Origin of the sequence: Yersinia massiliensis CCUG 53443 (assembly GCF_000312485.1) — a bacterium.
GTDB lineage: Bacteria > Pseudomonadota > Gammaproteobacteria > Enterobacterales > Enterobacteriaceae > Yersinia > Yersinia massiliensis.
In genome coordinates this window covers 364,625-422,295 of the sequence record NZ_HE997644.1, presented here as the reverse complement: position 1 = coordinate 422,295, position 57,671 = coordinate 364,625, and the positions used below count along the sequence as shown (strand labels likewise).

The window sequence follows — 57,671 nt, the reverse complement described above, 5'->3', positions numbered from 1 at the left end:
TGGTTTGACCATTGAACGCAAACTGATTGGCAGCTATTGCACGTCGCTGGATATGCAGGGGATATCGATCACGATGCTCAAAGTTGACGATGAATTGTTGTCACTGTGGGATGCACCGGTGAATACCCCCGCTTTTAGCCATTGATAACCAAGGTTAGAGAGAATAAGTCGGCCTGTTTTTTTATTTATGAATCGTATAGATAAAACGTACAGATAAAACGCATTGGTAACACAACCCTGTGCCTGGAGAAAATCATGGGACTCACCAAACAACAAATTGTCAGTTGGTTACAGCTTTGTGCTGAGGTTTTTAGCGAACAACGCGATTTTCTGACGCAGTTGGATACCGACATCGGTGACGGCGACCACGGTCTGAATATGAATCGTGGCTTTAATAAAGTGGTCGAGAAATTGCCCACTTTTGCCGATAAAGACATCGGTTTCATTCTGAAAAATACCGGTATGACCCTGCTTTCTAGTGTTGGCGGGGCCAGTGGTCCGTTGTTCGGCACCTTCTTTATTCGCGCGGCACAAAGCACCAATGCCAAGCAGAGTTTGGATCTCCCCGCCGTCTGTCAGATGTTCAAAGATGGCGTTGACGGGGTTGTGATGCGTGGTAAAGCTGAACCGGGCGATAAAACCATGTGTGATGTTTGGTGGGCGGTGGTCGCGCAATTGGAGCAAGCAAACCAGCAGGGTGTACCGCTGGTGGCGGCTTTGCAGCAAACAGTTGAGCGTGCCCAGCAAGCCTTGGCGAGTACGATCACCATGCAAGCGCGTAAGGGACGCGCCAGCTATCTTGGCGAACGCAGTATTGGTCATCAGGATCCAGGGGCGACTTCAGCCATGCTGATGATGCAGGCGCTATGGCAGGTTGCCAGCCACTAATGTGGTCCAACCGAATTTTTATCAGGAGGAAAGATGGTCAATCTGGTGGTAGTTTCTCATAGCGCGCTGCTGGCTCAGGGAGTCGCTGAATTGGCGCAGCAAATGACACAAGGAGGTTGCCAATTAGCGGTGGCCGCTGGTGTAGACGACCTAGATCATCCGATTGGCACGGATGCCATTAAAGTGATGGAAGCCATTGAGTCAGTTTATACGCCATCAGGCGTGCTGGTGTTGATGGATTTAGGCAGTGCATTACTCAGTGCAGAAACCGCATTGGACCTGTTGGACCCGAGTATCGCGCATCATGTGCAACTCTGTGCCGCGCCTCTGGTTGAAGGCACCTTGGCTGCCGTCGTCGCGGCTTCATCAGGCGCTTCACTGGCTGACGTCAAGGCTGAGGCGATGGGGGCATTGGCGGCTAAAGCAGCCCAGTTAGGGGAGAGTGTTGTAGAACCTATCAGTAGCGCAGTCATTAAGTCACCGCCTGACGCCCAAAGTGTCAGTTGGATCGTACGTAATCCCAACGGTTTACATGTGCGGCCAGCGGCGAAATTGGTGGAGGTGCTAGCCCCGTTCGCGGCGGATTTATTGCTGGAAAAGAACGGCCAATGTGTGAATCCGCGTAGCTTGAATCAGTTGGCGATTTTGCAAGTACGCAAGGGTGATACCATTCGTTTGATTGCCAGTGGTCAGCAAGCGGGCGAGGCGCTGGATGCCTTTATGCAATTGGCTCAGCAACACTTCGGTGAGTCGGTGACCACGGCCAGTGACAGTGGATTTACGGGGGTGATGGTGCCACGGCGTACCCTTAGTGCACCAATATTCCAATGGTTACTCGCGAAGCCGGTTTTTTTGCCTCGAACCATTAGCCCTGAGCAAGTGACCCATGAGCAACAACGTCTCCGTCAGGCATTGGTGCAAACAACGGAAGACTTGCAGCAATTGATGCAACAGGCTGATCAACAGATCGGGACTGAAGCTGCGGCTATCTTCAGTGCTCACGAGATGTTGATTAACGATGACGAGCTACATCGGGCAATGGAGGCTCGGATTGCGCATCAATTCGTCTGTGCTGAATCTGCTTTGCAAGACGAACTGATGAACATGGTGGCCGATTATCTGGCATTAGATGATGACTACTTGCGCGTCCGCGAGCTGGATATTCGCGACATTCTAAATCGTACATTGGGGCATTTGACCGGGCTACCGCCGGTATCACTCCCCGTGAATAGCGACATCATATTACTAGCCGACGAGTTGCTGCCCTCTCAGATGGTTGGGCTAACCTACCAGCAGGTAAAAGGCATCTGTTTAAGCAAAGGGCATATTATGTCCCACAGCGCTATTTTGGCCGAAATGCTGGACATTCCCATGTTAGTCGGAGCAATGGGGTGCCTTGAGGCCAGCCATAATGGGCAAAATGCGTCATTGGATACTGCACTCGGTATATTGGCGCTCCAGTAAAAATAACCGCTGCAATAAGCAGTGTGAAACGCAGCCCTGCATTAGTGAAGGGTTGCGATTTCAGGGATCAAACTTGCCAAAGATGCCATGATTTGATTTTTCCACTGATAGCGCGCTTTGATTAATGCCGCGCCCGCTTGGCGAATATGGCTTATTTCTACGTCAGATAATGTGCAAATCTGCTGTATCACACAGGCAAGATTTTCTGCATCTCCCGCGATATGCCGGAATCCATCAATATCCGGAGTCACTTGCTCACTTAACCCACCTGAGTCAGCAACCACTAGCAAAGCTCCCTGTTTCCTGGCTAACCAACGTGCTTCCATTGGGATTAAGCCATTAGGCTCATTTTCGGCAGATAGAACACAAACACGTGTGTTGTGCCATTGAATCAAGCACGCCATGAGTTCTCGATCGAATGAGTTAATTATGGTGGGTGGGCTCGCGAGCTGGCTGGCTAATTGTGTTGACAGTGCTAATTGTGTTGATTGTGCTAAGTGTATTAATTCGGGTAAAACAGGGTCACTGACAATCACCGGATGGATATCATTATTCAGCAAGCAGCTCGCTTTGAGTAATAAATCATGACGTTTGTACTGTACTCCCCTTCCAAGTGTGATGGCTAAAGGGCGGTCTAGCGGTATGCCATATTTTAACAGCGTATGGCTTATCACCTGATCACTGCGCAGCCGAAACCAAGGATCGTCAATATCTATTCCCGCCAGTACCGGAACAAAACCCTGTGGGTCAGCACCATATTCAGCCACTAAGTGAGTCGCCATAAATTGGCTGATAAAACCGAGTTTAATATTCGTGTCAATTTTGGCCCAGTGGACGGGTAAGGATTCCGCCATTAAGCGCTCAGGGTTGGGCAATGGCATTTCATGGTTAAATGCCGTGCCATGAGAAACAAAAATAACTTTTAAATTCACCCCTTCGATGGCGGCTTGCAGACGTGCAATTAACGGCGTCAATGAGAAGGGCAACTCATGACAAAAAGCCAACGTAATATCGTAATTTGCGCAGATATCGATGATTTTTGCCGCGCCAGCGGCAGAGGATACTTGCCAGTTCTGCAAATTACCCAGAAATGCATCACCATAGGGCCAAGAACAATTCGCGCCGTTTCCTATTGTCATATTGGGAACGGTAGAGAAAGATCCACCCATCGCTTGAATGTGGCGAATATAATGGGCACGACGCTCTTCATTAAAAGAACAATGATATCGGCTACAGGCAATCTCAATAAAATGAGGCTGCAAAATAATGTGGTGAGCAGCCAATAGCTCAATAACCTCAGGCAAGGCTTCAACCTGCCCTCGAATAAAAGACCCCACCCCACCGACAAAGAGTTGAATACCTTCAGTGGCTAGATGAATAACGCCCACTTTCAGTGTGTTGGTGTCGTCATTTGATGGCCTGTTCCTTGGCATATAACCTCCTGATGTTGAGAATAATGTTATTTATAACGCGATGATTTCTAGCAATATGATTTCTCGTAATACAATTAATTGCGGCATGACTTATATCGATACTCTCTCAACGTGATTGAGCGGCGCTTTTTTGGTTATCCTATAGTGATTGATAAACAACAGATCTAATCCACAGCTTAAAAATAGCTTGATGGCATCGCTAGGTGTTTCAACGATCGGCATTCCTTTGATATTCAATGAGGTATTAAGCAGAATTGGCATCTGCGTCTGTTCATAAAAGGATGTTAACAAGCGATGGAATTTAGCATTCATTTCTTTTTTAACGGTTTGCACACGCGCACTTCCATCAACATGGACAATGGCGGGTAAGTCTGCACGATATTGTTCTTTGACCTGTGCAATAAAGAGCATGTAGTCGCTGTCATGATCTATCTCGAAATAGTCACGCACTTTTTCGTGTAAAACAGCAGGGGCAAAAGGCCGAAAATCCTCTCGATACTTCACATCGGCATTAATATGATCTCTCATGGCGGGATGACGTGGGTCAGCCAAAATGCTTCTGTTACCTAAGGCTCGAGGCCCAAACTCTGCACCTCCCTGAAACCAGCCAATAACATTGCCTGCTGCAATGGATTTTGCCGCGAGGGTTTCAATATCATCATAATAGCTGTACTCAATGCTCTCGGTGTATTGCTCAAGTTCTTGGGCTATCTGGGCGTCATCATAATGTTGACCAAAATACGTTGAGCCTGAATGCTTGACGCGCTCTTTCTTCAGTACCTCTAACCAGCCGTAATAACAACAACCAATAGAAAGACCATTGTCCCCTGCCGCAGGTTGAATATAGAGATTTTCAAACTCGCATCCGTGAATCAGCTTCTCATTTGCTGTGGCATTTAAGGCAACGCCGCCGGCATAGGCAAAGTTTTTCATTGGATGAAGCTGATAATAATAATTAAACAGATACGACAATGCCTCCTCAAGTTTGGATTGCGCCCAGTAAGCGATATCGGAATAATATTGGAAGTTATCTCTAAAGTGCCCCGGATGGGTGTTAAGCAGTGGATCAATATTTGCCCACCATTCATTGCGTAGCACCACTTTACCGGCATCGAAATAGAACGGATCCCAATCAATCACATCAGGCCGCCCATAAGGCGCCAGCCCCATCAATTTACCCGCGCAATCGAGTTCACCAAAAATATACAGCGCGATACCTTCATAAAACTCACCCAGAGAATTCTCTATTTCCCACGTCGATACGGGAAAGTTTCGCCTATTCTTCCTATTTACCCAGCGGGAGAAGTCTTTGAATATAGGCTTCATGCTGCCATTTTGGTAAACATAGTAGCTACAGGTTTCCCAGTAACGGTAGCGCTGATGAATATTAATCTTGTTTGCACCGTCGATATTATCAACAAGGTCATTGCAGCTATCCAAGCTACCACCATGCCCATCGATAACCACGACGCCCATATTATCAAAAGGTGATGTTCCCACTGCACTGTAAGCATGAGCCAAATGATGTGAAATACTCACAACAGGGACCAGAGGGGGTAAGATTCTATTTTTTCGCTGTGTTAATTGTTCGCTGAATAATGGATTAAACGAGTTCTGTTCGACGATCAGTGAGAGATCTTGGTACCCAATACCTGCCGCATCTAAACAGTATTGGATAGTGTCATTATCATTAAAACCGTCATGTTTAATTCTGGATAATCTTTCTTTTTCAATGGCGACAATAATCTCACCGTCTTTCATTAAACAGGTTGAACCATCATGGGATAAAGCAGTACCAAGAATGTAGATAGATTTGCACATAATGAATATCCTTATTTATTATTGCATTAACTTAAAATTGCAGCGAGTCGACGTGAAAGTGCGAGTGTGGTTAACGACGGGTTCGCCGCACCGGGACGCGGGAATGCACTGGGACCAACAGCATAAAGATTATTGAGGTCATTGAATTTGTGTTGTGCATCCAGAATTTCTCCTAAAGGTAGCGTGCTACTTTCATGGTTTTCTGTCCCTAATGGGCTTATCCATGTTGCAGGGACAAAATAATTAACGGTTCTTGAGGGGGAATGAAACTCATAATAGACATCACCCATGGTTCGGGCATGGACACTGAATCCGCCATCAAAGGCTAAAGGTGAGAAGGGGATTTTTATTTGTTGGCATAATTTATCCCAAAATAAATTAAGTTCATCTTGCTCTCTGTGGATTAACTCATTGTCTTCATGACTCAAAGTGCACGAGATGAGTAATGGGGCAACATCATCATATTCTTCTACCTTGATATAGCTTTTCTCCGAAGGAACCTGTTCACCCATTGTCCACACTTCTAATTCAACGCCGAATCTTGATTGGCTAAGAGTAAAGAATAAATTGAATCGTTCACCTGAGCGGCTAGGGCTATAGAAGATGGAATCTGGATGATTTTCCAGTAATGCTTTGAGCATGACAGGGACTTTTTGGAACTCAAGTGTCACATTAAAACCTTGAACGATGTGGTCCACAAGACCCGTCATTTTTTTCTCTATCAAATGCCCCGTATTATAAAGTTCCTGAGCGGCTAACCGTGTATTTTCAATTGTGCCTAATGCGAGAATGCATTTATTGGCAAACACATGGTGTATTTCATTTGATGTTACGTTTCTTAATTTCGCGCCAGTGCAGTGACCATTTTGGGTTATCAATGACACAGCTTCATAGCCAGAAATGATGGGGGGAAGATATTTAGTGTGTTCTGCTGCTTGCCAAAAGGATAAGGGTGAATAGGCTTCCCAACGGCCAAGCGAATCAACATTGCGGGTTGCCTGAGGCGTAATTTTAAATTCAAAGCCAGCAAATTTGAATACGGTATTTGTGTCATGATACTTTCCGGCCCAAGCTAATATTTCAGATTGCACCTGCGAATAAAGTGGAGGGCCACCTTGCCAAGTTTCGGTAAGGTCACTCACTATCTGTGAAGGCCAGAACTTGAGAGCAGCAGCCTCTATTGGGAGAATGACCCCATGCCAATAGAGTGATCGGCCGCCGACTCTTCGCCGTAGGCAGCTTCCCTTTGAAAAATGAGGTTCACTTAACGAATGCCATGGCCGATAAGCATAGCGATCGTATTCTTCATTTTTCCAAAATTTATCAGCATTCTGAAATTGCTCTCCTGCATTGATATGGCAGCAGTCATCAGCAGGCCCCACGTCAATCACAACAACGTCCTTAGCGTCTCGTTGGCTTAAATTTTTGGCAAGTTCTAAACCAGACATTCCAGCACCTAGAATAAGAATATTAATATCAGTGGGGATATGGCCTTGACGATATTGTGTATTAGCAACAGTAATATTCATTTTATATCCTTTAATAGCAAAACTCATTATTGTTAATGGAGTATTGTTTTTTAATTAAGTGTCTAAGTATTATTGCAATCGGCTGATAAATTTCTCCCAAGGGGTTTGAGGGAATCTTTTTTGCACCAATAGTTTATTATTAGCTAATAATGTTTTGAGATTTTCGTCACCCATAGCATGGCAATACATCGACTCAAATAATTGTTGTGCTGCGTCCCGCGGGTGATCTTGTAGCACTTTTATATGATGGTATTCATGACCATAAAACTCAGTAAAGGCAGAATAGGATGTCACGGCGCAAGGAACGCCGGCAATAGCGGCAAGGGCTGGGCCTAAACCGACACTTTCGACATTGTCTACATTGGGGGTAAATAAAACGGCACCTGATAAAGCATGACAAATAATGAGTAAATCAATCTCATCTAAATGCCATTTATTCTCTTCGTCCTGATAAGTTTGCAGCGGAACTTCATCTAAAAAAATAAGGTCATCATGTAGCTTAAGAAACTCTACTTGTTCCATCAATTCAGATGCATATTCAGGATCTTCATTCATATTACCAAATATCAATAATTTCGGTTTGCATAATGATTTCTCGCTATAAATATTTAATAATTCATTAAATACACTAATTGATATTTCGATGCCTTTGACTCTGAATACTCTAACAGGAACAAGAATAACCGTTGAGCCTGTTGGTATATGATGCTGGCTTAAGAATGCAGCATGTCTCTCTCTGAAATCAGGATGCTCAATTTCAGGCAAAATATTGGGGATAACAAGCGGCTTAATTTTTGTTGGGTAGTCTTTGCATTCATCAGCCAGCGCTTCGGAAGCCACTATCCATTGAGTATAGGGACTATCCTGTGGTATCGGGGTTAAGGAATTCGGTAATTGAGGATATAACCTATCTTCATTTTCATAAATGGCATAACTGCCAAAAAGGTCATGATCCCAAAAAATGACGCCTCCGCTCTCCTTAGTCCCCCAATACTTTTTTGCAGCACGGTGAAGGGCGAGCGTGACTGGTGTTGCATCAGATAAGGTTAGATTTAAGCAAAAAACCCAATCAATCGCATTTTGCTCAAACCAATTAATGAAATATGTTTCATACTCATCAGCAATTGACGCTATCTCTGCTTCTATTTCATTCACTTCAGTACTGGTTAATGAGTCATAGTGTGCAACTTGATGTCGAATATTTAAAAGTTTGTCTGCATAAATATCACTACAGGCTGATGGCCGCTGGATGGTGCTGACTTTCATCCAGGTGGGATAGTGTGATTTTTGGCTGCCAGCGGGAAAAAAGTATTTCTTGTCCGGCCGCCAAGAAAATCCAAGATCGGCAGGTATCTCATTTACAATGGTATTTTTTTTCATGGCAATTTCTACCACATTTCTAAAAATGGTGAGCAGTCCACTGGTTGGGAGACCATCTCCTGATATAACAGCCCATTTCATCTTCTTCATTTTATCTCCTGAGATTAACGCTCTAGCTAATTAACTTTTTGGATAGGATATTAATGAGTAACAAAATAAATAAGCAGCCAATAAATATCGTGATAAAGGCGATTCTCAATGATGTCATATCGGCCAACATACCGAGTAATGGTGGGGTGAGTAGTAAGCCAATTCTTGATGTCCATGTGGCGAAGGTGATTCCATTTGTGGCATTTATATTAGGGAGCTGGCCAATAAATGATATCGTTAATGGAAATACAACAGATATGCCGAGACCGATTAATGCAAAACCTAACACTGTCAACATTGGTGAGTGAATACTCATGATAACAAATACGCCCACTGCTGCAGTCATCGCTCCGCATCTTAGCGTGGTGATGCGCCCAAATTTATTAGTGAAATGGTCACCAAAAATCCGCCCAACAACCATGAATATTTGACAGCTTAAATAGGGTAAGCCAGAAAGTGCCGGTGACACATCATAATAGTCCGTCATATATATGGCTCCCCAAATACTGGCTGTTTCCTCTATGCCACATGTGAAAATAAGTAAAATTAATGCGATCAAATAAAGTTGATTTTCTGAGTAATGCTGACTTGGTTTGTTTTTCTCACGGGTGAATATTTTTTTCTGTGTGTTTTTATCTCTAAAAATGACAATGAATAGCATCAGCAAAAATAAATTTCCGCAGAATACGGTAAGGCTAAACTGTTTTATAGACAGGCCAATGCTAATAGCAGATACGGCGATTCCTCCTCCGAAGATTGTGCCTATACTGCCAATGCCATGAAATCGATTAATTAAGCTTCTGCCACATGATTTTTGCACACGGATAGCTTGTACATTGATACAGGTATCTCCCCATGAGTCAAATATACCAAATAGGAAGAGGGCGAGTGTTATACCATGCCATGACGATGAGAACGGGACTATTGAAATACACGTAATGAGCAGTAAGAAGGTGATATTTGTCGCCCAATACAACCCTATGAGATCAATAAATCTTTTGGAGAGTAATCCAAATGTTATTGATCCTGCCGGTATTGCAGATACCATGATTCCCACCATGTAATTACTCAGTTCAAAATCCGATTTTATTTCTGGAAACCAAGGTACTATGCTGGCGTATGCCATCCCATGGATGAAAAATAGAAATGATAATATAATACCTTTCTTCTTTTGCGAGCTTTTAATATCCATTAAATTTATTTCGCTTAAGGTTATCATCAAGAAATATAGTTGAAATCAAAACCAAGTATGTTCCGATAACCCGTTCCGATTAAGGGATCTTTTAATGTTATGGGTGTGACTTTGTGCCAAATAGTTGAGTTTCTATCAACATGAAATAACCCTTCACCGGGTTCTAAGGTATGAGATTTAATAAAATCTTCTTTTTCAGTACAGTAAAGTTGACTTGTCCCACCTTCAATATTGTGCTTATCAATCACCAATGCTGAAACAATATAGTCACTGCCATCCTGATGTAACCCCTCTGGGGAATTAGAAACTGAATGGCTGGTATTATCTATCAGCAAGGACATCTGATGACAAGTGACGCCTATTTTTGTTAGGTTCCTTTGTTGTTCACATTCACACAATATTTCGACAAAGTGCTTAATTAGGTTTTTCAATATAGGTGAATCACTGATAGCTCGATCCATTGAGGGGAATCTTCGTGCCAATTGTCGTAAATCTAATGGGTGGTCAGCTTGTTGAGTGAATCCTATTGATAGGGGGATTTCAATATTGCTGATAATCCATTGATTATTAATATTCTCAGCAATGAACTGACTCATGCTTCTTTTCCTAAATGGCTTAAAAGCATGAAAAGTTTGTTTAACATGAGCAGGAAGCATCGAGATCAGATTTTTAATATTTTCAGGGATAATATCTTGGTTAAGATAGTGTTGCGCCTCTTGTAAAATTAAATCGTTGTCGTTAGGGTTCTGACTTATTAAAACCTTTAATTGCGCTATCTTTATGTCGTTATCATCCCAAGATAACTGATCGAATGGTAACTCTTTTTTCATGTCATGTATATTAATGCCAAATTCTTTAATATTGAATCCAATTATTTTATATTTTAAATTCATAGGTTATATATCCTGTTGAATAGGGTGTTATTTATAATTGGTATTAATTGGAACTAAATATGATATCTTTATGTGGTAATTAATTCGCTTATCGTTACTGATTTAGTTTGTTATTTTATTTGTTTCGCTTTTTTATATCTCAAAGATTTCCTTTCAGCAAGCATTTAAAATTAAAAAATGTATTGATATATTAAGCTCGCTATTCTTACTGGGGGAGAATTATTGACTCCACTCCCTTAATTTGGGGTGGAAAGATAATAATGTGTAAAAGGAACGCGTTAGACTAAAGAGTCAATGAGTCATTGCCTTTAAATTGTTGAATATCCATTTTGTGTTGTTTTATCTTTCGCCATAATGTTGTACGGCCAATACCCAATAAGGTGGCCATTTCATTAAGTTGGCCTTGGCAAACTAATGCTGCACGAATAATGGCCTGCCTTTCTAATTCTTGCAGTGATAATACGGGTTGAGGTTCTGGCATATCTGGTTCTAATACGAGTTTTTCCCCCAATAAGTGTTCGGGTAAATCATTAAGGTTAATGCGATTGTTATGACAGGCCATGGCCGCTCGTTCTACCACACTTTTTAGTTCCTGATCATTGCCTGGCCACGGATATTGGCATAGTTGGCGGATAACACTGTCGTCGAGTTGATAATGGCAGTGGAAATGTTGACCAAGGCTTGCCAGCGTGTGTTGGGCCAGCAGTGGGATATCTTGTTGACGTTGGCGTAGGGGAGGGATGTGCAGCTCGAAGGCTTGCAGGGTGTAGAACAATTGGCGACGAAAACGCCCTTGCTTCACGAGCAAAGGGAGGTCGGCACCGGTGGCGGTGATGATTCGGACATTGACCGGTATGACGCGATTGGAGTTTATTCGCATAACCATACCGGTTTTAATAATTTGCAGTAGCGCAGATTGCATCTCGGGTGACAAATATTCGACTTGTTCCAGATACAACGTGCCGCCATTCGCGAGTTCGAACTTACTCGGTTGCCCCGATTCACCTTCACTGGCATCGCAGCCTAAAAACTCTCGAGCCATCAAATTTTGTGGTAATGCTTGGCAATTCAATACGATATAAGGCCCATCGGCTTGGTTGCCAGCATTATGAATGGCTTGGCCTAATTGTTGTTTGCCGACGCCTTCTTCCCCGTGTAGCAATATCGGGTGATGGCCCTTGGCCGCTTGCTTGCCATAACGCACTAAGCGGCGCATTTCTAGCGATGCGATGGGCATATCGTCAAACGTATAGCTAGCTCGGCCTAATTGGCTGGAAACCATTCGCCGCAACAATTCTTGAGGATGCAGCAAGGCAATATAACCGCAACGATCCCCATCAGGAATGGGTTTGAGCGTTAAGAGTGCCGGAATAAAATGCTGTTGATTTTCGAAAGTTACTTCCACATGGCTAAGGGGCGTTCGGTGCAAAATAGCCTGACTCAGCAAAGCGGGTAGTGTTAACAGATCAGTGACCGGTTTACCAAGGCTGCTGGTTTCATCGAGCTGCAAAATAGCGGCCGCGCGGCGGTTAAGGTAGAGCAGACAGCCGCGTTGATCCCACGCCATCACGCCATCTTCAACTCCATCAAGCAGGGCATTTAATTCATTTAGATGGCGGTTAGTTTCAGCCAGTAGGGTATCGGCGTGGAGATAGTTACCTATTTCACGGGCGATCGCCAACGTCAGTGGTAAATCACTCGCAGCATGATCAGCCAGCAAGCTACCTAAAACAATCACTGCGCGTTGGCGGCCACTATTGTCATACACGGGTGTGGCGCAGAAACGCCACGGGTGCAGCGCTTGCTTAAAATGTTGTTGGCCACTGACTTGAACCGGATACCCTTCGGCGATGGCTAGCGCAGGCGCATTGGTGCCAATGAAACCTTCAGTCCAATAACTGCCACAATCAATACCGAGCGCCTGAAGTTGATGGATAGTCTGCGGATGGCCACATTGCCACAGCGTGCAGCCACTCTCATCAAGAATCAGTAACACACAATGGCGCGACTCCATGTACTCATAGGCGTCTTCCAATGCGGCTTGACCTAATACTAATAAGTCATTTTTACGCTGACATATTGACTGAAATGTCGCGCCCACAGCGCGGTGTGGCACACGCCATTGATGGGCTTGCATTAGTTTTTGGCAACGCTGCCAAGAACCAATCAGCGCAGGTGTATCAAGTGGGTCGATGATGGTAATGCGCGTCTCTTCTTCAAGTAATGTGTTATTAACGGGTATCGTTTATCACCGGCTGTCGTTCTTCAAAAAAAGACGTTTGCGCCGAGTGAGTCCGTGCTCATGAAAGATAGCCCATTCTCGCTATCCTTTGTTTGATGAAAGTAGTGTATGGCATCACTAATCATAAATTTATCAGTCCATAGCAGGCAACGACCTAACATTCAAAGGATATTGATTATCATTATTGTTCCCTGAACATGAATTTCATTCAAGATCTGATTTGGCGGTAGAAGAATGATTTTTCTGAGGGAGAGAGTGGTATTGAAATGGGATTAATAGATTCTCTATCATTAGAGAGCGAATTATCTGAGATGTAAGATTAGTATGATTCTCTTAAATAAGTGTTAACTGCCAACAGATAATCCAATAATTTATTTTCTGTCCATGTTATGTCACAGCTTAATAATTACATCAGAGTGAAAGATAAAATCTCAGTATTAATCTCTGCGATTGGCGGTAAAAAATAACTGAGCATGAAGCTCAGTTATTTTATCAGGGTGAGGGCTCAGCATTTGAGAATTCTTTGCCCGCAAATTCGACTTTGTTGCGACCATCTTTCTTAGCGCGGTAAAGTGCTTCATCCGCGGCTTTAAGTGAAGAGGCTAAATCGTAGGCTTGCAGTGGGGATATTCCCGCACTTAATGTGACAGTCGTAGACACTTTGTGGTTAAAAACATGTGGAATATCAAGTCCTAATACCCGTTGTCTTACACGCTCGGCCAGTTGGCTGGCATACTCTTCACTGACATGTGTCAGCAGCACTAAAAACTCTTCACCACCATAGCGCACGACGATATCCCGTGAACGTACGGCGTCACGAATCGCCGCCGCAACCCGCACCAGCGCTTGATCGCCCATAGTGTGACCATAGTTATCGTTATAGGCCTTAAAATGATCGATATCGAGCAACAGCACATAGTGATTCCCCGGCGATTGCGCGAGCAGTGTTTCAAGTTTGTTCTCCAACCCACGGCGGTTATATAAACTAGTAAGAGGGTCTATCATGCTCAAATCACTGAATTTTTCTCTTTCATTGTAAAGGTGCGCAACGAGTTTTCGCGTAAAATCATCGCTGCGGCGTGACATCAAATGATGAAGAGAAAAGCCAATCAGTGGCAGCATAATAGTGAATAGAATGCGGAAGATATTTTGAAAATCATCTAAGAAAATAACGGCTAACGTCGCTGGTGCAGTGTGCAGGCAAAAGGCGATAAAGTTATCGGAGAGTGCAATAGTGCTGATAAAGAAAATGGTAAATAAACTGAATAATAAGTAATTATTTTCATTCGTCCCCAGATATTCATATTTTAGAATGATTTGCCAAGCCCATAACACACCGAGGACAATTGAAAAATAATTCAATTTATCAGCATATTTTTTCGAAATTAAAATCAAATAAGCGATAGTGCCCAGACTGATCGCCGTGATCATCACTATTGGTAATGTTATTGCCGGTGTTTTGGGTGACGGTAATATCATACTAAAAATAGCTGACGACGCATTCAGAAATAGAAAAAGCAGTAAAGAGAGGCGATGCTTGCTTTTCAGAAGCTGATCGTAGGAGTGGCTATTCATAATCAATTCACTCTGCGTAATGTCTTGCTGTCGGTAGACAAATAAACAATATCCTCATGAAGCCTTATTATTTAGGCATCACGATAAATAGTTTTTCTAGGTAATTATTTTTTATTGAATCTTTTTGTGTCGATTTAGGAATAATCTTAGTCAAAATTACCATTTTTGTTTCCACCTGTCATCATGATGTTTCTTTGAAAAGCCCCATTACGCTAGCTGAAGACAACTTCATGGTGCAGGATGCGAAAGAGTGATATATGATATTGGTTATCATTATCACTTGAGTGGGCCGTTATCATGAATACAACCAGATTGGCTGCTTACCGTTCGTGGGAAGTCCGTGGGTTTTTGAGCCGTGGCATGTCCAGTGGTTGGGGGATATTGCTGCCCTTCGTGTTGTTACCGCTGCTGGCGTGGGCAGATATCACCATCGGTCAATTACGAATAGTGATAGTGCTGGCGATGCTAGCGACAGTGAGTATGTTGTATCACACTCGGTTGCGGCATTTTCTGTTACTGCCCTCTTGCTTGGCGCTCTTGGGGGGGATAGCGGCAATATTGATGCACAATGGCATACATTAATTATCCACGGACATTAAGTATCACGGACATTAAGTATCCACCTACATTCACGACCTGCATGCACTAACAGCTAATAAGATGTTTGGTTTTTGGCGATAGATAATTCAAGAGTGGGGTGTATCTGGGGGAGGCATTACCGAGGTTTTGAAATCATCGTGGTGCGAAGGGAGGGACTTGAACCCTCACGTCCGTAAGAACACTAACACCTGAAGCTAGCGCGTCTACCAATTCCGCCACCATCGCCCAAATGATTTCTTACTGCTTATCCGCTAACGTTAAGTCGCAGGATATGGTTGATTTATATCACCAGCTTGGTGCGAAGGGAGGGACTTGAACCCTCACGTCCGTAAGAACACTAACACCTGAAGCTAGCGCGTCTACCAATTCCGCCACCATCGCATGTGCTGTGCAATATAAATCTGTACTGCGGGTTGTCGAGAACAATCTAATTGAAATCAACATGGCTGAAGAAAAGTCTGTTTGGTGCGAAGGGAGGGACTTGAACCCTCACGTCCGTAAGAACACTAACACCTGAAGCTAGCGCGTCTACCAATTCCGCCACCATCGCGTACCGGAAACATGACTTTTTGATGCAACCACGGGGGCGAATTCTAGAGCTTTTCACGTACAGGTCAATACTTATTTCCCCGGAGCTAGACGTTTGCTGTAAAAAGCATCACATGCAGTTCAATTGATTTGATTTGTGACGTGTTTTTCATTTTGTCCCTGATGCAGCGCCTGTTAAGGCAACTCATTTGGCGGGGGAGGATAATGGGCAAATAGCGCGATCAACCAATCGATAAGTACTCTAACTCTAGGGGCTAGAAAGCGCCCCTGCGGGAACATAATAAACAGTGGCATTGCGGGAGGAGGGCAATGAGGGAGTACCTCAATTAATTCCCCTTGGGCTAAATGGCACTGGATACCCGGCGTTGGTACCTGAATCAGCCCTAAACCTGCCACGCCAGCGGCGATATATGCATCTGCGCCATTGACACTCAAGATGCTGGGCAATACTCGCGTTTCTACTTTCCCTTGATGGGTAAATTCCAGCGGATAATCACGCTGGGTTTGCGGTGAAAAATAGCCCACCGCTTGATGATTAGACAAATCCGCCAGTGAAGTTGGTATACCGAATTTTTCCAAGTAAGCCGGTGAGGCGCAGGTTATTTGCGGCTGCTGACCGATATTGCGTGCCGCTAATTGTTCGTCATGGGGTAACCACGCCCGCAATACGCAATCCACACCTTCGCGCATCAAATCAATTGTGCTGTCATTGGCCCCTAACACCAGAGTGATATGGGGATAACGTTGATAAAAGTCACTCAATGCCGGAATCACAACATTGCGCGCCAGCGAATGGGGCATATCAATCCGTACTTTCCCTTCAGGCTGTAGCCGCTGGTGACTAAAAAGGGAATCCGCTTCCTCAAACGCCGTCAGCAATTGCTGGCAGCGCTGATAATACAGCGTGCCTTCGGCTGTGATATTCACTTGGCGGGTGGTGCGAACCAGTAAACGAACGCCGAGACGTTGTTCTAAGCGCCTCAACGTATTACTGACCGTGGCGCGCGGTAATTGCAGCTTTTCTGCTGCACGGCTAAAGCTGCCCAACTCAACGATACGCACAAAAATCCGCATGGCTTGTATTTGATCCAAGATGAGCCGCCTATTGTTGGTGTTTTTGGAATAGTGCTGAGCGATCTGCATTATTTATCTTTCTCTGCGAAACAACCACACTTTCTTCCGACATCACCAATTGCGGCAACATTCAATTGCGGCAACACTAACGGGAACGGGGAATATCACAATGCAACAACGTCAATTAGGTTCGAATGGCCCAACTGTCTCTGCACTCGGCCTTGGCTGCATGGGGATGAGTGATTTTTACTCCACTAATCAGGATGTTACCGAGTCTATCGCCACTTTGCATCGGGCGCTGGAGTTGGGCGTAACAATGCTTGATACCGCTGATATGTATGGCCCGTTCACCAATGAAGAACTTGTTGGGCGGGCAATCAAAGGCAAGCGAGATCAGGTCTTTTTAGCCACCAAGTTCGGTATTGTACGTGACCCAAATGATCCCACTGTACGGGGTGTGAGCAGTCGCCCTGACTATATTCGCCAGTCTGTTGATGGCAGCTTGAAACGTTTGGGCGTCGAGGTGATTGACCTTTATTACCAGCATCGCGGTGATCCAACTGTGCCGGTTGAAGAGGTGATTGGCACATTGGCTGATTTAGTCACTGCCGGTAAAATCCGTTACATCGGTTTGAGTGAAGTGTCGGCAGCCACACTGGAGAAAGCCCATCAAGTGCACCCGATTACCGCTGTCCAGAGTGAATACTCACTGTGGACACGAGATGCTGAAGCATCGGTCTTGGCAACTTGTGAGCGTTTAGGTGTGGGTTTTGTGGCCTACAGCCCATTAGGACGCGGTTTCCTCACTGGTGCGATTCGCAGCCCAGATGATTTGGCTGCTGATGATTTCCGCCGCCATAACCCACGTTTTCAGGGCGATAACTTTGCACTGAATCTGGCATTGGTCGATACCGTGACAACCATGGCGCGTGAGAAAGGTGTTAAGCCGTCGCAATTGGCCTTGGCGTGGGTCTTGGCACAAGGGGAGCATATCGTGCCGATTCCAGGCACCAAACGCCGTACCTATTTGGAAGAGAATTTGGCGGCATTAGAGGTTGTGCTCAGCCCACAAGAGTTAGCGGCGCTAAAGGCGGTCTTCCCGTTCCATGCCGCAGCAGGTGAACGCTACGGCGTGGAAGGGATGGCGCATCTCAACGCTTAAATTTAACGTTTTTTCTTTGCGTCTCGTGGCGGGCGACCAACGGTTGCTTGATACACTTTAAAGCGACCATTCTGCGCCAGCACTTCATGGCTGCCAAAAGCGGCATCCAGCAGCGCAGGATAAGGCAGGAAGGCGTTCGCCACGATACGTAATTTACCGCCCATATGCAGGTGAGCGGTGGCACCACGAATCAGCATTTCAGCCGCCGTTAGGCTGGTTTGAATACCATCATGGAACGGCGGATTCGAAATAATCATCTCGAAACGGCCTTTAATGTCAGAGTAGACATTACTGGCGATGACTTGCGCTTCGATATGATTTGCCGCCAGTGTTGCTCGGCTCGCCTCAATCGCGGCAGCAGAGACATCACTCAGCGTCCACTTAATTTTTGGTGATTGTTGCGCCAATACAGAGGCCAATACACCAGCACCACAACCGACATCCAGCACACTGCCTTTAAAGGGCTCGCTGAATGTGGACAGCAGCAAGTGGCTACCTGAATCCAATGAATCACGGCTAAACACGCCTGGTAAGGTTTTCACCGTCACGTCATCGACCTGATAGCTTTCCCACCAGTCATCGGCATTAAATTCTGGCTGGGTATCTAAGCGACCATGGTACAACCCACAACGGCGCGCACTATCAATTTTGGTCAACTGGGCGAAATCTGACAGCATTTCTTCTGCGCTGCGCACACCACTGCGATTTTCACCGACGACAAAAATATCGGCACCCACAGGTAGTAAGGAAAGCAGATTGGCCAGTTGGAATTGCGCTTCCTGTTTGCTCTTGGGCCAGTAATAAACCAGCGTGTCACAGGTCGCAACGAGTTCAGGTGTCGCCAAAAGCCCGAATTGCACATTCTCTTCCAGCGTATTGCTCAGTAATTGCCAGTGGTGATATTGATTGGAGTGAACCCGTACGCCAGCGGCTTCAAACTGCGCAGGCAGCGCATCTTGCAAATCACCGGCAAACAACACGTGGCGGGCTAAAAATTCATCACTATGGCGCAGTATCACTTCACTGGCTGGGGTTAATGCTGACATCAGTCTTTGGCTCCTCAATAATATGATCGGGGATTATAGAGGTTTGTTGGCGCATGTTCGATGGGTTTGCTAGCATAGCGTCGAAAATCGGGTCGCTCTGACAGGAAATGGCATGGCATCAAGACGAGACTTGTTGTTACAACAGCTTGGCATTACGCAGTGGACATTGCGCCGCCCGGCCGTCTTGCAGGGTGAAATTGCTGTTCGCCTCCCCGAGGGGACTCGTTTGTTGATCGTGGCGCAGACGCTCCCAGAGCAGGATGATCCATTGTTATGTGATGTGTTGCGCAGCTTAGGGCTGACCCCCCGTCAGGCTTATGCCTTAACGCCGGATCAAGTCGCCATGTTGCCGGCAGAGACACAGTGCAATAGTTGGCGATTGGGCATCAGTGAACCGCTCGCGGTTGCTGGTGCACAGTTACACAGTCCGCCATTGGCTGGACTTTATCAAGACGCAAGCGCGAAACGCGCACTTTGGCAGCAGATTTGTCATCATGAAGCAGATTTCTATCCTGACGCCAGCCGATCTGGCCACAGCGTACCAAATTGAGCAAGCCAGCCATGCTTTCCCGTGGTCGGAAAAAACCTTAGTCAGCAATCAGGGTGAGCGTTACCTCAATTTTAAATTGAGTATTGAGCAGCAAATGGTGGGCTTCGCGATTACCCAAACGGTGTTGGATGAAGCCACATTATTTAATATTGCTATTGACCCCCAGCATCAGCGTCGGGGCTATGGCCGTTTACTGCTTGAACATCTGATTGCGCAGTTGGAATCACGTGAAATAGTCACGCTTTGGCTTGAAGTCCGAGCTTCAAACGCGGGAGCAATTGCCCTGTACGAGAGCTTAGGCTTTAACGAGGTTTCGGTACGTCGCAACTATTACCCCAGCGTCAATGGGCGTGAAGATGCCATCATGATGGCGTTACCACTGGGGTAGCTCAGTTTTACCGATAATCTCCCCTGAAAAAATTGTCTATCGCGCATAAATCAGGGAAAATACCGCGCTATAACCTTTATACCCCCAGTAAGCAGGGTATAGCGCCCTAATCAATGCCTTGCTTTGCCTGACCGTGACACCAATAGGATGTACGGCCCAGAGCAGGGCGGCCTAAAAGTAGAAATTTCAAACTATGTCTCCAAGTGAATACGCACTGGAAGTTGCGAAAAGACGTACCTTCGCGATCATTTCCCACCCCGATGCCGGTAAAACCACTATTACCGAAAAAGTGTTGCTGTTCGGACACGCAATCCAGACTGCCGGTACGGTAAAAGGGCGAGGTTCAAGCCATCACGCCAAATCTGACTGGATGGAAATGGAAAAGCAGCGCGGTATCTCTATCACGACTTCTGTGATGCAGTTTCCGTACGGCAATTGTCTGGTTAATCTGCTTGATACCCCAGGGCATGAGGACTTCTCCGAAGATACCTATCGCACGTTGACCGCTGTCGACTGTTGTTTAATGGTGATTGATGCGGCGAAAGGGGTAGAAGACCGGACGCGCAAATTGATGGAAGTCACCCGCTTACGTGATACGCCGATTCTGACGTTCATGAACAAATTGGACCGTGATATTCGTGATCCAATGGAAGTGCTGGATGAAGTTGAACGTGAACTGAAAATTGCCTGTTCACCCATCACTTGGCCAATCAGTTGCGGTAAATCGTTTAAAGGTGTTTACCATCTTTATAAAGACGAAACTTACCTGTATCAGACCGGTAAAGGTCACACCATTCAGGAAGTGCGCATCATTAAAGGGTTAAATAACCCCGATCTGGATGTGGCTGTAGGTGAAGACTTAGCTAAACAGTTCCGCCAAGAGCTGGAACTGGTTCAAGGCGCTTCTCATGAATTTGACCATGAAGCTTTCTTGTCAGGCGACCTGACTCCGGTGTTCTTTGGTACGGCGCTGGGTAACTTTGGTGTCGACCATATGCTAGACGGTTTAGTTGAATGGGCGCCCGCCCCGATGCCACGTAAAACGGATACCCGTGAAGTGGTTGCGGCTGAAGAGAAATTCACCGGTTTCGTATTCAAGATTCAAGCTAACATGGATCCGAAGCACCGTGACCGTGTTGCCTTTATGCGTGTTGTTTCAGGCCGCTATGAGAAAGGCATGAAACTGCGTCAGGTGCGTACCAAGAAAGATGTGGTCATTTCCGATGCACTGACCTTTATGGCCGGTGACCGCTCTCACATCGAAGAGGCCTATGCCGGTGACATTATCGGCTTGCACAACCATGGCACGATTCAAATTGGCGATACCTTCACCCAAGGTGAAGATATGAAGTTCACCGGTATTCCGAACTTCGCCCCTGAATTGTTCCGCCGTATTCGTCTGCGTGATCCATTGAAGCAAAAGCAACTGCTGAAAGGGTTGGTTCAGTTGTCAGAAGAGGGCGCAGTGCAGGTGTTCCGTCCGTTAATCAACAACGATTTGATTGTGGGTGCGGTCGGTATTCTGCAGTTTGAAGTGGTGTCATCAAGGCTGAAAAGTGAATACAACGTGGAAGCGGTGTATGAGTCTGTTAATGTCTCAACCGCACGTTGGGTTGAATGTGATGATGTGAAAAAATTCGAAGAATTTAAGCGTAAGAATGAAGTGAACCTCGCCTTGGACGGCGGTGATAATTTGAGCTATATCGCCCCAACGATGGTTAATCTCAATATTACGCAAGAGCGTTACCCAGAAGTACGTTTCCGTAAAACACGCGAGCATTAATCACGCCGCAAGCCGCATTCCATCGGGGTACACCGTACCCCGATTCATTAATTTCCCTCACAATTCTTTCCTTAAGATAACTCTGACTTAATCATAAAAATCTTCCTTTAGGCCGATTCCGACTGTGTTTCTTCTGAGATGCTCTATCTTTATAACTACGCGCAGGATTGAATCGCATTCTCTTTGGGGCGTTCAACCTGCAGTAATCGTAAAGTATTCACCAAATGGCTACCCATCTGAGGTGGCATTAGAATCTGTGAATTGGGGTACTTATCCAGTTTGGGATTCAAAACAAGAAAGGAAGAAATCGATGAAAAACACAAAATTTGCCCGTTCAGTGATGGCTGTTGTTTTAGGTTCTGCACTTATCAGCGGTAGTGTGTTAGCTGAAGACACGATGCTAAATAAAACTTCCAACGCTGTGGACAGTGCCGGTGCCAAAATCGATAGCTCCATGAAAAAAGTCGATAATTACATGGGGGATAGCGCGGCCACAGCAAAAGTGAAAAGTGCCTTGCTGGAAGAGAAATCCCTCAAAAGCACGGATATCTCCGTTGAAACTAACCACGGTGTCGTGACATTAAGTGGTTTCGTCACTTCCCAAGCAGAAGCAGAAACTGCGGTAGAAATTGCCGGAAACGTCGAAGGCGTTAAATCCGTCAGCGATAAGCTGCATGTAAAAGATCAGAAATCGCAATCAGTCAGTGAATATGCTGGCGATGCAGCAACAACCAGCTCCATTAAGGCCAAATTACTGGCAGATGACATTGTCCCGTCACGTAACGTCAGTGTCGAAACGACCGATGGCGTCGTGTTACTGACAGGTAATGTTGAGAATAAAGCCCAGGCCGAACGTGCTGAGAGTATTGCTAAAGCCGTTGATGGCGTAAAAAGCGTCAAAAATGATCTGAGCATCAAGCCTTAATTGTTATCCGATTGACGGGTATTTCGTGGGTTATCGATAAACCCACGGAATATTTTTTTAAAACGGTAAGGAGAAGCTTATGTTTCGCTGGGGAATTATCTTTCTGGTTATAGCGTTAATCGCTGCGGCATTAGGTTTTGGTGGGCTAGCCGGTACGGCAGCTTGGGCCGCGAAAGTCGTCTTTGTCGTCGGTATTGTCCTCTTCCTCATCAGTTTGTTTACAGGACGTAAGCGCCTTTAGTGTGGCGAGAGGGTTACAGCAAAGGTGAAGAAGGGGTATCCTCGACGCCTGTTGTAGCCTAATTAAGGATGGATGGTGGGATACAGAATACCTATCACGCTCGGTAATATTGAGCCACTCGCCTATAAACCATACCAACCCGGCAAAATGGCGTTGGTCTGTGAAGGGGGCGGGCAGCGGGGAATTTTTACAGCCGGTGTGCTGGATGAGTTTCAACGTGCCCGCTTTAACCCTTTTGATCTGATGATCGGCACGTCTGCTGGCGCACAAAATCTCTCTGCTTTTATTTGCGGCCAACCCGGTTACGCTCGCCGTGTCATTACCCGTTACACCACCACTGCAGATTTTTTTAATCCGTTACGTTTTGTACGTGGCGGGCATTTAATTGATCTCGACTGGCTGGTGGATATCACCGCGCAACAGTTGCCATTGGCCATGGATCACGCTGAGCAGCATCTTATTAATGGCCGCGAATTCTTAATGTGTGCCTGTCGCAGTGATGATTTCGAACCGACTTATATCTCCCCAACCCGTGAAAGTTGGTTACCCGCGTTAAAAGCCTCCAGTGCCATACCTGGTTTATATCGACAGGGCGTTGATTTAGATGGAATAAGCTATCTGGATGGCGGCATCAGTGATGCGATTCCGGTGGAGGAGGCTTATCGACGTGGGGCGGATACTATTGTGGTCATCCGTACTGTTCCTTCGCAGGCGTACTATACGCCGCAATGGATGAAGCGGATGGAACACCTACTCAGTGAAAGTAGCCTGCAACAACTGGTGCGAATTATGCAGCAGCATGAACAGAGCTATCATCGTATCCAGCAATTTATTGAAAAACCGCCGGGTGACTTGCGTGTTTTTGAGATATTTCCGCCGAAGCCCCTGGCCAGTAATGCGCTGGGCAGCCGTGTTGCGGCATTAAACCAAGATTATCATTTAGGTCGTCGGTGCGGTCGTTACTTCTTGGCGACAGTCGGGCATTGGCTTTTGCCGCGTGATACGGAGAGTTCAGATGAATCGGCGAGCGATAAAACCACGATCCCGCTTTCTCGTCGCATGATTCAACCACAAGACATGAATCAGCCAAAAGATCTTAACCTGCTTGATGATGGGGCCGAGTGGTTGGATGGCGATGATGCTTCATTTGATATCACTCAAACACCCGACATGATTAGGCCAGTTGACGCAGTTGCTGGGGCAAATCAACCGCTTCCGGCTCAAATGGCCGTGACAGGCAGTGGTTTAATTGTGCCAACCACCGCGCTCAGTAAAGGCAAAAAAACGCCATTGGTAGGTGAGATTATTTTGCCGTTGGACGTGGATAATACCAAAGGGGGGACAGCGTAATGGTGCAGGTCCCCGCTGCTTTCGAGATCCCCTATTTTGTTGATACCCACTGTCACTTTGACTTTCCACCGTTCAGTGGCGAGGAAGTGGCCAGTTTAGCAAGCGCCGCTCAAGCCAATGTCAGGCAGCTCATTGTGCCTGCTGTGAGTGCGGCTTATTTCCCTCGTGTTTTGGCGTTGGCTGAGCGTTATCCCCCGCTATTCGCCGCACTCGGTATGCACCCGCTCTATATTGCAGACCATCAGGACGCTGATTTGGCGACGCTCGCCTCGCTGCTGGCGAGTCAACCTGAAAAGCTGGTAGCGGTGGGGGAGATTGGCTTAGATCTCTATATGGATGAGCCACAGTTGCCACGCCAATTGGCACTATTACAGGCTCAGCTCAGGCTGGCGAAACAGCATGATCTTCCGGTAATTTTACATTCTCGACGTTCCCATGATCAGTTGGCGGCTGCGTTACGCAAAGTCGCCTTGCCGCGTACTGGCGTGGTACATGGTTTTGCGGGCAGTTTGGCCCAAGCACAAGCATTCGTTCGCTTGGGTTATGCTATTGGCGTCGGGGGAACAATCACCTATGATCGCGCGCAGAAAACGCGCCGTGTAATGGCGGCATTACCCCTTTCTGCGTTACTGCTAGAAACCGATGCACCCGATATGCCACTTGCCGGTTTTCAAGGGCAACCCAATCGGCCCGAACGCGCAGCGCAGGTATTTGCCGCATTGTGCGAATTGCGTTCAGAAGCGCCGCAAGAGATAGCCGCTCATCTGCTGGCGAATAGTCAGCGCTTATTTCAGTTACCTCCCGCCTAAATCCACGGGATAACACATTGAACGATCTCGGTAAGTTACGGGAATAGTTAGCGTGTTATTCTTTTATTGAGTTACTTTCCGTGACTATTGTCACATTTACAGTCTTACCGTTGCTTTTAGTTGTGTTTATTTGTGACAGGGATTGTTTGATGGTTGACGCATGTCGGTATAATCCACCCATATTTTTTCAATACAAATCATTAACAGGATTATCAGCATGCTTATTAGTTTGGTCGGAATGGCAGTACTGATATTAATAGCCGTACTTCTTTCAAGTAATTTTAGGGCGATTAATATCCGCACTGTAGTGGGGGCATTTATTCTTCAGGTAGGAATAGGCGCGTTGGTATTATATGTACCGCTGGGGCGCAGTATCTTAGGGGGAATGTCTGAAGGCGTTGCGAACGTTATCGCATACGGTAATGACGGGATTTCATTTATGTTTGGCGGTTTAGTTTCCGACAAAATGTTTGAAGTCTTTGGCGGGGGCGGGTTTGTCTTCGCTCTGCGTGTACTGCCGGTGATTGTCTTCTTCTCCTCATTGATCGCTGTTTTGTATTATCTCGGCGTGATGCAATTGGTGATCAAGGTGTTAGGCGGCGGCTTACAAAAGCTGCTCGGCACTTCTCGTACTGAATCTCTTTCCGCGACAGCCAATATCTTTGTTGGGCAAACGGAAGCCCCTTTGGTCGTGCGCCCTTATATTGCCACCATGACGCAATCCGAACTGTTTGCGGTAATGTGTGGCGGTTTAGCCTCCGTTGCCGGTTCCGTTTTGGCAGGCTACGCGCAGATGGGGGTGCCGCTGGAGTACCTGATCGCCGCCTCCTTTATGGCGGCGCCTGGCGGGTTGCTTTTTGCTAAGTTGATGGTGCCGGAAACGGAGAAAACCCATGACAAAGTTGATGCCACCACTTTGATTGCAGAAGATGACCGCCCCGCGAACGTGATTGATGCTGCGGCATCCGGCGCTGCTTCCGGCCTGCAACTGGCACTGAATGTCGGCGCAATGTTGCTGGCATTTATTGCTTTGATTGCATTGCTCAATGGTATTTTGGGTGGAATTGGCGGTTGGTTCGACTATCCGCAACTCTCGCTAGAGCTGATTCTCGGTTGGGTGTTCTCACCTATCGCTTACCTGATTGGCATTCCTTGGAGTGAAGCGATGGTGGCTGGCTCGTTTATTGGTCAGAAAATCATCGTCAACGAATTCGTGGCATTTATGAATTTCGGCCAATATCTTCAGTCAGAGGAATTAGTTAAAGCTGCTGGTTTACAGGTTATTTCTGAACACTCAAAAGCGATTATTTCCTTCGCCCTTTGTGGTTTTGCCAACTTGTCGTCGGTCGCCATTTTACTGGGTGGTTTAGGCAGCATGGCACCTAATCGCCGCCATGATATCGCGCGGTTTGGTTTGAAAGCCGTGGCCGCAGGCACACTCTCGAACCTGATGAGTGCCACTATTGCGGGCTTCTTCCTCGCACTCTGATTCTTCGCGATCATTCTCATCTCGGGGTTTGTTGTTTAGACGCAAACCCCTAGCACGGGTGCGCATTCTGCACTCAAACCCGCGATACCCTTGACGTTGAGCAGCGCTGTTTTTCAGGCGTATTCCCACCCATAAGCTATTCTTGAAGCGAGTGGGCATAATACTGTCGAAACCTTATAAATGAGGTTATTTTGTGACTTTAATCACATATAATATCGGCGCGTTACAATTTTCTGTTAATTAATGTGAGTTGTGGCGCATCTCATGTGCCGACAATGTGTTCAAATAGCATGATGTATTTTTGACTGAAAACGCGGTTGCCGCGCACATTTCAAGTCAGGTAAGTATTGCGGTGAGATGGATCTCAATTGCAACCAAGGGCTTACCCGTGGGGCTATCTTCAAGGAACCAAGTCCGCTCGCCAACGTGTTGAGCTAGAACGGTCTCATTAGCGCTATTTCTGCATTGTCTGTGTTCGCACTGACGGTCGTAATATCGCCTTCTGTAGCGCGTTTTTAATCACCAGAGAAACAGAAATCGTTTCTTGGCTCGCTCATAAATAAATGCTCAGTGACGGCAAGGTGCCGAGGCTGAAAGAGTGTTGGAGAGTTTTATGACCGATTTAACCGCCTGCGCGAATCTTAATGATTATGCCAAACGCGCGCTGAGTTTGATGGATTTAACCACTCTGAATGATGATGACACCGATGATAAAGTGATCGCGTTGTGTCATCAGGCAAAAAGTCCTGCCGGTAATACTGCGGCAATCTGTATTTATCCTCGCTTTATTCCTATTGCGCGTAAAACATTGCGTGAACAAGGTACGCCTGAAATTCGTATCGCGACGGTAACCAACTTCCCTCATGGTCATGACGATATCGCCATTGCGCTGGCCGAAACCCGTGCTGCTATCGCTTATGGTGCTGATGAAGTGGATGTGGTTTTCCCTTATCGCGCTTTAATGGCGGGGAACGATAAGATCGGTTTCGAATTAGTGAAACAGTGCAAAGAAGCCTGTGCTGCCGCGAATGTCTTATTGAAAGTTATTATTGAAACGGGTGAGTTAAAGCAAGAGCATTTAATTCGCCAAGCCTCTGAAATTGCTATCAAAGCGGGTGCTGATTTTATCAAGACTTCCACCGGTAAAGTCCCGGTAAATGCCACACTGGAAAGTGCCGACATTATGATACGCGTCATTCGCGATTTAGGTGTGGGCAAAACCGTGGGATTCAAGCCAGCAGGTGGGGTACGCACTGCTGAAGATGCCGCTCAATTCCTCCAATTGGCCGATCAATTGATGGGAGAAGGTTGGGCCGATGCTCGCCACTTCCGCTTTGGCGCGTCCAGTTTGCTCGCCAGCTTGCTCACCACGTTGGGTCATCAGAGCGACAACAAAAGCAGCGGCTACTAACTGCCGCGCTGATTTGTATTTAGCGGTTAATCGAACGCAGTTGATGCACTGTGGGCTAATTTGCGCGCAGTGCGGCTTTTATTCCATAAACAGGGGGATGCCTTGTTTCTCGCACAAGAAATTATTCGTAAAAAACGTGATGGTCAGCCACTGAGCGAAGAAGAGATCCGCTTCTTTATCAATGGGATTCGCGATAACGTGGTGTCCGAAGGGCAGATTGCTGCTTTGGCAATGACCATTTATTTCCATGATATGAGCATGCCTGAACGTGTGGCGCTCACCATGGCAATGCGTGATTCTGGCACTGTGCTGGACTGGAAGAGCCTGAATCTCAATGGCCCGATTGTGGATAAACATTCCACCGGTGGCGTCGGCGATGTGACATCACTGATGCTTGGCCCGATGGTGGCCGCGTGTGGCGGCTATGTGCCGATGATTTCCGGCCGTGGCTTGGGACATACAGGTGGAACGTTAGATAAGCTGGAAGCCATTCCCGGTTTTGATATTTTTCCCGATGATAGTGCTTTTCGCAAAATCATTCAGGATGTTGGTGTGGCGATTATTGGCCAAACCAGCTCGTTGGCACCGGCGGATAAACGCTTCTATGCCACCCGTGATATCACCGCAACGGTTGACTCTATCCCACTGATTACCGCTTCTATTCTCGCTAAGAAACTGGCGGAAGGTTTAGATGCGCTGGTGATGGATGTTAAAGTCGGTTCGGGTGCTTTTATGCCGACTTATCAGTTGTCTGCTGATTTGGCGCAGGCGATAGTCGGTGTCGCGAACGGCGCTGGCTGCAAAACCACCGCGCTATTAACCGACATGAATCAGGTATTGGCTTCCAGCGCCGGTAATGGCGTTGAAGTGCGCGAAGCCGTGCGATTCCTCACCGGTGAATATCGTAACCCGCGCTTGTTGGAAGTCACCATGGCGCTGTGTGTTGAGATGCTGCTATCCGGTGGCTTGGCACAAGATGAAGCGGAGGCCCGAGCCAAGCTGCAAGCCGTGCTAGATAACGGGAAAGCGGCAGATGTCTTTGGCCGCATGGTGGCGGCACAAAAAGGCCCGAGTGATTTCGTCGAACGCTACGACAGCTATTTACCGGTTGCCATGCTGAGTAAGCCCGTCTTTGCTGAGCGGCCTGGTATTATCACTGCCATGGATACACGCGCATTAGGCATGTCGGTGGTTGCCCTTGGCGGTGGCCGTCGTCGTGCATCCGATCCGATTGATTACAGCGTTGGTTTAACCGATATGGTCCGTTTGGGCACCCATGTTGACGGTCAACTTCCCTTAGCCGTGATTCATGCCAATAACGAAGACGATTGGCAGCAGGCAGCAGATGCTGTGCGCAAGGCCATCACGTTGGGTGACAAAGCGCCGGAAGAAACACCGGTGATCTATCGCCGTATCACTGAATAAACGCCCCATTTTGATGATCCCCGCCAAGCGGGTGAATCGCAGTAGGAGAGAAGCATGAAACGTACATTTATTATGGTATTAGACTCATTTGGTATTGGTGCGAGCGCTGATGCTAAAAAATTTGGTGACGAAGGGGCGGATACACTGGGCCACATCGCCGAGGCTTGCGCCCGTGGTGAAGCCAATGTTGGTCGTAGTGGCCCACTGACCTTGCCGAACCTGAGCCGTTTAGGATTGGGAAAAGCCGCTGAAGAATCGACCGGAAAATTCCCTGTCGGGTTAGATAAGAACGCTGACATCATTGGTGCTTATGGCTACGCCAGCGAATTATCCTCTGGTAAAGACACACCATCAGGCCACTGGGAAATTGCCGGTGTACCTGTCCTGTTCGACTGGGGCTACTTCAGTGATGTAGAAAACAGCTTTCCACCGGAATTACTGGATAAACTGGTCAAACGCGCCAACTTACCCGGCTATCTGGGGAACTGCCATTCAAGCGGTACGGTGATCCTCGATCAACTGGGTGAAGAACACATGAAAACCGGTAAACCGATTTTCTATACTTCTGCTGACTCCGTGTTCCAGATTGCTTGCCATGAAGAAACATTTGGCCTCGATCGCCTGTACGAACTCTGTGAAATCGCCCGCGAAGAGCTGACCGAAGGTGGCTACAATATTGGCCGCGTGATTGCGCGTCCATTTATTGGCGATAAGCCGGGTCACTTCCAACGCACTGGCAATCGCCACGATCTGGCTGTTGAACCGCCAGCGCCGACCATGCTGAAAAAGCTGGTGGACGAGAAAAGTGGCGAAGTGGTTTCTATCGGTAAAATCGCTGATATTTACGCCCATGTTGGCATCACACATAAAGTGAAGGCCACGGGTCTCGATGCACTGTTTGATGCGACCATTGAAGAGATGAAAAAAGCGGGTGATAACACCATCGTGTTCACCAACTTTGTTGATTTTGACTCATCTTATGGTCACCGTCGTGATGTGGCAGGTTATGCCGCCGCGCTGGAACTGTTTGATCGCCGCTTGCCAGAACTGATGGCACTGGTGAAAGAAGATGACATTCTGATCCTGACTGCTGACCATGGCTGTGACCCTACTTGGCCGGGCACCGATCATACTCGTGAGCACATTCCGGTCCTAGTCTATGGCCCGAAAGTAAAACCGGGATCATTGGGTCACCGTGAAACCTTTGCCGATATTGGGCAGACAGTGGCGAGTTATTTTGATTTGTCACCAATGGATTACGGTAAAAACATGCTCTAAGCAGGACGTTGAGCCGAGCGCGATGCTGAAATGAGGCCGTGCTCGGTTTCTGTCGGGCTGTTTTTTTTCATTGAGCGTTTTTGGCTGAATTGTCTTGTCGGAATAACAGGGGAATTCGGTGATAAAAATTTTATTTATCTGATTTTTAAGGAAAGAAATTATGGCAACGCCACATATTAATGCTGAAATGGGTGATTTCGCTGACGTTGTATTGATGCCAGGGGATCCGCTGCGTGCGAAGTTTATCGCAGAAACCTTCCTACAGGATGTGAAGCAAGTCAACGACGTGCGCGGCATGTTAGGTTTTACCGGTACTTATAAAGGCCGCAAAATTTCAGTGATGGGCCATGGTATGGGTATCCCATCTTGCTCCATTTACGCGAAAGAGTTGATCACTGATTTCGGCGTGAAGAAAATTATCCGTGTTGGTTCCTGTGGTGCGGTACGTGCTGACGTTAAACTGCGTGACGTGGTTATCGGCATGGGCGCGTGCACCGACTCTAAAGTTAACCGTATGCGTTTTAAAGATCATGATTACGCGGCGATTGCTGATTTCGAAATGACCCGCAACGCTGTTGATGCCGCCAAAGCGAAAGGTATCGATGTGCGTGTCGGCAATATCTTCTCTGCGGATCTATTCTATACGCCAGACCCACAAATGTTTGATGTTATGGAGAAATACGGCATCCTCGGCGTGGAAATGGAAGCCGCAGGTATCTATGGTGTGGCGGCTGAGTTCGGTGCAAAAGCCCTGACTATCTGTACCGTTTCTGACCATATTCGTACCGGCGAGCAAACCACTGCCGCTGAACGTCAAACCACCTTCAATGACATGATTGAGATTGCATTAGAGTCAGTGTTGTTAGGTGACAGAGCTTAATATTCATTCCTCGTTTGCTATTCAGCAGCAGTCTAATCTGCTGCTGAATCTATTCATGAAAATCGTTTCTAAAGTTAAAAATTCTTATTTATCCTAATATTAGGATGATACGTTCTCTGTTTTTTCTATTCACCTTTCTATTCACTTTCCTATTCATAGTCTCTTAGCCGCGCGTCTTACAACTTGTTAGTGTCTTCATTTACTGCACATTTATGGTTGCCAAATTTCTATATAGAGAGCTAAAATAGGGGCTTAAATATGGTCTTTTTTGAGGTCTTAAATATGGCTACTACCATTCTTGCTGATCGCTCTGCGTCTATTAGCGAACTAAAAAGAAATCCAACAGCCACAATGCAATCTGCCGGCGGCCGTCCTGTTGCGATACTAAATCATAGTAAGCCTGCATTTTACTGCGTACCTGCTGAGTTATATGCAGCAATGCTTGATCTTATTGAAGATCGAGAACTAGCACTCCTTGTTAAGAACCGTCTCAATGAGGAAGAAGTCGAGGTTAAGTGGGAGGATCTGTAATTGTCAGGGAATGATTTCAAGCCGCAGCTAAAATTTAAGAAAAGCGCCAAAAAAGAGTGGGATGCTCTTGACGCTAAAGTCAGAAATAGTTTTAAGAAAAAGTTGAAAAAACGAGCTCAGTCTCTTGAGGCGCTTAAACCACAGAAACATAAGTTATCTGGTATTGAGCGGTGCTACAAAATCAAGCTACGCAGTGATGGCTATCGATTAATCTATCAGGTTACCGAAACACCGAGCGGTGAATTCAGTATTGTTATCACTGTTATTACTGTCGATCGACGCGAAGATGTTTATGACACACTGAAAATTAAAATAAATAAAGCTGATGCAGATATTTTAAGCTCATTACGTATTATTGAGTCGCGAAACGATGACGATGAATAGCCATTATCCTGTCACATCAGCACAGCACTATTTTTCGTCAGATTTTGGGTCTGACTTTGGCACATCATCTTCACCATCGTCTTCTTTTACTGGCGTATTCGCGGTCAGCAGATAAGGTGATTGCTGCCAGCGGCTGCGGCGGCCTTGCAGTAAGGTTCGGGCCAGAATGATACCCACAGCGAGCGCGACCAGTATCATCAGGCGCAGTAAGTTGGTGGTATTGTCCACTTGCTTGGATTCTGTCGCCAAAACATGGGTATCTAGCGTCATCCGCAAAAATCCACTTGGCCCGCTCTTGCCGGGAATCAGCTCGACAATCTGGTGATTGAAATAACTGCCGGGGCGTTTACCATCTAAAGCCAGCCGATCACGGACTTTGACGTTTTCACCAGCAGCGGCCACGAGCGTACCGTCAATCTGATAAACACTGGCATCCAAGATGCGGCTAGATTGTGTCAACTGCTGAAGTACCGCATCGACTTTTTGGCTATCGATATCATCATCACCGCTGTCCATAATGGGCGATAGGCTGAAAGTGACTTGTTTTGCCAACGTTTTGGCCAGTTCTTCAACTTGTTCCGAACGCGCTAGTTGGTGACTGAGGCTGAAATAGGATGCACCTTGCATAAGCAAAACTAACAATGCCAGACAAATCAGGACAATAGCGGTGCGATGCAGTCGAAATTTTAATTTAGCCTTGGCCATGCAGGTTCCTTGCCGAATTCGGTGACTTTATGTTGCCAGAAGCCAGCGCGATAGGATAGCTTGATGCGTTGTTTTACCCTTCATCTTTCACGATACTATGGGATTGAACGCCCGTCGGCGATAGGTGGGCGGTGTTGGCGCAATGGCGGCCTGACACAAACGCGAAAGCGACAGGGTTTATCTTGCTGAGTCTGGTTTTCTACAGGAGTTTTTCATGTCTAATAGTCTGACCTATTGTGATCTTCCTTCGGAGATCTACCAATGGCCGGGTCTGCCACTTTCACTCAGTGGTGATGAAGTCATGCCGCTGGATTATCGTGCTGGTCACACGGGTTGGCTGTTGTACGGTAGGAAGCTAGATAAAAAGCGTATTACCCATTTCCAACGCCAGTTAGGTGCGGCAATGGTGATTGTGTCTGCTTGGTGTGTGGATGATTATCAGGTGATCCGCCTTGCAGGTAGCCTAACACCACGCATTAAAACGCTGGCGGATGAAAGTGGCCTGGATGTTGCGCCATTGGGTGCTATCCCCCATTTACGTACCCCTGGTTTACTCGTCATGGACATGGACTCTACCGCCATCCAAATAGAATGTATCGATGAAATCGCCAAACTGGCAGGGGTGGGTGAAGAAGTTGCGGCGGTCACTGAACGCGCCATGCAAGGTGAGCTGGATTTCGCCGCTAGCCTGCGCCAGCGAGTCGCGACCCTCAAAGGGGCCGATGCCAATATTCTCAAACAAGTCCGCGACGAACTGCCTTTAATGCCGGGTTTGACTAGCCTAGTGCGCAAGCTCCAAGCGCTGGATTGGCATGTGGCGATTGCCTCTGGCGGCTTTACCTATTATGCCGAATACCTGCGCGACAAATTACGACTGGTAGAAGTCGCAGCCAACGAACTTGAGATCAAAGATGGCAAGCTGACAGGCAAGGTACTTGGACCAATCGTTGATGCACAATATAAAGCCGACACCCTGCTAAAACTGGCCGAAAAATTGAATATCCCCGTGGCGCAGACCGTCGCAATAGGCGACGGCGCCAATGACCTAAAAATGATGCAAGCCGCAGGGTTAGGTCTGGCATTTCACGCCAAACCGAAAGTTTACGCTAAAGCGAAAGTGGCGATCAGGCATGGTGACCTAATGAGTGTGCTTTGTATTTTGACAGGGAGTTTGAAGCACGAGGAGCGCTAATCCCTGCGCCCTTGGCGCGACAGCGTTGTTAGCGGCGCTCACTTGCCCGAATCACTGACGAGAGTCAGCTCATCGGGACGCGTTTGCTGGCTGCCTAGCTGTAGCACCAATGTCTTTGGGATTCCCTTTGGCCCTTGGCGCGACAGCGTTGTTAGCGGCGCTCACTTACCCGAATCACTGACGAGTGTCAGCTCATCGGGATGCGTTTGCTGGCTGCCTAGCTGTAGCACCAATGTCTTTGGGATTCCCTTTGGCCCTTGGCACGACAGCGTTGTTAGCGGCGCTCACTTACCCGAATCACTGACGAGAGTCAGTTTATCGGGACGCGTTTGCGGGACGTTTTTTATTTGATTGAGGTGAATCGTGGCTAAAGCGCCGAAACGGGCATTTGTCTGTAATGAATGCGGGGCGGATTATCCGCGCTGGCAAGGGCAGTGCAGCGCATGTAATGCTTGGAACACCATTACCGAAATTCGGTTGGCGGCGGCCTCATCGTCATCCCGTACTGAACGTTTTACCGGCTATGCGGGTGATGCAGGGGTGAGTCGAGTCCAAAAACTCTCGGACATTAGCCTCGAAGAAGTGCCTCGTTTTTCAACGGGCTTTCTCGAGTTTGATCGGGTGCTGGGCGGTGGTGTCGTACCCGGCAGCGCCATTCTGATTGGGGGCAATCCGGGCGCGGGGAAAAGTACTCTGTTGCTACAAACTCTCTGCAAACTGTCCGAAAACATGAAAACCCTGTATGTCACCGGCGAAGAGTCGCTGCAACAGGTGGCTATGCGCGCCCATCGCTTGGGGCTACCCACTGCTGGCCTGAATATGCTATCGGAAACCAGCATCGAACAGATCTGCCTGATTGCCGAACAAGAACAACCGCGGCTGATGGTGATCGACTCCATTCAGGTCATGCACATGGCCGATATCCAATCATCACCGGGCAGTGTGGCGCAAGTGCGCGAAACCGCGGCTTACCTGACGCGTTTTGCTAAAACACGGGGTGTTGCCATTGTGATGGTCGGCCATGTGACCAAAGATGGCTCGCTGGCGGGGCCAAAAGTATTAGAGCATTGCATCGACTGTTCGGTGATGCTCGATGGTGACGGTGACTCACGATTCCGCACCTTGCGCAGCCATAAAAACCGTTTCGGGGCCGTCAATGAGTTAGGTGTCTTTGCCATGACCGAACAAGGTCTGCGCGAAGTCAGCAATCCATCAGCGATTTTCCTCAGCCGTGGCGATGAAGTCACAGCGGGAAGCTCAGTGATGGTGGTATGGGAAGGCACGCGCCCGCTCTTGGTTGAGATACAAGCGCTCGTGGATCACTCCATGATGTCTAACCCGCGCCGTGTGGCGGTGGGGCTGGAACAAAACCGGTTAGCCATCTTACTGGCGGTTTTGCATCGCCATGGTGGTTTGCAGATGTCGGATCAAGATGTCTTCGTCAATGTGGTCGGCGGCGTGAAAGTGACTGAAACCAGTGCGGATCTGGCCTTGTTGATGTCGCTGGTTTCCAGTCTGCGTGACCGCCCACTGCCACAAGATCTCGTGGTGTTCGGTGAGGTGGGGTTGGCCGGTGAAATCAGGCCGGTGCCCAGTGGTCAGGAACGTATTTCTGAAGCAGCCAAGCATGGATTTAAGCGTGCCATCGTTCCTCATGCCAATATGCCTAAAAAACCGCTGCCCAATATGCAGGTTTTCGGCGTGAAAAAGCTGGCCGATGCGCTCGCCGTTTTAGAAGATCTGTAACGGCATATTTAGTCGTGTCAATCTCGCAGCATACTGTGTTATTTTTGTTTAGCGCACTAAACAAGGAGGCGGCATGCTGCAGTTTGACTATCTCAAAACCGCAATTAAGCAAAAGGGTTGTACCTTACAACAGGTCGCTGAAGCCAGCGGCATGACGAAAGGCTATTTAAGCCAGTTGCTCAACGACAAAATTAAAAGCCCCAGTGCGCAAAAGCTTGAAGCTCTGCACCGTTTTCTTGAGCTAGAATTCCCACGCCGCGAGAAAAAAGTCGGCGTGGTGTTTGGTAAATTTTACCCGCTCCACACCGGCCATATCTTTTTAATCCAACGTGCCTGTAGTCAGGTTGACGAACTACATGTCATTTTGTGCCACGATGAGCCACGAGATCGCGAACTGTTCGAAAACAGTTCGATGTCACAGCAGCCGACCGTCAGCGACCGCCTACGCTGGTTACTGCAAACCTTTAAGTATCAGAAAAATATCCACATTCATTCCTTTGATGAACATGGGATTGAGCCTTATCCGCACGGTTGGGATGTATGGAGCCGTGGCGTTAAGAAATTTATGGCGGAAAAGGGCATTATCCCCAGTTTTATTTACTCTAGTGAAAGTCAGGATGCGCCGCGTTACCGTGAGCAGCTAGGTATCGAAACGATTCTGATCGACCCACAGCGCTCATTTATGAATATCAGTGGCCGCCAAATCCGCCGCGACCCTTTCCGCTACTGGGATTATATTCCAACAGAAGTGAAGCCCTTTTTTGTCCGGACAGTGGCGATACTCGGGGGGGAATCCAGCGGTAAATCAACGTTGGTCAATAAGTTAGCCAATATCTTCAATACCACCAGTGCGTGGGAATATGGCCGCGATTATGTTTTCTCTCATCTGGGTGGCGATGAGATGGCACTGCAATATTCAGATTATGACAAGATCGCGCTCGGACAGGCGCAGTACGTGGATTTTGCGGTGAAGTACGCCAATAAAGTGGCGTTTATCGATACCGATTTTGTGACCACGCAGGCGTTCTGCAAAAAATATGAGGGGCGCGAACACCCCTTCGTACAAGCGTTAATTGATGAATATCGCTTTGATCTGGTGATTTTGCTGGAGAACAACACGCCGTGGGTGGCCGATGGTTTACGCAGCCTTGGCAGTGATCGTGACCGTAAATCTTTCCAGAACTTATTGGAGCAGATGTTGCGCAGCAATAATATTGAATACGTGCATGTTGAGTCTGCCGATTATGACGAACGTTTCTTACGCTGTGTCGAGCTGGTGCAGCAGCTGTTGGCCGCCGACCTGCAACGCCTTGCCCGCCCTTCAGTATTGGTTGAAGCGCGGGAAGAGTTGCGTTAGTCAGTCATCGCTGCCTGAGTTAGTTATCAGTGTTTTAGTAAGCAATCACAATTTTGCCCTGCATATGCCCCTCTGCCACTTGTGCATGGGCGGCATGCAGGTTTTCAACGGTCAGGCCGTGCAGGGTTTCGCTTAGCGTGCCTTGCAGTTTGCCCTCATCCACCAACTGGCTCACCTGTTTTAGGATTTCCCCTTGTTGGGCAATATCTGGCGTAGAAAACATGCTACGCGTGAACATAAACTCCCAATGCAAAGCGGCACTTTTCAGTTTTAACTGATTCTGATCCAAAGGTTTTTCATTCTCAACGATGGTGCATATCTGCCCCAGCGGTGCGATCAATTCGCTGATAGCCGACCAGTGACCGTCTGTATCATTTAGGCAGAGAATGTAATCCACTTTATCGATACCTTCTTTTGCTAACTGTGCTTTCAGGTCGCGATAATCAACCGTCAGGTCAGCTCCTCGTTCACGGCACCAAGCGGCAGATGCTGGGCGTGATGCGGTCGCAATCACTTTGACTTGGCTGCGTAAGGCGGCCAACGGAATCGCCAGTGATCCCACACCACCCGCACCACCGATGATAAGCAGACTTTTTCCTGCGCTGGCTTGCTGAATCTTCAAGTGTTCAAACAAGGCTTCCCATGCAGTAATAGCGGTTAAAGGGATAGCGGCAGCCTGCGCCCAATTCATTGAGTGGGGTTTATGGGCTGCAATGCGGGCATCGACTAACTGTTGCTGTGCATTACTGCCAGCGCGAGTGATATCACCCGCGTACCAAACCTCATCACCAGCATGGAAACCGGTAACCTTATCTCCAACACTGATCACCACCCCTGCTGCGTCCCAGCCCAAAACCCGAGGCTGCTGTAGGCCATTTTTTTTCAAGCTGCTGTGTACTTTGGTATCCACCGGATTGATGGAGGCCGCTTTAACTTCAACCAGCAAATCAAAGGGGCCGGGTGCGAGTCTATCTAGCGCGATTTCTACAAAGTCGGCAGGTTGTTGTGGGTTCACAGCGATGGCTTTAAAGGTCATTTTTATTGTCCTGTTGAGTGTGTTAAGAGAGTTTAGACTTAACTGATAGCAGTGATAAGATGGACAATCACTAACGCAGTGTTCGTCTGAGATAAACAATCATGTTTAAGAACAATCATGTTTAAGCAGCTGCAGGATATGGCGCTGTTTGCGCACGTGGCGGAATGCGGCAGTTTTACGCGCGCGGCGGAAAGGGTCGGATTGCCAAAATCGAGTGTTAGCCAGCGCATCAGCCAGTTAGAGCAACGTTTAGGGATTCGGTTGCTTAACCGAACCACCCGCCAGTTGAATCTGACCTTTGCCGGTGAACGGTATTTGTTGCATTGCCAAGAGATGTTGCAAGCGGCTGAGCGTGCGGATCTGGCACTGCAACGCCTGAAGGCGAATCCCAGTGGTCGTTTACGGATTTCGACGCCTGCCGGATTAGGTGCCACTTTGCTGGCGCGGTTGGCGACTGATTTTCAGCAGCAATATCCGGATGTACAGTTGGAAGTTTTAGTGTCAGATACCATGGTGGATTTGGTGGAAGAGGGATTTGATGTGGCCTTGCGAACCGGCAAACCACAGGATTCGTCGCTTATTGGTCGTCGGCTAGGGTATGCCCCTCGCTATCTGCTGGCCTCGCCAGACTATTTGGCGCAGCATCCACCCTTGTCACATCCACGCCAATTGGAGGCGCACCATTGCATCGCCCATCGTGCTTGGCAGGCGCTGATTTTACGCCGTAAAGATGAATTTTATCGCTGGCAAGTACCGGTGCAGCATGTGACGGATAACCTGTTGTATGCACGAGAATGCGCGCTAACAGGGGCGGGGATCACCTTACTTCCGGCATTTCTCAGCCGCGAAGTGGTGACGAATCGCCAGTTGGTCGAGGTGCTGCCCGAATGGCAGGCTGAAGGAAATGAGCTGTATTTGGTCTACCCCAGCCGCAAACTCAACTCGCCCGCATTGAGCTGTTTCATTGATGTGGTGATTGGGCATCCGGTCTTTGAGGATTACGTGCAAGGGCTGGCAATGTCCTGATGAGCCGAATAGAGCGGCTAATCGGCTCAATCCTCATTTTGGAGAAAACGGTGCACGAAAACCTATGGTCGAATGGGCAAGGAGAGGGGGCATTCTGAAGCGTCACATTTAGACCGTATATACACTTACGTAGATATGTGTTTGCTCGGACTTAAGCTGATGCACTGTTTTGGACATTAATTTCAGGCTGGGGGGCAACACGCAGATTATTACGTTATTCAAAATGACGACTTCATAAGCCTAGAAGGCGTATACAGAGTGAACGAGTTGAATCGTTGAAGATTTATGTACCTGGCAGTGTTTTTTTGTACCTGTTTATGGCACAACATATCCCCTGATATAAATGCTTTGCGTACAGGTATCACATGCTGGCCATTCCCTTTCCCTGGTTCACCCTGTCTATTTTGCTTATTTTACTGTTGAAGGTTTGCCGGCAACGTCCCGCAGGCTATCGCAACAGCGCTACCTTTATTGTGGGCTGTTCGCTGCTGCTCCTGATGTCAGCCCTGCGCTGGCAGTTCGATCTTATTCTGCTGCGCCAGCTGCAGTCTGTCATCGCGATCACCCTGCCACCGCTGGCATGGCACTGCTTTGCCTGCTTTACAGAACAGCGCTTACAGCAAAAAGTCGCTGCTTTTGTGGTACCGCCGATACTCGCTCTGGTGCTGAACCTTACCGCTCCGGCAACCACGGATGCAGTACTGATGCTGCTCTATGTCGGCTACGGTTGTGCCCTGATTCGAACGGCGCTGCTGGGGAGCGATACATTCATTTTCAGGCGACTTAGCGACAGCGCTTCAACCTCATCACTCGCTTTTATCGCCGGGTGCTTTCTCTGTTTTTCCGGACTGACCGATCTGGCCATCGCACTCAACTTCCATTTTTATCAGGGCCAGCAGGCACCGCAGTTGGTCGCAATCTCGCAGGCTATTCTGCTGCCATTTATCTGTTTTGCCATTGTCGGTAGCAGCCGTCCGTCACTCCCGGTCGGGGAGCCGGTATTGCCCCCCGAAGAGAGTAAAGGGAACAATAGCGAAGCGTTTCTCTCCATTTATCATCGGGTCAACATGCTGATAAGCGAGCAGAATCTGTATTTGAATCCCGACCTGACACTGAATACGCTGGCGAGAAAAACTGGGGTCCCCGCGCGCCAGATTTCAAAAGCGGTGAACCTGACGCGCGGCTGCAATGTCTCACAGTGGATCAACGGCTTGCGCATCGACTATGCGCAGCAGCTTCTACGGAACACGGCTTTACCGATAACGGAAGTGATGCTGGAGGCGGGTTTTGCCACCAAATCAAACTTTCATCGCGAGTTTCTTCGTATCAGCGGTGTGACCCCGACGGATTACCGCCGGGCAGCGGCTGAAAATCGAGAGCCTGATTGAGGAAGGCGCTGATATCCAGGGCGAGCTGGCGATGAATCGCAGCCCGACTCCGGGCGCTGCCATCCCGGCAGACAATCTCTTCGCCCGGTTCTTTTTCCGCGATGAATGCCATTGCACCCGGTTTGCACAGCTGCATAAAACTAAAATGCGTGGCCCCTTCGACATTCACTACCTTCCTTACTGCGGCAGGGATATACTGAGCCAGGTAGCCCGACTCCAGCCTGGCGGGTAGCTCATCACTGTCCACCTGAGCCGTCATAATCAACACCGGTACTGAAATCTGAGAAAGTGATTCTGGCGTGAATCCGCGGGCCAGCCCCAGATCGAGTGAGACAACGGCTTTGATTGCCGGCTCACCTTCGTCTGCGTTCAGCCGCCCGTCAGCTTTATCGATACCCAGCGTCTGTATTAACTTGCAGGCAGCCAGCCTGGCATGTGCCCGGCAATCATTTTGGAAGCGTGCGGCGTCAAAGCGTGCCCCTGCCAGTTCAAGCACCGTCCAGCCGCCGAGAGAGTGTCCGGCAGCAGCGATTCTCTGCGCATCAACTTTTCCGGCAAGAGAGGGGGTGGAGATAATTTTCACCATCGCCCGCCGGAGATCCTGTGGCCGGCGCCAGAGTTCCTTCGCATCCTGCGGCTGTTTGTTAAGTGTTGTCGTGCCGGGATGGTCGACCGCCGCCACAATATATCCCTGAGCCGCCATTTCCGTTGCCAGCCAGTTCAGGTTACGCCAGTTGCCGCCATAGCCGTGAGAAAGCAGAAGCAGCGGATGCTCGCCAGCTTCCGGTGCCGCATCGCGCAGCACAGAGGTGCCGTAAAAGACAATATTATCACCTATTTTTTCCGGTGAGCCGGTTATCGCGGTGGGATACCAGATAGCGATATCGAGAGGTCGGGAATTATCCTCGTGGATATTCAGCTGCCGAAAAGCCGTATTGGCATACGATGTGACGCTAAAGATAAGAGAAAAAAGAAAACAAATAAGGGTCCGTAACATAACGATCTCCGGTAAGTAAACAGAGACGCATTGTGGTCACGAACGCCCGGTTGATGCGTCCTGAAACACGATCGAGGACGTTCATAGCTGAGTTTTCGGGAGAATGCTACCGGAAGTTCTTTGCAAAGAACAAAAAGTGCGTGTGGCATTGTATCTCCGGACCATTGTCTTAAACCACCAATCGTATCAGCGGCAAAGCTCAGGTACGATAAGAGCAGTTTGGATATCGACAGATAAGGCAACAGCAGGTGTCTGTGCCGCCCCGGTGACGCGAATGCACACACCACTTTCTGTCATGCTGATGACCATCCAGCCCGGATGGTCTGGGGCCATTGATGAACTCTACTCGAAGCATGCCATAGAATTTTAAGGTCAGTTCTGAGCTAATACAGCAGATGCGAGATTAACTTTCCACGGCAGCAAAATCACGTAGCCGGTTCACCGGCCAGTCCGGGCGGCGTTTTTTTACAGGAAGATTTGTCTCAAGATTGAAGGCATAAAGCTCTTCCTCCAGACGTTCAGGTGTATATTCCTCCGGCAATGGCCAGTTAATACCGGTGCGTAGGAAGCGAGTAAACATCTTATGTATGGCTGATGAGCTAATGTTCAGTTGCTCCGCAATTTCACGGTAAGTCATAGCCTCATTAAACCGAAGGCTCAGCGCAGTGAAGATCCAGGGTCTTCTGTTGTAAGGTGTATTTTTGTCCACGGTAGTGTCCATGTTCGCGAAAGTGTCCATGGTAAGAAACGCGTGCAAAAATAAAAGACGGTATGAATGTGACGCTTACGGGCATTCTGAAGCGCCGACTCAAGACGTTCTATCATTGTCAGCTCGGGAATGTATCGAGAAATTGCCAGGGGAAGGGCGGAGTACTCGGTATCGAGTGATTTTTCCAGATTAAAACGGCCTGCAATGGCAGGCCGTGAGTTGGGTTAAGTCAGGTTAAGGGATTACTTAACCATTTTCTTATATTTGATGCGGTGGGGTTCCAGCGCTTCAGCACCCAGAGTGCGTTTTTTCCACTCTTCGTACTCGGTAAAGTTACCTTCGAAGAATTGCACTTTGCCCTCATCTTGATAATCGATGATATGAGTCGCAATTCGGTCAAGGAACCAACGGTCATGGGAAATGACCATTGCGCAACCTGGGAATTCTAGCAAGGCGTTTTCCAGTGCGCGTAGCGTTTCGATATCCAGATCGTTGGTTGGTTCATCGAGCAGCAACATGTTACCGCCAACCTGTAGCAGCTTAGCCAAATGAATACGGCCACGCTCACCACCAGACAACTCACCGACACGCTTACCTTGATCGATACCTTTGAAGTTAAAGCGGCCCACGTAGGCGCGGCTTGGGATCTCAAAGTTGCCGATCTTCATGATGTCTTGGCCGCCGGAAACTTCTTCCCACACGGTTTTGCTGTCATCCATGTTGTCACGGAACTGATCAACCGAGGCCAACAGCACGGTATCGCCCAGCGAAATCGAACCAGAGTCGGGTTGTTCTTGGCCGGATAACATGCGGAACAGCGTTGATTTACCGGCACCGTTCGGGCCGATAATCCCAACGATGGCACCTTTTGGCAGCGCAAAAGTCAGATCATCAATCAACAGGCGGTCACCGTAAGATTTACTCAAGTGCTCCACTTCCAGCACTTTGTCACCTAAACGTGGACCCGGTGGAATGAACAACTCGCTGGTTTCGTTACGTTTTTGATACTCAACGCTGTTAAGTTCTTCAAAGCGGGCCAGACGTGCTTTGCCTTTCGCCTGACGGCCTTTTGGATTCTGACGAACCCACTCCAGCTCTTTCTCAATCGACTTGCGACGAGCGGCTTCGGAAGAGGCTTCCAACGCCAGACGAGCATCTTTCTGCTCCAGCCATGAAGAGTAGTTACCTTCCCATGGGATACCTTCGCCACGGTCCAGTTCCAGAATCCAGCCTGCTACGTTATCGAGGAAGTAACGGTCATGGGTAATGGCGACCACGGTGCCTTCATAGTCGTGCAGGAAGCGTTCCAGCCATGCCACGGATTCCGCATCCAAGTGGTTGGTTGGTTCGTCCAGCAACAGCATGTCTGGTTTTTCCAGCAGCAGACGGCAAATCGCCACGCGGCGGCGTTCACCACCGGACAGATTAGCAATCTTGGCATCCCACGGCGGCAGGCGCAGAGCATCCGCAGCACGTTCTAACTGGTTATCCAGATTATGGCCATCTTGGGCTTGGATAATGGCTTCTAGTTCACCTTGCTCTTTCGCGAGTTTATCGAAATCTGCATCAGGGTCAGCATACAGCGCATAAACCTCATCCAAACGGGTCAGTGCGCGTTTAACATCGCCAACCGCCTCTTCAACTGATTCACGCACCGTTTGCTCAAGATTTAGCTTAGGCTCCTGCGGTAAGTAACCAATTTTGATACCAGGTTGTGGGCGCGCTTCACCTTCAATGTCGGTATCAATACCCGCCATAATGCGCAGCAAGGTGGATTTACCGGAACCATTCAGACCCAGTACACCAATTTTTGCCCCAGGGAAGAAACTCAGGGAGATGTTTTTCAAAATATGCCGTTTCGGCGGAACAATCTTACCGACACGATGCATGGAATAGACGTATTGAGCCACGTTGCGTCTGCCTCTCTTTTATTAGTGATGTCTGGTGCGGAGTGTAGCCCGTTTTGGTTGGAGTTCCCAGCTTCCCCTTCGTCCTTGCCGCCACAGCGTTGTTAGCTGCACTCAATAACCCGAATCACTGACTAGTGTCAGCTCATCGGGATGATTTCGTTTACTGCGCAGCGCAAAAAACTAAGGTGCGGTGACTATCATCGCGACACGGCGATTCTCTGCTCGGCCTTTCGCGGTATGGTTATCGGCAACGGGTTCAAGCTTCCCTCTACCGCGCACGTCAATATTCGCTCTGGGAATACCAACGGCTGCCAGCGAATCGGCGACAGCGGCGGCACGCTGATAAGACAATTGTTGATTATAATTATCTTCACCAATGGCATCGGTATGACCATCAACCCGCAAATGAGTAATGTCCACAGCCACTAACGCTTTACCAATATTTTGTACCGTCTGAACACCGGCCGGATTAAGTTGTTTAATATCGCTATCGAATAACACTTTATTCGCCATGCCAAACTCCCAACCGTTATCGGTTAATTTAAACCCCTGAGCTTGTAATGCGGCAATTTGCTCAGCAGTCAATCCGGTATGAGGCGCTTGGCACCCTGCCAATACCAATAAACTGAGAGCGAAAAAACTGAACCAGATACGGCAAATCAAAGGCTGATTTTTCAATCCTTGCATGTCACCTATCCTAAGCTTTCTGTAAGAGAAGTGTCCGATGGTTGAGCAATTATACTCCCGCCAGACTGGAAGTTTTTCTTGGCTTGATACATCGCCTCATCTGCCCGCTGTAACAATGCTTCAGGTGTTTGGGCATGGTCAGGATAAATCGCGATCCCAATACTCAGCGACATCGTAATTTCGCATCCATCCGCTAACATAATGGGTTGGCTCATACTTTCATGAATATCGCTGGCAATGATCGAAACGTCTTTAATGTGATGAATGGGGGCCAGCAATACGGCGAACTCATCACCACCTAAGCGGGCGACTAAATCGCTTTCTCGTAATAAGGCGCGAATACGGTCAGCGATGGTGGTCAGCACGACATCCCCCGCCGCATGACCATAGTTATCATTAATTTCTTTGAAGTGGTCGCCATCAAGGAATAAAACTGCAGCATGTTCACCTGGTTCACAATCGCCCAGCGTGCGACTTAAGCGGCCTTCAAAAAAGGCGCGGTTTGCCAAACCAGTAAGGCTATCGTGTGCTGCCCGATGTGCAAGTGAATCATTCTCTTGCGTGAGGTGAGCCTGCCAAACTTCCAGTTCCCCTAGCAATTCATTGAAGTCATCGCTTAGCGCATTGAGCTCTGCTGTTTTGGCCGAAGGAACTCGTTGGCCAAAGCTGCGATGGCGGCTAACATTATGAGCGACTTTGGTAATTTGGTTTAGTGAACCGATAACACCAGATAGCATGCGCCGTGACAACACTAATGCGACCGCTGTCGTGAGCACTAAGCATAAAAGTAGGCCAGCCATTCCTTGCAGTAGAAAACGTAGCAGGTTACTGCCATGACCGGCAATCACGACGGTACCGATTTCATTGCCGTCATGAATAATGGGAAGAACAACGGGGTCAGGTAGTGTACAGCGGGCAACTTGTTGTTCCAAATAGTGCATCGGACTAGTATCAGGCTTTGTCCAACTGGCTAGCTCTCGGCCATTTACATCCAAAATTTTCACATTGTCCACTTCTTCATTAGCAGCAATGAGCGCGAGGGCTTCGTTAGCAGCCATGCTGTCGCCAAACACCACCGCAGCTTCAGTGGTATAGCTAATCGAGCGAGCCACTAAATGCAGGTTATGATCGACATAAACCCGTAATGCTAACAGTGCTGCCAGTGTCAGGCAGATACCCGCTGTTACCACTGAGACGAGCGCCACAATCAGATGTATTCGTCCCAGAACTCGTCCCAACGTGGGGAGATTAGTGGGGGCATTGTGATGTTTAGCCTGACCAGCAGACTTATTTTTGATTGAACTCATAATGCGTCAGCCTTTTTACGGGCAAGTTGCAACACGCTGGGATGAACACGTACCCCACCGCGTGCTAATGCATCCATATTAACTTTGAAAGAGGCTTGCTTATCTTCCAGCAGTAAACAAAATGCACTGCCCACGGTGCATTCGTCATAATCCTCACTGATGGTTAGCACGGGGTACCCTGTGAGTAAAATGGCCAGTTCTTGGCGTTTTTGTGCCTCAATGCGTCCTAAATAAATCACATCACAATTGGCCGCAATCGAGGCATCTATCTGGGGATAATGCACAGTCTTAATCGGATGGGCGGTTTGCATTAAAGCCGGATTAAATAACATTTCTGCGTAATCCGTTTGAGGGACTACACATAGACGAATCACTGTCGGTGGTACTGGCCAACGCGTATAGCTGATGATACCCAGCACCATTTTGGCCGCGTTATCACTGCGATTTTGTATGCGTTCCTCACCCAGTTTATTTGCCGCCATTAGCGGCCATGCGGTAAATAGGAGCGAGAGAAGAAAGAAAATAGAGACACAGATCCGCCAGACTCGCCCTAGCGTGATCGGTTTGAGCGGACAATAGCGCTTATCATTACTGACGCCGCTAAATGCGCAAGTTGCAGTGTTCATTTCTGCGCTTCCTGTAGGGCGGCAAGGTTCACGTGTAAATTGCAGTCGATGGAAATTTCAGCCTACATTATCTCTACTATAAACTTTGATTATTGCAATCATAGTCATAATATCGCCAATCTGCGATTAATCTTAAATGCTATTTTATATTCATAAAAAAAGCCCGGCTAAGTTAGCCGGGCTTGATGGTCGTCGATAAAATTAAGCGGCGTTTGATGCGCCTTTGAAACGCCCAATAATCCATTTCTCGATTTCTACGATAATAAATATCGCGACAGAAACCAACAACGTCACACCCCAGTAATAAGCTGGTAATGGCTCAGTACCGAACGCGGTATTCATAAATGGCAGATAAATAATCGCGAGCTGCAACAGGATCAGAACGCCAGAGACTAACCACAACCCTTTGTTGACGAAGACTTCTTTGTTCAACGGGAAGCGATCCATCACGCGGCAGTTAAACATGTAAATCCACTGTGCAGTCACCAAGGTCTGCATTATTACGGTACGGATAAACTCGGTGCTGTAGCCGCGAGGTTCCATGTAGGCTTCCAAGGCAAAAGCACTACAAGCGATCAAGGTACCGACAAATGCGATACGCCAGATAGCATGGCCGTCTAACACGTGTTTAGACGGATCACGCGGATTACGACGCATAATGCCACGTTCTGACGGCTCGAAAGCCAAACCAAACGAGAGCGTGGTGGAGGTTGCCATGTTTATCCAGAGGATTTGCAGTGGCGTCAGTGGAATCACCGCACCCACCAAAATCGCAAAGATAATTAATAGCCCTTGCGCCAAGTTGGTTGGTAATACAAACAGAATCGTTTTCTTCAGGTTATCGTAAACACGACGCCCTTCTTCAACGGCGTGGGCAATGGTGGCGAAGTTGTCATCAGACAGCACCATATCGGCAGCTTCTTTTGTGACTTCAGTCCCTTTGATACCCATGGCAATACCCACATCGGCTTGTTTCAGTGCCGGTGCATCGTTAACACCATCGCCTGTCATCCCCACGATTTCGCCTTTCTCTTGCAAGGCTTTAACCAAGCGCAACTTATGCTCAGGGCTGGTACGGGCGAAGATATCATAACGAACCGCAGCTTCTGCCAGTTCCTTATCATCCATGTGCTCTAGCTGACCACCGGTAATGGAGTCTTTCCCATTGCCTATGCCAAGCATCGCACCAATCGCCATCGCGGTTTCCTGATGGTCGCCGGTGATCATTTTCACGCGAATACCCGCCTGCTGGCAGGTCGCAATCGCATCAATGGCTTCAGGGCGAGGTGGGTCCATCATGCCGGCGATACCAACAAAGATCATCCCTTGCTGGATATCGCTGTGGTCCAATTCGCTAAGAGGCTGCTCGGTTGGGCGGTAGGCCGCAGCCAACATACGCAAACCTTGTTTGCTGTAGCGGGTCATCTCGGCGTCCCAGTAATCGCGGCGGAATGGCACAACGCCATGGTCCGTTAGCTCTTGCTGGCAGAATGTGAACAGCACATCTGGTGCACCGGTCAGGAAGATACAGCTTTCAGACTCAACTTGGTGGCTAGTGGCCATGTACTTATAAGCTGAATCGAAAGGAATTTTACCGTGTTGTGTTACCTGACCCAGTTCAATCCCCGATTTAGCCGCCAAGACTTTTAATGCGCCTTCGGTTGGACCACCCACAATCGTCCAATGGCCTTGGTCGTTCTTTTGTATCTGACTGTCATTACACAAATTGGCCGCAGTGATAAAGGTTTTTAACGGCCCGGCCAGCACAGCTTGTTGCTCACTGCCTTCTGGGTAGATATTGCCGACTGGCTCGTAACTTTCACCGGTGACCTTATAGCAACTGTCAGCCAGAATGACGGCTTTAACGGTCATTTCGTTCATCGTCAGTGTGCCGGTTTTATCGGAACAGACGACGGTCATTGCCCCTAACGTTTCGACTGTCGGTAGCTTACGAATAATCGCGCGATTGCGCGCCATCGCTTGTACACCAAGGGACAGGATGATCGAAATAATCGCCGGTAAACCTTCTGGTACTGAAGCCACGGCCAAGCTGATTAACGCCAGCAATAGCTCATCAACCGGCAGATCACGTAGGATAAAGGCAAAGACAAACAGGAATGCCATCATCACTAAGATCAGGATGAAAATGGCTTTGCCCAAGCGGTCCATCTGTTGCAGCAGGGGGGTACGAACGGCTTCAACCTCTGACATCATTTGGTTGATATGACCCAGTTCGGTATTGCCGCCACTGGCGATGACGACGCCTTTTGCCGTCCCCGCACTGATGGTGGTGCCAGAGAACAGCAAGTTTTTACGATCGCCAATGACTGACTCGTTCTCAATCACGCCGATTTGCTTCTCAACCACAGTCGATTCACCGGTCAGAATCGCCTCTTCAATCTGGAGATTGTGGGCTTCAAGCAGTCGTAGGTCCGCGGGGATTTTATCCCCTGGTTTTAGCGTAACGATATCACCCGGTACGAGGTTCTGTGCGTCAATGGTTTGCGCACTGCCATCACGGATAACCACAGCTTTACTGGAAAGCATATTTTGTATGCTTTTCAGCGATCTTTCGGCTTTGTTTTCTTGAACGTAACCAATTAAGGCATTAATGACGGCAACGCAAAGGATAATGATGGTGTCAACGGAATGACCCATCAAACCTTTGACCAATGCCGCTGCTAATAAAATATAAATCAGGACATCATTAAAATGGCCTAAGAACTGTAGCAGGGGGTGCTTACTTTTTTTGGCGGGGAGGGCATTGGGGCCGTATTGCTTAAGGCGTTCTTCCGCCTCTTTTTGGCTTAACCCTTCTTCGCGGCTATTAAGCTGCTGCAAAGATTCTTCCGTCGTCAGTTGATACCAAGCCTTGCCTTCTGGAGGCGGTGAGGCCGATTTATGGTCAGATGAGTTTTGCATTGAAAGAACCTTCTTAAAAATGAGTAAATCTATAATCACTACGTTTGCATATATTTACTAAAAAGATATTACCCTTCACCCTCGACCATGCCAAACGTTAATAACGCCAATGACTTCGGGTATAAATGAAAGATTTACAACAGCATAGCGATATTAAGCAAGGATAGTAGATTTTTATCATAATAGTGCTTTGATCTTAGATAATAAATAAGAAATATTTGGCAGTAAGCTAAATTTAACTTATTGAATACTAGATTAATCTGATGCCACCATTTTCGGACGTTTCCTTCTTAAAACCATGTGTATTGTTAATCCTGCAGGAAATCCAACAGCGATTTAAATCATACATAGAAAGAGTCATCCTACATATCCATTAGTGTGTGTAATCACTGGCTATCAGGTGAAACTCTTCGTTAAGATGTTCCATCGCCGGAACTTATAATGACTAAGCTAATCAGAAGTTGCGGTAATTGAATTGCAGTAGCCAACAACCAGTGAGGAAACAGTAAGTATGGAAAAGTGGCGATATCTGGCGATTGGCGTGTGTCTGGTGACGACCTCAGGAGCGGCATTCGCTGACTCCCTTGATGCCCAACGGCAACGCTATCAGCAAGTTAAACTGGCTTGGGACAGCAATCAGATGGATACCGTGGCGCAACTGATGCCCACGTTACGTGACTATCCACTGTATCCGTATCTGGAATACCGCCAGTTAACTCAAGATCTGAGCCAAGTGAGCGCGGCGCAAGTGAATGATTTCCTCAGCCGGAATCCAACATTGCCGCCCGCAAGTTCGCTCTCATCCCGCTTTGTCAATGAGCTGGCGCGTCGTGAAGATTGGCGCGGGCTATTGGCCTTCAGCCCAACTGCGCCGAAACCGGTTGCGGCTCGCTGTAACTATTACTATGCCAAATGGGCGACGGGTGAGCAGCAAGTTGCTTGGGATGGCGCAAGTGAAATTTGGCTTAATGGTCAGGCGCTACCGAGTAGTTGCGACAAATTATTCAGTGTCTGGCAACAAGCCGGACATCAAACACCATTGGCGACGTTAGCGCGCATGAAGTTGGCCCTAAAAGAGGGTAATGCGAGTTTGGTCAGCTATTTACTCAAACAGCTACCCGCCGATTACCAAACAATGGGCACGGCCTTGGCTAAATTGCAAAGTGACCCAGCCAGTGTTGAGAGCTTCGCTCGGACTGTTGGGCCGACAGATTTTACGCGTTCAGCCACGATAATCGCCTTTACACGGCTGGCACGTCAGGATGCGGAAAATGCCCGTGCGATGATCCCGACGTTAGTACGACTGCAAAAAATGAGTGATAGCGAGAAGCTGGAGCTGGAAGAGGCTGTTGCTTGGCGTCTCATGGGGACAGATGCTACCTATGATCAAGCGAAATGGCGGGATCAAGTCACGTTACGCAGTCATTCCACCCCGCTGCTGGAGCGTCGTATTCGTATGTCGCTGGGGAGTGGCGATCGTCAAGGTTTAGCGAACTGGCTGGCGCGTTTACCGGCCGATGCGCAAAACAAAGATGAGTGGCGCTACTGGCGTGCCTCACTGTTATTGGAGCAGGGCAAAAAAGCCGAAGGCGAAGCTATCTTGCGCAGTTTGATGCAAGAGCGTGGTTTTTATCCAATGGTCGCAGCGCAGAAGCTGGGCGTGCCTTATCCGATAAAAGTGGAGATTGCGGCTAAACCCGATGCCTCTTTGGCTCAGCGGCCGGAGATCGCTCGCGTCCGCGAGTTGATGTATTGGAATATGGATAACTTGGCTCGAAACGAGTGGAGTTATTTGGTCGCTAGCCGCAGCAAGCCGGAGCAGGAAGCTTTAGCGCGTTACGCCTTTAACCAAAAATGGGCTGACCTGAGTGTCCAGGCCACGATTGTGGCTAAGCTGTGGGATCATCTGGAAGAGCGTTTCCCGCTAGCGTGGCCGAAAGAGTTCCGTCAGGCAACAGAAGGTAAAGGGATAACACCAAGTTATGCCATGGCCATTGCTCGCCAAGAGAGTGCCTGGAACCCGAAAGCACAATCGCCTGTTGGGGCGTCAGGGCTGATGCAGGTGATGCCGCGCACCGCCGAACATACGGTAAAGCTGAATAATATCAGTGGCTATGTTAATAGCAGCCAATTGCTGGATCCTGTCACGAATATTGAGATTGGCACGAGTTATCTGGAAGAGGTCTATCAGCAGTTTGGCCGTAACCGTATCTTATCCAGTGCGGCTTATAATGCGGGTCCTTCACGAGTCAATACGTGGCTAGGGAATAGTGCGGGTCAGGTCGATGCTGTGGCATTTATCGAGAGCATTCCTTTCTCCGAAACCCGTGGTTACGTAAAAAATGTATTGGCCTATGATGCTTTTTACCGCCACTTTATGAATCGCCCAGCAAAAGTGTTGAGTGATGCTGAGTGGCAACGCCGTTATTGAGTGACGTTTACTGTCATTTCCTGAGTTCATGCCGTGGCAGGCGTATGAGTTGTTAACCTGCCACGGCAAGTACTTTGGCTCTATCAGTCATTATGTTATGCTGCTGTACTAGTTAAATAGTATGGCGGCAGACCATGACAAAACAACAATCGACCGACATGCCTGCGTTGGCAAATGAAGACCACATTCCCGACCCCGCGTTATCCCCTGAAGATAATCAGCATTGGCTGAGTTTTGTTGCGTTGCTGCAAAATGCCATTGCGCAAGATCTTCATTTGCCGTTATTGCAACTGATGTTGACGCCCGATGAGCGCACTGCACTGGGGACTCGCGTGCGTATTATTGAAGAGTTAATGCGTGGGGAATTAAGTCAACGAGAGCTGAAAAACCAGTTGGGCGCGGGTATCGCGACCATCACTCGGGGCTCCAATAGTTTGAAAACCGCGCCGTTACCACTTAAGCACTGGCTTGAAGCCCAATTGCTGGCTGATAAAAAGTAACCGATTTAGCGGGTGTTTTAGCCCTCGGCTGGGCGTTGATAAATCTCATTGTGAAAGGGGACGAGTGCTAGCAATAGCGCCTGATGATAAACACTGGTGCGCGTTAACTTCCCGTTAGTGAAAATGCCAATGGCACCGCCCTGATGTTTCACATTCGAAATGCCCGTTAAATCGGCCATTTCGTCGCCTAGCTCACGGCCTTGGCGAATCCCTTGCAATATAATATCGGGCAGCATCAAACTGGCAGAACGAGACTCGCCTCGTGATTGTAAGTGTTCAATAACCATCCATGCAAAGGTCATATTATCTTCGATACCGGCTTCAACCCCGACCCAAAAATCAGCCTCAGGGCGCATCTGACGGGCATGACTCACTCGTTGTCTGGCACCTGTGCGCGTCTCAATACTGCCGATAGGTTGCAGGGGAACGCCACTGTCGACGTTGATACCTTCAACACGATAACCATTGGGGCCAAAAACATCATCGAACGCGAGGCTAATAGCCTTGATCTTTGCAGGGTTGGTAGTGGCAGCAACAACATGGTACATAATGAGTCTCGATATATTTAAGAGCCTATACTCATTGCATTTGAAGCGGCTGGTTGGCGTCGGCTGACCAGTGACTTTGCCGCGCCAAGGTCTTGAGTAGAGGTTAACGTCATAGGCTTAGCGATTATTTCACGCAGTATAACGGATAAATGACATGTTACAGGTATATCTCGTGCGTCATGGCGAAACCATTTGGAACGCGGAACGCCGTATTCAAGGCCAATCAGATAGCCCGTTGACCGACATCGGGATACGTCAGGCCTACCTTGTTGCGCAACGGGTTCGTAGCCAAGGGATCACGCATATTATCGCCAGTGATCTTGGGCGTACGCAGCAGACGGCAAAAATCATCGCCGATGCTTGTGGGCTAAAAATGGTGACAGACCCACGCTTGCGCGAGTTGAACATGGGCGTATTGGAAACTCGTCCGATTGAAAGTTTAACGCCAGAAGAAGAGCAATGGCGCAAGCAGATGGTCAATGGCACAGAAGGTGGTCGTATCCCGGAAGGGGAATCGATGGCTGAGTTAGGTCGGCGGATGCGCGCGGCGCTGGACAGTTGTTTAGAGCTACCGGCGGGGAGTAAGCCGTTGTTAATTAGCCATGGTATGGCGTTGGGATGTCTGCTGAGTACATTACTGGGCTTACCGGCACATGCTGAACGTCGCCTGCGGTTGCGCAACTGCTCGTTGTCGCGTGTTGATTATCAGGAAAGTCCTTGGCTAGCATCTGGTTGGGTCATTGAAAGTGCTGGCGATACCGCGCATTTGGATATGCCAGCACTTGATGAGTTACAACGCTAACGTCTAATTGGGATGAGATACTCACATTTAAGCGTGGTTGGAGGCTGATCTTTTGGCCTCCCCTGCGGGAAGAATCGCTCGATATCATATCCACGTCTGCGGGTCAGCCCTAGCTGCGGCAAGCAAGTGCCGTAAAGCGTGAGGATGAAGTCCTGCAAACCATCCAGCGGCCCGTCATAGTTAAACAGCGCATATTCTCCCCCTTGCAAGATAACGGCTTGGCCTTCTTGTACATTGCTCGGCACGTGCTGGGGTTCTATGGCCGTGGTATAGAAAATCTCTTGCTCATCATCCTTCTCCTGATTAGGGCGGGAGTGATGTAGGCCATAGAGCACCGGTGGCAGTTGATCGGCATTCCCCAAATACTGTCGCCAGAACTGTGTGCGCAACTCAGTTCGGAAATTCGATATCTGCTCGAGGGTGCAAGAATAACTTTGCGTTAGACCGACTAAGTGTTGTTCAGGTAACGTGATAAATTCAGGTTGCGGCAACGTATAGGTCCCTAACCGAATCGGTGGGCATATCCCCGCTGAATGCCAATCCTCAGCCCGACGGTATAGCGCAGGTGTTTGCGCAAACTGTTTTTTAAACGCACGGGTAAAGGTTTGCTGCGAATCAAAGCGATACTGCAGGGCAATGTCCAAAATAGGGCGGCTAGTGAGTCGTAACGCAACAGCGGCTTTTGATAGCCTTCTTGCGCGAATATAAGCACCGATAGCATTCCCGGTGACATCCTTGAACATTCGCTGCAAATGCCATTTTGAGTAGCCTGCTTTGGCAGCGACATTGTCCAGTGCTAAAGGCTGGTCTAAATGACTTTCTAGCCAGCTAAGCAAATCACGAATGATACTGGCTTGATCCATAGATCTTCCTCGTAAAACGGCCTAAATTTAGGGTGTTATTAATATGGAAAAAATAACTCTGGCGCATAGTAGCAACTTTTTATGTTCCCGACTGCTTAAGAATTTACTGGCATTATGTGTTAGATAAGTATCTAAGATTGATAAAGTGAATTTTTACCGAGTACGCTATTTTTGCTACAAAAATTTAACGTTGGATAACGTTATTCAACGGAATGGAGTAAGTGTATGAAAAAAAGTTGGATATTGCTTGGGTGCATGCTTTCTTTGGGCGTAATGAGTGTCCATGCTGAGGAAATTGGTTCAGTTGATACGGTGTTTAAGTTGCTGGGACCTGATCATAAAATCGTGGTTGAAGCCTTCGATGACCCTGACGTTAAAAATGTAACTTGTTATATCAGTCGGGCAAAAACGGGGGGTATCAAGGGGGGGCTGGGGTTAGCGGAAGATACATCAGATGCAGCCATTTCTTGCCAGCAAGTTGGGCCCATTGAGCTGACAGACAAAATTAAGAATAAAAAATCGGATGGCACCGTTGTCTTCCAGAAACGAACGTCATTGGTATTTAAAAAGCTACAAGTGGTCCGTTTCTATGACCAAAAACGTAATGCGCTCATCTATTTGACGTACTCGGATCGTGTGGTGGATGGCTCACCCAAAAATGCCATCAGTGCAGTGCCGATTATGCCTTGGTAACAGGCCTTATTTTGTTGTGTGCAGACATAAAAAAAGCCAGCGTAAAGCTGGCCTTTTTGTCTCTGAATGATGGTGAAGATTACTCTTCTAAATCACCACAGAAACGATAACCTTCGCCATGGATGGTGGCGATGATTTCAGGCGTGTCCGGCGTAGACTCGAAATGTTTACGAATACGACGGATAGTCACGTCCACGGTACGGTCATGAGGTTTCAATTCACGGCCGGTCATTTTCTTCAGCAATTCACCACGAGACTGAATCTTGCCTGGGTTTTCGCAGAAGTGCAGCATGGCGCGGAACTCACTGCGTGGTAGCTTATAGTGCTCGCCAGCAGGGCTAATCAACGAGCGGCTGTTGATATCCAGCTCCCAGCCATTAAATTTATAGCTCTCAACCAAGCGGCGCTCTTCACCTACGCTGCCCAAGTTCATGGTGCGTGACAGTAAATTACGGGCCCGAATGGTCAGTTCGCGCGGATTGAATGGTTTGGTGATGTAGTCATCAGCACCAATTTCCAAGCCAAGGATCTTATCGACTTCGTTATCGCGACCTGTCAGGAACATTAGGGCAACACTGGCTTGTTCACGAAGTTCCCGTGCCAGCAGCAGGCCATTTTTGCCTGGCAGGTTGATGTCCATGATAACTAAGTTGATATCATTTTCAGACAGAATGTGGTGCATTTCTGCGCCATCATTGGCTTCATGAACAACATAGCCTTCCGCCTCGAAAATGCTTTTAAGGGTGTTACGAGTAACTATCTCATCTTCTACGATCAGAATGTGCGGGGTCTGCATGTTTGCTACCTAAAATTGCCAACAAAATAGAAATAGGAAGTACAGAAGTCTTTGTTATATTAGGGTTTTTATTGACTTGTTACTCGTCATCCCGCTCATCACATGACTAAAGTACGTAAACGCGTTCTTGATGCACTTTCCATCAACGTCAACAACATTACAAGCTTGATCGGGGTGTGACTCCCTACAGCCCCAAAGGTGACAAAAGCGGCGCATATCCTAACGCTATTAACAGCAATATAACAGTGTGAGCCGAATCTACCACCCAACAAAACTACGCTTTGTTGACATATATCAAATTCAATTGTAGCACGTTAACACTTTTGTGAAAAAGACTTACAAGAATACAAGCTTAAGGGATTATGGGTTAAAATATGCGATCGATTCAGTGTTGTTAATATTATAAAATTGTTCATGCGGGTAACAAAAATATAACTTTTCTAATCTCTTGATTTTTATTGTTTAAAATCAATATTCTCGCGACATGATAGCGATGATCCTGTTTTTCGTGTCAGCGTGTTAATTCATGGAAAAACATTAGAAGAATTATCGTCGATGTTAGATAAATGTAAAATAACTTGCGAGAGCAGCACTTTTTGCACCTGTTTTAATCGGTTGTCCGAATAGCGAGTCAAAAAGTGACTATTTTATTTCTGCTATCGGATTTTTATCGCCACTGTTGTATGACTTGTCTGTCCGAGTATTTTTGTCATTGGGTTAAAAAAGATGTGAGAGTTTATTATGGTGATTAAAGGCAGATTTCTAGTTTTATTGGCTGGATGTTGAGGGCTTATTTCGAACTGTCGCCAAATTACCCGTGTTGAGTTAGAGGATTTACAACATTAAAAGAGCGATTTTTTTGGGGTGGTTTGATGAAAAAATTTGACTTCGCAGGGCGATTGCTTTAACCAATAGAGGGAGAGCTTCATTTATGAGACAGACAGACGACATGCGATACATCAGCCTGATCACAACAATTATTACCACCACCGAAACCACTGGTTACGGGGCGGGCTGACGCGTACAGGAAACAACAAAAAAAAGCCCG

52 protein-coding genes, 3 tRNA genes and 1 pseudogene (1 of these 56 cut by a window edge) are annotated in these 57,671 nt (G+C 47.9%); 30 read left to right on the top strand and 26 right to left on the bottom strand.

Annotation, left to right across the window (positions count from 1 at the left end; translation table 11 throughout):
• The 3 genes from dhaK to dhaM all read left to right on the top strand — a co-directional run.
• Positions 1–145: the 3' portion of a dihydroxyacetone kinase subunit DhaK gene (gene dhaK, locus BN68_RS10900; protein WP_019211201.1), read on the top strand. The gene continues 920 nt to the left of window position 1, outside the view; 145 of the gene's 1,065 nt are visible here — the last part of the coding sequence; its start codon lies off the left edge, out of view; the stop codon is at positions 143–145.
• Positions 146–255: 110 nt separating this feature from the next.
• Positions 256–888, top strand: a complete 633-nt coding sequence (gene dhaL, locus BN68_RS10895) for a dihydroxyacetone kinase subunit DhaL (protein ID WP_019211200.1) — start codon at positions 256–258, stop codon at positions 886–888.
• A 33-nt stretch (positions 889–921) separates the two neighbouring features.
• A complete protein-coding gene (gene dhaM / locus BN68_RS10890; RefSeq protein WP_019211199.1) occupies positions 922–2,352 on the top strand; it encodes a dihydroxyacetone kinase phosphoryl donor subunit DhaM in 1,431 nt (476 codons plus the stop codon).
• Between the two features lie 41 nt (positions 2,353–2,393).
• Here dhaM and BN68_RS10885 read toward each other — a convergent pair whose 3' ends face one another.
• The 8 genes from BN68_RS10885 to BN68_RS10850 all read right to left on the bottom strand — a co-directional run bounded on the left by BN68_RS10885 (position 2,394) and on the right by BN68_RS10850 (position 14,507).
• Positions 2,394–3,785 carry a glycosyltransferase family 4 protein gene (locus BN68_RS10885; RefSeq protein ID WP_019211198.1) on the bottom strand — a complete coding sequence of 464 codons (1,392 nt, stop codon included), beginning with the start codon at positions 3,783–3,785 and terminating at the stop codon, positions 2,394–2,396.
• Between the two features lie 90 nt (positions 3,786–3,875).
• Positions 3,876–5,606, bottom strand: coding sequence for a carbamoyltransferase family protein (locus BN68_RS10880; protein WP_019211197.1), 1,731 nt, complete (start codon positions 5,604–5,606; stop codon positions 3,876–3,878).
• Between the two features lie 26 nt (positions 5,607–5,632).
• Positions 5,633–7,135, bottom strand: a complete 1,503-nt coding sequence (locus tag BN68_RS10875) for a GMC oxidoreductase (RefSeq protein ID WP_019211196.1) — start codon at positions 7,133–7,135, stop codon at positions 5,633–5,635.
• 69 nt (positions 7,136–7,204) lie between these two features.
• On the bottom strand, positions 7,205–8,605 hold the full coding sequence (locus BN68_RS10870; RefSeq protein WP_019211195.1) for a glycosyltransferase family protein: 1,401 nt from the start codon (positions 8,603–8,605) through the stop codon (positions 7,205–7,207).
• A gap of 22 nt (positions 8,606–8,627) precedes the next feature.
• Positions 8,628–9,797: an MFS transporter gene (locus BN68_RS10865; protein ID WP_042806705.1), complete on the bottom strand. Its 1,170-nt coding sequence runs from the start codon at positions 9,795–9,797 to the stop codon at positions 8,628–8,630.
• A 26-nt stretch (positions 9,798–9,823) separates the two neighbouring features.
• Entirely contained in the window at positions 9,824–10,690 is an 867-nt protein-coding gene (locus BN68_RS10860; protein ID WP_019211193.1) for a 2OG-Fe dioxygenase family protein, read from the bottom strand.
• 283 nt (positions 10,691–10,973) lie between these two features.
• Positions 10,974–12,893, bottom strand: a complete 1,920-nt coding sequence (dhaR, locus tag BN68_RS10855) for a dihydroxyacetone kinase operon transcriptional regulator DhaR (RefSeq protein ID WP_042806640.1) — start codon at positions 12,891–12,893, stop codon at positions 10,974–10,976.
• 531 nt (positions 12,894–13,424) lie between these two features.
• Entirely contained in the window at positions 13,425–14,507 is a 1,083-nt protein-coding gene (locus BN68_RS10850; RefSeq protein ID WP_042806639.1) for a GGDEF domain-containing protein, read from the bottom strand.
• 297 nt (positions 14,508–14,804) lie between these two features.
• On the opposite strand from BN68_RS10850, the gene BN68_RS10845 reads away from it, so the two are divergent.
• Positions 14,805–15,089: a DUF1435 family protein gene (locus tag BN68_RS10845; protein ID WP_019211189.1), complete on the top strand. Its 285-nt coding sequence runs from the start codon at positions 14,805–14,807 to the stop codon at positions 15,087–15,089.
• A 156-nt stretch (positions 15,090–15,245) separates the two neighbouring features.
• Here BN68_RS10845 and BN68_RS10840 read toward each other — a convergent pair.
• From BN68_RS10840 to BN68_RS10825, 4 genes are all read right to left on the bottom strand, one after another.
• Positions 15,246–15,332 (bottom strand) — tRNA-Leu (locus BN68_RS10840).
• A gap of 69 nt (positions 15,333–15,401) precedes the next feature.
• A tRNA-Leu gene (locus BN68_RS10835) sits at positions 15,402–15,488 on the bottom strand.
• 82 nt (positions 15,489–15,570) lie between these two features.
• Positions 15,571–15,657 (bottom strand) — tRNA-Leu (locus BN68_RS10830).
• 173 nt (positions 15,658–15,830) lie between these two features.
• Entirely contained in the window at positions 15,831–16,748 is a 918-nt protein-coding gene (locus tag BN68_RS10825; RefSeq protein WP_042806704.1) for a LysR family transcriptional regulator, read from the bottom strand.
• Positions 16,749–16,899: 151 nt separating this feature from the next.
• Between BN68_RS10825 and BN68_RS10820 the strand changes: the two genes are divergently transcribed.
• Positions 16,900–17,892: an aldo/keto reductase gene (locus BN68_RS10820; protein WP_019211187.1), complete on the top strand. Its 993-nt coding sequence runs from the start codon at positions 16,900–16,902 to the stop codon at positions 17,890–17,892.
• A gap of 2 nt (positions 17,893–17,894) precedes the next feature.
• On the opposite strand, the gene rsmC is transcribed toward BN68_RS10820, so the two are convergent.
• The gene (gene rsmC, locus BN68_RS10815) at positions 17,895–18,938 is read right to left on the bottom strand and encodes a 16S rRNA (guanine(1207)-N(2))-methyltransferase RsmC (RefSeq protein WP_019211186.1); all 1,044 of its coding nucleotides are present in this window, start codon (positions 18,936–18,938) and stop codon (positions 17,895–17,897) included.
• 112 nt (positions 18,939–19,050) lie between these two features.
• On the opposite strand from rsmC, the gene BN68_RS10810 reads away from it, so the two are divergent.
• The 14 genes from BN68_RS10810 (at position 19,051) to BN68_RS10750 (ending at position 32,382) form a co-directional block, all read left to right on the top strand.
• A complete protein-coding gene (locus BN68_RS10810; RefSeq protein WP_019211185.1) occupies positions 19,051–19,488 on the top strand; it encodes a DNA polymerase III subunit psi in 438 nt (145 codons plus the stop codon).
• A complete protein-coding gene (gene rimI, locus BN68_RS10805) occupies positions 19,433–19,876 on the top strand; it encodes a ribosomal protein S18-alanine N-acetyltransferase (RefSeq protein WP_019211184.1) in 444 nt (147 codons plus the stop codon). The genes BN68_RS10810 and rimI overlap by 56 nt, the downstream gene beginning before the upstream one ends.
• Positions 19,877–20,069: 193 nt before the next feature.
• Positions 20,070–21,659, top strand: coding sequence for a peptide chain release factor 3 (gene prfC / locus BN68_RS10800; RefSeq protein ID WP_019211183.1), 1,590 nt, complete (start codon positions 20,070–20,072; stop codon positions 21,657–21,659).
• 310 nt (positions 21,660–21,969) lie between these two features.
• Entirely contained in the window at positions 21,970–22,584 is a 615-nt protein-coding gene (gene osmY / locus BN68_RS10795; protein WP_019211182.1) for a molecular chaperone OsmY, read from the top strand.
• Between the two features lie 79 nt (positions 22,585–22,663).
• Positions 22,664–22,825 (top strand): DUF1328 domain-containing protein, encoded by a 162-nt coding sequence (locus BN68_RS23320; RefSeq protein ID WP_004701908.1) that lies wholly within the window; start codon positions 22,664–22,666, stop codon positions 22,823–22,825.
• A gap of 72 nt (positions 22,826–22,897) precedes the next feature.
• Entirely contained in the window at positions 22,898–24,175 is a 1,278-nt protein-coding gene (locus BN68_RS10790) for a patatin-like phospholipase family protein (RefSeq protein ID WP_019211181.1), read from the top strand.
• Positions 24,175–24,984 (top strand): TatD family hydrolase, encoded by an 810-nt coding sequence (locus BN68_RS10785; protein WP_019211180.1) that lies wholly within the window; start codon positions 24,175–24,177, stop codon positions 24,982–24,984. The genes BN68_RS10790 and BN68_RS10785 overlap by 1 nt, the downstream gene beginning before the upstream one ends.
• Before the next feature lie 217 nt (positions 24,985–25,201).
• Positions 25,202–26,473 carry a NupC/NupG family nucleoside CNT transporter gene (locus BN68_RS10780; RefSeq protein ID WP_019211179.1) on the top strand — a complete coding sequence of 424 codons (1,272 nt, stop codon included), beginning with the start codon at positions 25,202–25,204 and terminating at the stop codon, positions 26,471–26,473.
• Positions 26,474–27,086: 613 nt separating this feature from the next.
• Entirely contained in the window at positions 27,087–27,884 is a 798-nt protein-coding gene (gene deoC, locus BN68_RS10775; protein WP_019211178.1) for a deoxyribose-phosphate aldolase, read from the top strand.
• 102 nt (positions 27,885–27,986) lie between these two features.
• Positions 27,987–29,309, top strand: coding sequence for a thymidine phosphorylase (deoA, locus tag BN68_RS10770; RefSeq protein ID WP_042806637.1), 1,323 nt, complete (start codon positions 27,987–27,989; stop codon positions 29,307–29,309).
• A gap of 54 nt (positions 29,310–29,363) precedes the next feature.
• Complete coding sequence (gene deoB / locus BN68_RS10765; protein WP_019211176.1) at positions 29,364–30,587, top strand: phosphopentomutase; 1,224 nt, start codon at positions 29,364–29,366, stop codon at positions 30,585–30,587.
• Between the two features lie 160 nt (positions 30,588–30,747).
• Positions 30,748–31,467, top strand: coding sequence for a purine-nucleoside phosphorylase (gene deoD / locus BN68_RS10760; protein ID WP_019211175.1), 720 nt, complete (start codon positions 30,748–30,750; stop codon positions 31,465–31,467).
• 282 nt (positions 31,468–31,749) lie between these two features.
• A complete protein-coding gene (locus BN68_RS10755; RefSeq protein ID WP_042806703.1) occupies positions 31,750–31,998 on the top strand; it encodes a type II toxin-antitoxin system Phd/YefM family antitoxin in 249 nt (82 codons plus the stop codon).
• On the top strand, positions 31,999–32,382 hold the full coding sequence (locus BN68_RS10750; protein ID WP_019211173.1) for a type II toxin-antitoxin system RelE family toxin: 384 nt from the start codon (positions 31,999–32,001) through the stop codon (positions 32,380–32,382).
• Positions 32,383–32,409: 27 nt separating this feature from the next.
• Here BN68_RS10750 and BN68_RS10745 read toward each other — a convergent pair whose 3' ends face one another.
• A complete protein-coding gene (locus BN68_RS10745) occupies positions 32,410–33,087 on the bottom strand; it encodes a YtjB family periplasmic protein (RefSeq protein WP_019211172.1) in 678 nt (225 codons plus the stop codon).
• Positions 33,088–33,301: 214 nt separating this feature from the next.
• Here BN68_RS10745 and serB point away from each other — a divergent pair, with 214 nt between their 5' ends.
• The 3 genes from serB to nadR all read left to right on the top strand — a co-directional run bounded on the left by serB (position 33,302) and on the right by nadR (position 37,382).
• Positions 33,302–34,279, top strand: a complete 978-nt coding sequence (gene serB, locus BN68_RS10740) for a phosphoserine phosphatase (protein WP_019211171.1) — start codon at positions 33,302–33,304, stop codon at positions 34,277–34,279.
• Between the two features lie 363 nt (positions 34,280–34,642).
• Entirely contained in the window at positions 34,643–36,025 is a 1,383-nt protein-coding gene (gene radA / locus BN68_RS10735; RefSeq protein ID WP_019211170.1) for a DNA repair protein RadA, read from the top strand.
• A 73-nt stretch (positions 36,026–36,098) separates the two neighbouring features.
• Positions 36,099–37,382 carry a multifunctional transcriptional regulator/nicotinamide-nucleotide adenylyltransferase/ribosylnicotinamide kinase NadR gene (nadR, locus tag BN68_RS10730; RefSeq protein ID WP_019211169.1) on the top strand — a complete coding sequence of 428 codons (1,284 nt, stop codon included), beginning with the start codon at positions 36,099–36,101 and terminating at the stop codon, positions 37,380–37,382.
• Positions 37,383–37,416: 34 nt separating this feature from the next.
• Here nadR and BN68_RS10725 read toward each other — a convergent pair whose 3' ends face one another.
• Positions 37,417–38,418 carry a zinc-binding alcohol dehydrogenase family protein gene (locus BN68_RS10725; RefSeq protein WP_019211168.1) on the bottom strand — a complete coding sequence of 334 codons (1,002 nt, stop codon included), beginning with the start codon at positions 38,416–38,418 and terminating at the stop codon, positions 37,417–37,419.
• 117 nt (positions 38,419–38,535) lie between these two features.
• Between BN68_RS10725 and BN68_RS10720 the strand changes: the two genes are divergently transcribed.
• Both BN68_RS10720 and BN68_RS10715 read left to right on the top strand, forming a co-directional pair.
• Positions 38,536–39,444 carry a LysR family transcriptional regulator gene (locus tag BN68_RS10720; RefSeq protein WP_019211167.1) on the top strand — a complete coding sequence of 303 codons (909 nt, stop codon included), beginning with the start codon at positions 38,536–38,538 and terminating at the stop codon, positions 39,442–39,444.
• A 365-nt stretch (positions 39,445–39,809) separates the two neighbouring features.
• The gene (locus BN68_RS10715; protein ID WP_019211166.1) at positions 39,810–40,832 is read left to right on the top strand and encodes a helix-turn-helix domain-containing protein; all 1,023 of its coding nucleotides are present in this window, start codon (positions 39,810–39,812) and stop codon (positions 40,830–40,832) included.
• On the opposite strand, the gene BN68_RS10710 is transcribed toward BN68_RS10715, so the two are convergent.
• The 8 genes from BN68_RS10710 to BN68_RS10680 form a co-directional block, all read right to left on the bottom strand.
• Entirely contained in the window at positions 40,771–41,829 is a 1,059-nt protein-coding gene (locus tag BN68_RS10710) for an alpha/beta hydrolase family protein (RefSeq protein ID WP_019211165.1), read from the bottom strand. The two genes, BN68_RS10715 and BN68_RS10710, sit on opposite strands and share 62 nt — an antisense overlap.
• Before the next feature lie 186 nt (positions 41,830–42,015).
• The gene (locus tag BN68_RS23920; RefSeq protein WP_019211164.1) at positions 42,016–42,162 is read right to left on the bottom strand and encodes a hypothetical protein; all 147 of its coding nucleotides are present in this window, start codon (positions 42,160–42,162) and stop codon (positions 42,016–42,018) included.
• A gap of 70 nt (positions 42,163–42,232) precedes the next feature.
• Entirely contained in the window at positions 42,233–42,538 is a 306-nt protein-coding gene (locus BN68_RS23915; RefSeq protein ID WP_231294032.1) for a sigma factor-like helix-turn-helix DNA-binding protein, read from the bottom strand.
• 242 nt (positions 42,539–42,780) lie between these two features.
• Positions 42,781–44,448 (bottom strand): energy-dependent translational throttle protein EttA, encoded by a 1,668-nt coding sequence (ettA, locus tag BN68_RS10700; RefSeq protein WP_042806636.1) that lies wholly within the window; start codon positions 44,446–44,448, stop codon positions 42,781–42,783.
• Positions 44,449–44,628: 180 nt separating this feature from the next.
• Positions 44,629–45,135, bottom strand: a complete 507-nt coding sequence (locus tag BN68_RS10695; RefSeq protein ID WP_019211161.1) for an OmpA family protein — start codon at positions 45,133–45,135, stop codon at positions 44,629–44,631.
• Between the two features lie 5 nt (positions 45,136–45,140).
• Positions 45,141–46,442: a diguanylate cyclase domain-containing protein gene (locus BN68_RS10690; protein WP_019211160.1), complete on the bottom strand. Its 1,302-nt coding sequence runs from the start codon at positions 46,440–46,442 to the stop codon at positions 45,141–45,143.
• Complete coding sequence (locus tag BN68_RS10685; protein WP_019211159.1) at positions 46,439–47,068, bottom strand: YfiR family protein; 630 nt, start codon at positions 47,066–47,068, stop codon at positions 46,439–46,441. The genes BN68_RS10690 and BN68_RS10685 overlap by 4 nt, the downstream gene beginning before the upstream one ends.
• A 201-nt stretch (positions 47,069–47,269) precedes the next feature.
• Positions 47,270–49,990 carry a cation-transporting P-type ATPase gene (locus BN68_RS10680; protein WP_019211158.1) on the bottom strand — a complete coding sequence of 907 codons (2,721 nt, stop codon included), beginning with the start codon at positions 49,988–49,990 and terminating at the stop codon, positions 47,270–47,272.
• A gap of 511 nt (positions 49,991–50,501) precedes the next feature.
• Here BN68_RS10680 and sltY point away from each other — a divergent pair.
• Together sltY and trpR are read left to right on the top strand one after the other, a co-directional pair.
• A complete protein-coding gene (gene sltY, locus BN68_RS10675) occupies positions 50,502–52,421 on the top strand; it encodes a murein transglycosylase (protein ID WP_019211157.1) in 1,920 nt (639 codons plus the stop codon).
• Positions 52,422–52,555: 134 nt separating this feature from the next.
• The gene (gene trpR / locus BN68_RS10670) at positions 52,556–52,921 is read left to right on the top strand and encodes a trp operon repressor (protein ID WP_019211156.1); all 366 of its coding nucleotides are present in this window, start codon (positions 52,556–52,558) and stop codon (positions 52,919–52,921) included.
• A gap of 17 nt (positions 52,922–52,938) precedes the next feature.
• Here the strand turns inward: trpR and yjjX are convergent, their stop codons facing one another.
• Positions 52,939–53,469, bottom strand: a complete 531-nt coding sequence (gene yjjX, locus BN68_RS10665) for an inosine/xanthosine triphosphatase (RefSeq protein ID WP_019211155.1) — start codon at positions 53,467–53,469, stop codon at positions 52,939–52,941.
• A gap of 154 nt (positions 53,470–53,623) precedes the next feature.
• On the opposite strand from yjjX, the gene gpmB reads away from it, so the two are divergent.
• On the top strand, positions 53,624–54,271 hold the full coding sequence (gpmB, locus tag BN68_RS10660; protein ID WP_019211154.1) for a 2,3-diphosphoglycerate-dependent phosphoglycerate mutase GpmB: 648 nt from the start codon (positions 53,624–53,626) through the stop codon (positions 54,269–54,271).
• On the opposite strand, the gene robA is transcribed toward gpmB, so the two are convergent.
• Positions 54,268–55,134, bottom strand: coding sequence for an MDR efflux pump AcrAB transcriptional activator RobA (gene robA / locus BN68_RS10655; RefSeq protein ID WP_019211153.1), 867 nt, complete (start codon positions 55,132–55,134; stop codon positions 54,268–54,270). The genes gpmB and robA overlap by 4 nt on opposite strands.
• A 225-nt stretch (positions 55,135–55,359) precedes the next feature.
• On the opposite strand from robA, the gene creA reads away from it, so the two are divergent.
• Complete coding sequence (creA, locus tag BN68_RS10650; RefSeq protein WP_019211152.1) at positions 55,360–55,827, top strand: protein CreA; 468 nt, start codon at positions 55,360–55,362, stop codon at positions 55,825–55,827.
• Between the two features lie 79 nt (positions 55,828–55,906).
• On the opposite strand, the gene arcA is transcribed toward creA, so the two are convergent.
• A complete protein-coding gene (gene arcA / locus BN68_RS10645; protein WP_004706052.1) occupies positions 55,907–56,623 on the bottom strand; it encodes a two-component system response regulator ArcA in 717 nt (238 codons plus the stop codon).
• Positions 56,624–56,725: 102 nt separating this feature from the next.
• Between arcA and yjjY the strand changes: the two are divergent.
• Positions 56,726–56,800 (top strand): annotated as a pseudogene (yjjY, locus tag BN68_RS24340) (protein YjjY); the annotation flags it as partial.
• Positions 56,801–57,554: 754 nt separating this feature from the next.
• On the top strand, positions 57,555–57,641 hold the full coding sequence (gene thrL, locus BN68_RS23310) for a thr operon leader peptide (protein ID WP_071822419.1): 87 nt from the start codon (positions 57,555–57,557) through the stop codon (positions 57,639–57,641).
• Positions 57,642–57,671 lie beyond the last annotated feature (30 nt).

What these genes read in the sequence shown, in the direction of transcription:
- dhaL (WP_019211200.1), top strand. Translation starts at nt 256, where the DNA reads ATGGGACTCACCAAACAACAAATTGTCAGTTGGTTACAGCTTTGTGCT.
- dhaM (WP_019211199.1), top strand. Translation starts at nt 922, where the DNA reads ATGGTCAATCTGGTGGTAGTTTCTCATAGCGCGCTGCTGGCTCAGGGA.
- BN68_RS10885 (WP_019211198.1), bottom strand. Translation starts at nt 3,785, where the DNA reads ATGCCAAGGAACAGGCCATCAAATGACGACACCAACACACTGAAAGTG.
- BN68_RS10880 (WP_019211197.1), bottom strand. Translation starts at nt 5,606, where the DNA reads ATGTGCAAATCTATCTACATTCTTGGTACTGCTTTATCCCATGATGGT.
- BN68_RS10875 (WP_019211196.1), bottom strand. Translation starts at nt 7,135, where the DNA reads ATGAATATTACTGTTGCTAATACACAATATCGTCAAGGCCATATCCCC.
- BN68_RS10870 (WP_019211195.1), bottom strand. Translation starts at nt 8,605, where the DNA reads ATGAAGAAGATGAAATGGGCTGTTATATCAGGAGATGGTCTCCCAACC.
- BN68_RS10865 (WP_042806705.1), bottom strand. Translation starts at nt 9,797, where the DNA reads ATGGATATTAAAAGCTCGCAAAAGAAGAAAGGTATTATATTATCATTT.
- BN68_RS10860 (WP_019211193.1), bottom strand. Translation starts at nt 10,690, where the DNA reads ATGAATTTAAAATATAAAATAATTGGATTCAATATTAAAGAATTTGGC.
- BN68_RS10850 (WP_042806639.1), bottom strand. Translation starts at nt 14,507, where the DNA reads ATGAATAGCCACTCCTACGATCAGCTTCTGAAAAGCAAGCATCGCCTC.
- BN68_RS10845 (WP_019211189.1), top strand. Translation starts at nt 14,805, where the DNA reads ATGAATACAACCAGATTGGCTGCTTACCGTTCGTGGGAAGTCCGTGGG.
- BN68_RS10820 (WP_019211187.1), top strand. Translation starts at nt 16,900, where the DNA reads ATGCAACAACGTCAATTAGGTTCGAATGGCCCAACTGTCTCTGCACTC.
- rsmC (WP_019211186.1), bottom strand. Translation starts at nt 18,938, where the DNA reads ATGTCAGCATTAACCCCAGCCAGTGAAGTGATACTGCGCCATAGTGAT.
- BN68_RS10810 (WP_019211185.1), top strand. Translation starts at nt 19,051, where the DNA reads ATGGCATCAAGACGAGACTTGTTGTTACAACAGCTTGGCATTACGCAG.
- rimI (WP_019211184.1), top strand. Translation starts at nt 19,433, where the DNA reads ATGAAGCAGATTTCTATCCTGACGCCAGCCGATCTGGCCACAGCGTAC.
- prfC (WP_019211183.1), top strand. Translation starts at nt 20,070, where the DNA reads ATGTCTCCAAGTGAATACGCACTGGAAGTTGCGAAAAGACGTACCTTC.
- osmY (WP_019211182.1), top strand. Translation starts at nt 21,970, where the DNA reads ATGAAAAACACAAAATTTGCCCGTTCAGTGATGGCTGTTGTTTTAGGT.
- BN68_RS23320 (WP_004701908.1), top strand. Translation starts at nt 22,664, where the DNA reads ATGTTTCGCTGGGGAATTATCTTTCTGGTTATAGCGTTAATCGCTGCG.
- BN68_RS10790 (WP_019211181.1), top strand. Translation starts at nt 22,898, where the DNA reads ATGGTGGGATACAGAATACCTATCACGCTCGGTAATATTGAGCCACTC.
- BN68_RS10785 (WP_019211180.1), top strand. Translation starts at nt 24,175, where the DNA reads ATGGTGCAGGTCCCCGCTGCTTTCGAGATCCCCTATTTTGTTGATACC.
- BN68_RS10780 (WP_019211179.1), top strand. Translation starts at nt 25,202, where the DNA reads ATGCTTATTAGTTTGGTCGGAATGGCAGTACTGATATTAATAGCCGTA.
- deoC (WP_019211178.1), top strand. Translation starts at nt 27,087, where the DNA reads ATGACCGATTTAACCGCCTGCGCGAATCTTAATGATTATGCCAAACGC.
- deoB (WP_019211176.1), top strand. Translation starts at nt 29,364, where the DNA reads ATGAAACGTACATTTATTATGGTATTAGACTCATTTGGTATTGGTGCG.
- deoD (WP_019211175.1), top strand. Translation starts at nt 30,748, where the DNA reads ATGGCAACGCCACATATTAATGCTGAAATGGGTGATTTCGCTGACGTT.
- BN68_RS10755 (WP_042806703.1), top strand. Translation starts at nt 31,750, where the DNA reads ATGGCTACTACCATTCTTGCTGATCGCTCTGCGTCTATTAGCGAACTA.
- BN68_RS10745 (WP_019211172.1), bottom strand. Translation starts at nt 33,087, where the DNA reads ATGGCCAAGGCTAAATTAAAATTTCGACTGCATCGCACCGCTATTGTC.
- serB (WP_019211171.1), top strand. Translation starts at nt 33,302, where the DNA reads ATGTCTAATAGTCTGACCTATTGTGATCTTCCTTCGGAGATCTACCAA.
- nadR (WP_019211169.1), top strand. Translation starts at nt 36,099, where the DNA reads ATGCTGCAGTTTGACTATCTCAAAACCGCAATTAAGCAAAAGGGTTGT.
- BN68_RS10725 (WP_019211168.1), bottom strand. Translation starts at nt 38,418, where the DNA reads ATGACCTTTAAAGCCATCGCTGTGAACCCACAACAACCTGCCGACTTT.
- BN68_RS10720 (WP_019211167.1), top strand. Translation starts at nt 38,536, where the DNA reads ATGTTTAAGCAGCTGCAGGATATGGCGCTGTTTGCGCACGTGGCGGAA.
- BN68_RS10715 (WP_019211166.1), top strand. Translation starts at nt 39,810, where the DNA reads ATGCTGGCCATTCCCTTTCCCTGGTTCACCCTGTCTATTTTGCTTATT.
- BN68_RS10710 (WP_019211165.1), bottom strand. Translation starts at nt 41,829, where the DNA reads ATGTTACGGACCCTTATTTGTTTTCTTTTTTCTCTTATCTTTAGCGTC.
- BN68_RS23920 (WP_019211164.1), bottom strand. Translation starts at nt 42,162, where the DNA reads ATGGCCCCAGACCATCCGGGCTGGATGGTCATCAGCATGACAGAAAGT.
- BN68_RS10695 (WP_019211161.1), bottom strand. Translation starts at nt 45,135, where the DNA reads ATGCAAGGATTGAAAAATCAGCCTTTGATTTGCCGTATCTGGTTCAGT.
- BN68_RS10690 (WP_019211160.1), bottom strand. Translation starts at nt 46,442, where the DNA reads ATGAGTTCAATCAAAAATAAGTCTGCTGGTCAGGCTAAACATCACAAT.
- BN68_RS10685 (WP_019211159.1), bottom strand. Translation starts at nt 47,068, where the DNA reads ATGAACACTGCAACTTGCGCATTTAGCGGCGTCAGTAATGATAAGCGC.
- BN68_RS10680 (WP_019211158.1), bottom strand. Translation starts at nt 49,990, where the DNA reads ATGCAAAACTCATCTGACCATAAATCGGCCTCACCGCCTCCAGAAGGC.
- sltY (WP_019211157.1), top strand. Translation starts at nt 50,502, where the DNA reads ATGGAAAAGTGGCGATATCTGGCGATTGGCGTGTGTCTGGTGACGACC.
- trpR (WP_019211156.1), top strand. Translation starts at nt 52,556, where the DNA reads ATGACAAAACAACAATCGACCGACATGCCTGCGTTGGCAAATGAAGAC.
- yjjX (WP_019211155.1), bottom strand. Translation starts at nt 53,469, where the DNA reads ATGTACCATGTTGTTGCTGCCACTACCAACCCTGCAAAGATCAAGGCT.
- gpmB (WP_019211154.1), top strand. Translation starts at nt 53,624, where the DNA reads ATGTTACAGGTATATCTCGTGCGTCATGGCGAAACCATTTGGAACGCG.
- robA (WP_019211153.1), bottom strand. Translation starts at nt 55,134, where the DNA reads ATGGATCAAGCCAGTATCATTCGTGATTTGCTTAGCTGGCTAGAAAGT.
- creA (WP_019211152.1), top strand. Translation starts at nt 55,360, where the DNA reads ATGAAAAAAAGTTGGATATTGCTTGGGTGCATGCTTTCTTTGGGCGTA.
- arcA (WP_004706052.1), bottom strand. Translation starts at nt 56,623, where the DNA reads ATGCAGACCCCGCACATTCTGATCGTAGAAGATGAGATAGTTACTCGT.
- thrL (WP_071822419.1), top strand. Translation starts at nt 57,555, where the DNA reads ATGAGACAGACAGACGACATGCGATACATCAGCCTGATCACAACAATT.